Origin of the sequence: Stenotrophomonas sp. SMYL11, assembly GCF_036320005.1 — a bacterium.
Taxonomy (GTDB): Bacteria; Pseudomonadota; Gammaproteobacteria; order Xanthomonadales; family Xanthomonadaceae; genus Stenotrophomonas; species Stenotrophomonas maltophilia_A.
Map to the genome: position 1 here is coordinate 1 of NZ_JAWIRS010000002.1, position 56167 is coordinate 56167.

Annotated in this window: 53 protein-coding genes, 3 tRNA genes and 1 pseudogene (1 of these 57 cut by a window edge); 20 read left to right on the forward strand and 37 right to left on the reverse strand. The window is 65.2% G+C overall.

Features of this window, described 5'->3' with window-relative positions; genetic code table 11:
* From V3B46_RS03925 to V3B46_RS03950, 6 genes are all read right to left on the reverse strand, one after another.
* Positions 1–504: MFS transporter (locus V3B46_RS03925; protein WP_196692792.1), on the reverse strand; the 504-nt coding region annotated here is incomplete at its 3' end.
* Positions 505–583: 79 nt separating this feature from the next.
* Entirely contained in the window at positions 584–970 is a 387-nt protein-coding gene (locus V3B46_RS03930) for a MerR family transcriptional regulator (RefSeq protein ID WP_015912830.1), read from the reverse strand.
* A 49-nt stretch (positions 971–1019) separates the two neighbouring features.
* On the reverse strand, positions 1020–2525 hold the full coding sequence (locus V3B46_RS03935) for an efflux transporter outer membrane subunit (RefSeq protein WP_198887592.1): 1506 nt from the start codon (positions 2523–2525) through the stop codon (positions 1020–1022).
* 20 nt (positions 2526–2545) lie between these two features.
* Positions 2546–5722, reverse strand: a complete 3177-nt coding sequence (locus V3B46_RS03940) for an efflux RND transporter permease subunit (protein WP_012614062.1) — start codon at positions 5720–5722, stop codon at positions 2546–2548.
* Complete coding sequence (locus tag V3B46_RS03945) at positions 5719–7026, reverse strand: efflux RND transporter periplasmic adaptor subunit (RefSeq protein WP_003821145.1); 1308 nt, start codon at positions 7024–7026, stop codon at positions 5719–5721. The genes V3B46_RS03940 and V3B46_RS03945 overlap by 4 nt, the downstream gene beginning before the upstream one ends.
* A 111-nt stretch (positions 7027–7137) precedes the next feature.
* Positions 7138–9327 carry a heavy metal translocating P-type ATPase gene (locus V3B46_RS03950; protein WP_017513344.1) on the reverse strand — a complete coding sequence of 730 codons (2190 nt, stop codon included), beginning with the start codon at positions 9325–9327 and terminating at the stop codon, positions 7138–7140.
* A 51-nt stretch (positions 9328–9378) separates the two neighbouring features.
* Here V3B46_RS03950 and V3B46_RS21710 point away from each other — a divergent pair, with 51 nt between their 5' ends.
* Complete coding sequence (locus V3B46_RS21710) at positions 9379–9726, forward strand: hypothetical protein (RefSeq protein WP_017642565.1); 348 nt, start codon at positions 9379–9381, stop codon at positions 9724–9726.
* Here the strand turns inward: V3B46_RS21710 and V3B46_RS21715 are convergent.
* The 6 genes and pseudogenes from V3B46_RS21715 to V3B46_RS03975 form a co-directional block, all read right to left on the reverse strand.
* Positions 9673–9987: pseudogene (locus tag V3B46_RS21715) on the reverse strand (cation transporter); the annotation flags it as partial. The gene V3B46_RS21710 and the pseudogene V3B46_RS21715 sit on opposite strands and share 54 nt — an antisense overlap.
* Before the next feature lie 31 nt (positions 9988–10018).
* Positions 10019–10588 (reverse strand): DUF4148 domain-containing protein, encoded by a 570-nt coding sequence (locus V3B46_RS03955; RefSeq protein ID WP_003821150.1) that lies wholly within the window; start codon positions 10586–10588, stop codon positions 10019–10021.
* Between the two features lie 229 nt (positions 10589–10817).
* Positions 10818–11195, reverse strand: coding sequence for an ArsR/SmtB family transcription factor (locus V3B46_RS03960; protein ID WP_003821152.1), 378 nt, complete (start codon positions 11193–11195; stop codon positions 10818–10820).
* 43 nt (positions 11196–11238) lie between these two features.
* Positions 11239–12261 (reverse strand): cation diffusion facilitator family transporter, encoded by a 1023-nt coding sequence (locus V3B46_RS03965; protein WP_003821153.1) that lies wholly within the window; start codon positions 12259–12261, stop codon positions 11239–11241.
* A 133-nt stretch (positions 12262–12394) separates the two neighbouring features.
* Positions 12395–13705 (reverse strand): MFS transporter, encoded by a 1311-nt coding sequence (locus V3B46_RS03970; RefSeq protein ID WP_003821155.1) that lies wholly within the window; start codon positions 13703–13705, stop codon positions 12395–12397.
* A gap of 9 nt (positions 13706–13714) precedes the next feature.
* The gene (locus tag V3B46_RS03975) at positions 13715–13972 is read right to left on the reverse strand and encodes a metal-sensing transcriptional repressor (RefSeq protein WP_003821156.1); all 258 of its coding nucleotides are present in this window, start codon (positions 13970–13972) and stop codon (positions 13715–13717) included.
* Positions 13973–14371: 399 nt separating this feature from the next.
* Here V3B46_RS03975 and V3B46_RS03980 point away from each other — a divergent pair, with 399 nt between their 5' ends.
* The 6 genes from V3B46_RS03980 to lpdA all read left to right on the forward strand — a co-directional run bounded on the left by V3B46_RS03980 (position 14372) and on the right by lpdA (position 22426).
* Positions 14372–15583 (forward strand): TolC family protein, encoded by a 1212-nt coding sequence (locus V3B46_RS03980; protein WP_223656232.1) that lies wholly within the window; start codon positions 14372–14374, stop codon positions 15581–15583.
* Positions 15584–15617: 34 nt separating this feature from the next.
* A complete protein-coding gene (locus V3B46_RS03985; RefSeq protein WP_015912829.1) occupies positions 15618–16169 on the forward strand; it encodes a hypothetical protein in 552 nt (183 codons plus the stop codon).
* The gene (locus tag V3B46_RS03990) at positions 16166–17281 is read left to right on the forward strand and encodes an efflux RND transporter periplasmic adaptor subunit (RefSeq protein WP_003821159.1); all 1116 of its coding nucleotides are present in this window, start codon (positions 16166–16168) and stop codon (positions 17279–17281) included. Before V3B46_RS03985 ends, V3B46_RS03990 begins: the two co-directional genes overlap by 4 nt.
* Positions 17282–17294: 13 nt before the next feature.
* A complete protein-coding gene (locus V3B46_RS03995; RefSeq protein WP_012614056.1) occupies positions 17295–20441 on the forward strand; it encodes an efflux RND transporter permease subunit in 3147 nt (1048 codons plus the stop codon).
* 53 nt (positions 20442–20494) lie between these two features.
* Positions 20495–20893 carry a hypothetical protein gene (locus tag V3B46_RS04000; protein ID WP_015912828.1) on the forward strand — a complete coding sequence of 133 codons (399 nt, stop codon included), beginning with the start codon at positions 20495–20497 and terminating at the stop codon, positions 20891–20893.
* Between the two features lie 105 nt (positions 20894–20998).
* Positions 20999–22426: a dihydrolipoyl dehydrogenase gene (lpdA, locus tag V3B46_RS04005; RefSeq protein ID WP_015912827.1), complete on the forward strand. Its 1428-nt coding sequence runs from the start codon at positions 20999–21001 to the stop codon at positions 22424–22426.
* A gap of 109 nt (positions 22427–22535) precedes the next feature.
* On the opposite strand, the gene V3B46_RS04010 is transcribed toward lpdA, so the two are convergent.
* Complete coding sequence (locus V3B46_RS04010; protein ID WP_015912826.1) at positions 22536–22892, reverse strand: ArsR/SmtB family transcription factor; 357 nt, start codon at positions 22890–22892, stop codon at positions 22536–22538.
* Positions 22893–23127: 235 nt separating this feature from the next.
* On the opposite strand from V3B46_RS04010, the gene V3B46_RS04015 reads away from it, so the two are divergent.
* The 5 genes from V3B46_RS04015 to V3B46_RS04035 all read left to right on the forward strand — a co-directional run bounded on the left by V3B46_RS04015 (position 23128) and on the right by V3B46_RS04035 (position 27432).
* Positions 23128–25623, forward strand: coding sequence for a heavy metal translocating P-type ATPase (locus V3B46_RS04015; RefSeq protein ID WP_017511447.1), 2496 nt, complete (start codon positions 23128–23130; stop codon positions 25621–25623).
* A 15-nt stretch (positions 25624–25638) separates the two neighbouring features.
* Positions 25639–26118: a Cu(I)-responsive transcriptional regulator gene (gene cueR / locus V3B46_RS04020; RefSeq protein WP_012614052.1), complete on the forward strand. Its 480-nt coding sequence runs from the start codon at positions 25639–25641 to the stop codon at positions 26116–26118.
* 15 nt (positions 26119–26133) lie between these two features.
* On the forward strand, positions 26134–26472 hold the full coding sequence (gene fdx / locus V3B46_RS04025; RefSeq protein ID WP_012614051.1) for an ISC system 2Fe-2S type ferredoxin: 339 nt from the start codon (positions 26134–26136) through the stop codon (positions 26470–26472).
* 223 nt (positions 26473–26695) lie between these two features.
* Complete coding sequence (locus V3B46_RS04030) at positions 26696–26968, forward strand: glutaredoxin domain-containing protein (protein WP_012614050.1); 273 nt, start codon at positions 26696–26698, stop codon at positions 26966–26968.
* Between the two features lie 95 nt (positions 26969–27063).
* The gene (locus V3B46_RS04035; RefSeq protein WP_223656233.1) at positions 27064–27432 is read left to right on the forward strand and encodes a MauE/DoxX family redox-associated membrane protein; all 369 of its coding nucleotides are present in this window, start codon (positions 27064–27066) and stop codon (positions 27430–27432) included.
* Positions 27433–27506: 74 nt separating this feature from the next.
* Here the strand turns inward: V3B46_RS04035 and V3B46_RS04040 are convergent, their stop codons facing one another.
* Entirely contained in the window at positions 27507–27701 is a 195-nt protein-coding gene (locus V3B46_RS04040; RefSeq protein ID WP_012614049.1) for a heavy-metal-associated domain-containing protein, read from the reverse strand.
* A gap of 100 nt (positions 27702–27801) precedes the next feature.
* Positions 27802–28020: an Lrp/AsnC ligand binding domain-containing protein gene (locus tag V3B46_RS04045; protein WP_017511446.1), complete on the reverse strand. Its 219-nt coding sequence runs from the start codon at positions 28018–28020 to the stop codon at positions 27802–27804.
* Here V3B46_RS04045 and V3B46_RS04050 point away from each other — a divergent pair.
* The 3 genes from V3B46_RS04050 to V3B46_RS04060 all read left to right on the forward strand — a co-directional run bounded on the left by V3B46_RS04050 (position 28019) and on the right by V3B46_RS04060 (position 31409).
* Entirely contained in the window at positions 28019–28615 is a 597-nt protein-coding gene (locus tag V3B46_RS04050; protein WP_017511445.1) for a VOC family protein, read from the forward strand. The two genes, V3B46_RS04045 and V3B46_RS04050, sit on opposite strands and share 2 nt — an antisense overlap.
* 320 nt (positions 28616–28935) lie before the next feature.
* Complete coding sequence (locus tag V3B46_RS04055) at positions 28936–29829, forward strand: LysR family transcriptional regulator (protein WP_012614048.1); 894 nt, start codon at positions 28936–28938, stop codon at positions 29827–29829.
* Between the two features lie 128 nt (positions 29830–29957).
* Entirely contained in the window at positions 29958–31409 is a 1452-nt protein-coding gene (locus V3B46_RS04060) for an IS5 family transposase (protein ID WP_198887594.1), read from the forward strand.
* Between the two features lie 45 nt (positions 31410–31454).
* On the opposite strand, the gene V3B46_RS04065 is transcribed toward V3B46_RS04060, so the two are convergent.
* On the reverse strand, positions 31455–31748 hold the full coding sequence (locus V3B46_RS04065; RefSeq protein WP_024082527.1) for a helix-turn-helix domain-containing protein: 294 nt from the start codon (positions 31746–31748) through the stop codon (positions 31455–31457).
* A gap of 104 nt (positions 31749–31852) precedes the next feature.
* Here V3B46_RS04065 and V3B46_RS04070 point away from each other — a divergent pair, with 104 nt between their 5' ends.
* A complete protein-coding gene (locus V3B46_RS04070; RefSeq protein WP_012614047.1) occupies positions 31853–32494 on the forward strand; it encodes a substrate-binding domain-containing protein in 642 nt (213 codons plus the stop codon).
* 66 nt (positions 32495–32560) lie between these two features.
* Here V3B46_RS04070 and V3B46_RS04075 read toward each other — a convergent pair whose 3' ends face one another.
* Both V3B46_RS04075 and V3B46_RS04080 read right to left on the reverse strand, forming a co-directional pair.
* The gene (locus tag V3B46_RS04075) at positions 32561–34504 is read right to left on the reverse strand and encodes a tyrosine-type recombinase/integrase (RefSeq protein WP_012614046.1); all 1944 of its coding nucleotides are present in this window, start codon (positions 34502–34504) and stop codon (positions 32561–32563) included.
* 226 nt (positions 34505–34730) lie between these two features.
* Positions 34731–34806 (reverse strand) — tRNA-Gly (locus tag V3B46_RS04080).
* Between the two features lie 130 nt (positions 34807–34936).
* Between V3B46_RS04080 and V3B46_RS04085 the strand changes: the two genes are divergently transcribed.
* The 3 genes from V3B46_RS04085 to V3B46_RS04095 all read left to right on the forward strand — a co-directional run bounded on the left by V3B46_RS04085 (position 34937) and on the right by V3B46_RS04095 (position 36322).
* On the forward strand, positions 34937–35338 hold the full coding sequence (locus V3B46_RS04085) for a hypothetical protein (RefSeq protein ID WP_329891193.1): 402 nt from the start codon (positions 34937–34939) through the stop codon (positions 35336–35338).
* The gene (locus tag V3B46_RS04090) at positions 35331–35774 is read left to right on the forward strand and encodes a hypothetical protein (protein ID WP_329891194.1); all 444 of its coding nucleotides are present in this window, start codon (positions 35331–35333) and stop codon (positions 35772–35774) included. The genes V3B46_RS04085 and V3B46_RS04090 overlap by 8 nt, the downstream gene beginning before the upstream one ends.
* 107 nt (positions 35775–35881) lie before the next feature.
* Positions 35882–36322 carry a hypothetical protein gene (locus tag V3B46_RS04095; RefSeq protein ID WP_229655289.1) on the forward strand — a complete coding sequence of 147 codons (441 nt, stop codon included), beginning with the start codon at positions 35882–35884 and terminating at the stop codon, positions 36320–36322.
* A 9-nt stretch (positions 36323–36331) separates the two neighbouring features.
* On the opposite strand, the gene V3B46_RS04100 is transcribed toward V3B46_RS04095, so the two are convergent.
* The 4 genes from V3B46_RS04100 to V3B46_RS04115 are packed head-to-tail and all read right to left on the reverse strand — an operon-like array spanning position 36332 to position 40581.
* Entirely contained in the window at positions 36332–37246 is a 915-nt protein-coding gene (locus V3B46_RS04100; protein WP_329891195.1) for an HlyD family secretion protein, read from the reverse strand.
* Positions 37243–37971, reverse strand: coding sequence for an ABC transporter ATP-binding protein (locus V3B46_RS04105; RefSeq protein ID WP_154263038.1), 729 nt, complete (start codon positions 37969–37971; stop codon positions 37243–37245). Before V3B46_RS04105 ends, V3B46_RS04100 begins: the two co-directional genes overlap by 4 nt.
* A gap of 10 nt (positions 37972–37981) precedes the next feature.
* Positions 37982–39121, reverse strand: coding sequence for an ABC transporter permease (locus tag V3B46_RS04110; protein ID WP_329891196.1), 1140 nt, complete (start codon positions 39119–39121; stop codon positions 37982–37984).
* Positions 39118–40581 (reverse strand): TolC family protein, encoded by a 1464-nt coding sequence (locus V3B46_RS04115; RefSeq protein WP_329891197.1) that lies wholly within the window; start codon positions 40579–40581, stop codon positions 39118–39120. The genes V3B46_RS04110 and V3B46_RS04115 overlap by 4 nt, the downstream gene beginning before the upstream one ends.
* 190 nt (positions 40582–40771) lie before the next feature.
* Between V3B46_RS04115 and V3B46_RS04120 the strand changes: the two genes are divergently transcribed.
* Entirely contained in the window at positions 40772–41119 is a 348-nt protein-coding gene (locus V3B46_RS04120; protein ID WP_329891198.1) for a hypothetical protein, read from the forward strand.
* Positions 41120–41186: 67 nt separating this feature from the next.
* Here V3B46_RS04120 and V3B46_RS04125 read toward each other — a convergent pair.
* The 15 genes from V3B46_RS04125 to V3B46_RS04195 form a co-directional block, all read right to left on the reverse strand.
* Positions 41187–41262: transfer RNA gene (locus V3B46_RS04125), tRNA-Gly, on the reverse strand.
* A gap of 114 nt (positions 41263–41376) precedes the next feature.
* Positions 41377–42483 (reverse strand): NAD(P)/FAD-dependent oxidoreductase, encoded by a 1107-nt coding sequence (locus V3B46_RS04130; protein WP_329891199.1) that lies wholly within the window; start codon positions 42481–42483, stop codon positions 41377–41379.
* 137 nt (positions 42484–42620) lie between these two features.
* Positions 42621–42696, reverse strand: a tRNA-Gly gene (locus V3B46_RS04135).
* A gap of 236 nt (positions 42697–42932) precedes the next feature.
* Complete coding sequence (pgsA, locus tag V3B46_RS04140) at positions 42933–43559, reverse strand: CDP-diacylglycerol--glycerol-3-phosphate 3-phosphatidyltransferase (RefSeq protein WP_005412825.1); 627 nt, start codon at positions 43557–43559, stop codon at positions 42933–42935.
* Positions 43560–43577: 18 nt separating this feature from the next.
* Positions 43578–45422 (reverse strand): excinuclease ABC subunit UvrC, encoded by a 1845-nt coding sequence (gene uvrC, locus V3B46_RS04145; protein WP_132809760.1) that lies wholly within the window; start codon positions 45420–45422, stop codon positions 43578–43580.
* Positions 45419–46831, reverse strand: a complete 1413-nt coding sequence (locus V3B46_RS04150) for a hypothetical protein (RefSeq protein ID WP_329891200.1) — start codon at positions 46829–46831, stop codon at positions 45419–45421. The genes uvrC and V3B46_RS04150 overlap by 4 nt, the downstream gene beginning before the upstream one ends.
* Complete coding sequence (locus V3B46_RS04155) at positions 46828–47316, reverse strand: low molecular weight protein-tyrosine-phosphatase (protein WP_329891201.1); 489 nt, start codon at positions 47314–47316, stop codon at positions 46828–46830. Before V3B46_RS04155 ends, V3B46_RS04150 begins: the two co-directional genes overlap by 4 nt.
* The gene (gene kdsB, locus V3B46_RS04160) at positions 47313–48086 is read right to left on the reverse strand and encodes a 3-deoxy-manno-octulosonate cytidylyltransferase (protein ID WP_121503788.1); all 774 of its coding nucleotides are present in this window, start codon (positions 48084–48086) and stop codon (positions 47313–47315) included. Before kdsB ends, V3B46_RS04155 begins: the two co-directional genes overlap by 4 nt.
* A 74-nt stretch (positions 48087–48160) precedes the next feature.
* Positions 48161–49180 (reverse strand): tetraacyldisaccharide 4'-kinase, encoded by a 1020-nt coding sequence (lpxK, locus tag V3B46_RS04165; protein ID WP_154263031.1) that lies wholly within the window; start codon positions 49178–49180, stop codon positions 48161–48163.
* Positions 49180–50928: a lipid A export permease/ATP-binding protein MsbA gene (msbA, locus tag V3B46_RS04170; RefSeq protein ID WP_329891202.1), complete on the reverse strand. Its 1749-nt coding sequence runs from the start codon at positions 50926–50928 to the stop codon at positions 49180–49182. The genes lpxK and msbA overlap by 1 nt, the downstream gene beginning before the upstream one ends.
* The gene (locus tag V3B46_RS04175; RefSeq protein WP_154263028.1) at positions 50925–51347 is read right to left on the reverse strand and encodes an ExbD/TolR family protein; all 423 of its coding nucleotides are present in this window, start codon (positions 51345–51347) and stop codon (positions 50925–50927) included. The genes msbA and V3B46_RS04175 overlap by 4 nt, the downstream gene beginning before the upstream one ends.
* A gap of 3 nt (positions 51348–51350) precedes the next feature.
* The gene (locus tag V3B46_RS04180; protein WP_019337175.1) at positions 51351–52013 is read right to left on the reverse strand and encodes a MotA/TolQ/ExbB proton channel family protein; all 663 of its coding nucleotides are present in this window, start codon (positions 52011–52013) and stop codon (positions 51351–51353) included.
* Between the two features lie 3 nt (positions 52014–52016).
* Positions 52017–54416: a DNA internalization-related competence protein ComEC/Rec2 gene (locus V3B46_RS04185; protein WP_329891203.1), complete on the reverse strand. Its 2400-nt coding sequence runs from the start codon at positions 54414–54416 to the stop codon at positions 52017–52019.
* 59 nt (positions 54417–54475) lie between these two features.
* The gene (locus tag V3B46_RS04190; protein WP_049399928.1) at positions 54476–55828 is read right to left on the reverse strand and encodes a sensor histidine kinase; all 1353 of its coding nucleotides are present in this window, start codon (positions 55826–55828) and stop codon (positions 54476–54478) included.
* A 1-nt stretch (position 55829) separates the two neighbouring features.
* Positions 55830–56167: the 3' portion of a response regulator transcription factor gene (locus V3B46_RS04195; protein WP_032128900.1), read on the reverse strand. Its footprint extends 334 nt past the window's final position; only the last 338 of its 672 coding nucleotides appear in the window; its start codon lies beyond the right edge, outside the window; its stop codon occupies positions 55830–55832.

A 56167-nucleotide genomic window follows, 5' to 3' on the forward strand; every position in this document is an offset into this window, starting at 1 on the left:
AACGTAGGGCGTGCCCGCTACCGCATCGCGCGTGAAGATCACCAACTGCGGCCCGATGATGGCGCCCGCGAGACCGCCCACCATGACCCAGGAAATGGCCTTGGCCTTAAGCGCGTCCTCGGCGGTGTCGGCGGCTGCGAAGCGGTAGCTCTGCACATACGCGCCGTAGAAGCCCGCCAGGAAGGTGCCGGCGCAGAAGATCCAGAACGAGGCCAGCATGATGCCCAACGCGGCGATCAGGCCCGAGGCCACGCCGAAGCCGACCCCCACCACGTATCCGTTGCGGCGGCCATGGTGCCGCATGATGAAGGCGGCAGGCAAGGTGCCGATGGCAAGACCCAGGCCGAACAGACTCACGGGCAAGGTGATCCAGGCCGAATTCTTGGCAAGCTGCTGGCCGACCAGCCCACCCAGCGACATCACGATGGGCGCGCTGGCGCCGCCGAGCGCCTGCGCGGCGGTGAGAACGCCGATGTTTCGGCGCGTGATGCTCTGGTCGGTCATGGGCGTCTTTCTTATTCGTTTGTCTGGCCGGAAATATTACACGCATGAATATATATTCAGTTATATGGACATGCGATGCTCACGAACCATCGCGAGCCGGTCCATCCTCGGAAGCCCCGGCGGAAGCAGCACCGTGCAGGGCCAATGCGAGCAGGTGCTCTTTCACCTGGATCAGTTGCTCCATGCGTTCCTCAACACAGGCGAGATGGCCTTGGACAGCCTGCCTTAGCAGCTCAGGTTCCAGGAACCCCTCATGTGCCCAACCCAGTAGGCGGCGCACGTCATCCAGGCCGATTCCCGAGGCACGGTAGTTGCGAATCAGGTGAAGCCGTTCGACATGGGCCGGGCCATAGCGCCGATAGTTGTTGCGTGACCGCTCCGGGGCTTGCAACAGGCCCTCCCGCTCGTAGAACCGAATGTTCTCCGGGGGGGTGCCCGTCAAGCGCGCAAGTTCACCGATCCTCATCCGGTTCTCCGTGCGCAACGATGGGGAACGCCGCCGTTGCGCATAGCCCTTATCCCGGCGACCGGGCGGATGGTTGCCCGGTGGCGCCCGATTGCACCGTGTACTCAGTCCAGCCGCCACCCAGCGCCTTGTAGAGGTGGATGAGGTTGTTCAGCCGCGTCAGGCGCGTGCGCACCAGGGTCTGCTGCGCACCGTACTGTGTGCGTTGCGCATCGAGCAAGGTGAGGTTGTCGTCCACGCCTTCCTGGAAGCGTTGCTCGGCTAGTTGGTAGGCTTTCTGGCTAGCCGCTACCAGGAGCTGCTCCGAGCGGATCTGCTCATCAAGCGTGCGCTTGCCCGCCAAGCCGTCAGCCACCTCAGCAAAGGCCGCCTGGATAGACTTCTCGTAGTTGGCGATTTCGATCCTCTTTTGTACCTGTGCCACGTCCAGATTGGCTCGCAACGCGCCGCCGCGGAAGATGGGCAGCGTGATCTGCGGCAGGAAGCTCCAGGCCCGCGAGCCCGAATCGAACAGGCCGTCCAGCGAAGCGCTGGCCGTGCCCGCCGAGCCCGTGAGGCTAATCGTCGGGAAGAACGCGGCCCGCGCCGCGCCGATGTTGGCGTTGGCGCCGATCAGCATCTGCTCGGCGGCGCGGATGTCCGGCCGACGCGCGAGCAGTTCGGACGGCAGGCCGCTCGGCAGGTCGGTCGGCACGATGTCGTCCGGCAGCGCCACGGCCTCGTCAAGCTGCCGGGACAGCTCCGGCGTCAGCGGCTGGCCCAGCAGCAGCACCAGCGCGTTGCGGTCCTTGGCCGCCTGCCGCGTGTAGGCGGCGCGGTTGGCCTCGGCGGTGCGCAGCGCGATCTCCGCGCGGCGCAGGTCGAGCTGCGTGGAATTTCCCGCTTCCACCAGTTGGGTGGTCAGGTCATAGGAGCGCTTCTGTGTGGCGAGGGTGTCGCTCGTCAGGCGCAGCAGTTCCTGGTCGGCGCGCAGCGTGAGGTAGGCGCTGGCCACCTCGGACACCAGGCTCATCTGCGTGGCGATGCGGGTCTCGTCGAGGGCCAGGTAGGACGCCAGCGCCCGGTCGTTGAGGCTGCGGATGCGGCCCCACAGGTCCAGCTCCCAGGCGGCCGTCACCCCGGCCACGTCGTAGCGCCGGAGCACGTCGCTTTGCCCCGTGGTACTGAGGTCGGCCGGTACGCGCTCTGACGCGCCGCGGGCGGAAACGCCCAGGTTCGGCAGCATCTCGGCACGCTGGATACGGTACAGCGCCTGAGCCGCCTCCACGTTGAGCGCGGCTTTGTGCATGTCGCGGTTGTTCTCCAGCGAAATGCCGATCAACTGCTGCAGCAGCGGGTCGCGGAAGAAGTCCCGCCAACCGATCTCGGCCGTGATCGCGTCGTCGGGCGTCGCGGCCGCCAGTTCCACATAGGCCGCGCCCGAGGGATAGGCCGTGTCGATCGGCGCTGCGGGCCGGTCATACTTCGGTGCCATGGAGCAGCCAGCCAGCGCCGCCGCGAGGGCGAGCGGCGCCAGCGTCCTGGCGGGTCGTGTGAATGCGAAAGATGTTTTCATGTCGTATGTCCTCCTGGCCGTCATGCGTGCTGGTCGGTCATGCCGCCACGGGCATGGCGCGCTTCGCGGCGCAGCGCCAGCTTGCGCACCACAACGTAGAACACCGGCGTCAGCACCAGGCCGAATACCGTCACGCCCAGCATGCCGGCGAACACCGCGATGCCCATGGCGTGGCGCATCTCGGCGCCCGCACCGCTGGCCAGCACCAGCGGCACCACGCCAGCGATGAAGGCGAACGACGTCATCAAGATCGGGCGCAGCCGCAAGCGCGCGGCTTCGAGCACGGCTGCCAGCGGATCGGCCCCTTCGCTTTCCTTCGCGCGGGCGAACTCCACGATCAGGATCGCGTTCTTGGCAGCCAGGCCGACCAGCACCACGAAACCGATCTGCGTGAAGATGTTGTTGTCGCCCCCAGAGAGCCAGACGCCGGCGATCGCCGAGAGCAGCGCCATGGGTGCAATCAGCAGCACAGCGAACGGCAGCGACCAACTGTTGTACTGGGCCGCCAGGAACAGGAAGGCGAGCAGCACCGCCAGCGCGAAGATGTAGATCGCCGTGTTGCCAACCCGTTTTTCCTGGAAAGTCAGGTCCGTCCATTCGTAGGTCATACCGTCCGGCAGCGATTCGCTCACGATCTTCTCAATCGCGGCGGTGGCCTGGCCGGACGAGTAGCCCGGCGCTGGCCCGCCGCTGATGTCGGCCGAGGGAAAGCCGTTGTAATGCATCACCCGGTCGGGGCCGGAACTGCGCTCGATGGTCGCGATCGCGCTCAGCGGGATCATGTCGCCCGCTGCATTGCGCACCTTGAGCATGCCTATGTCCTCAGCCTGCATGCGGAACTGCGCATCGGCCTGGGCCATGACCCGGTAGGTGCGACCGAAGCGGTTGAAGTCGTTGACGTAGAGCGAGCCAAGGTTGACCTGCAGGGTGTCGAACACCTCGGTCAGCGATACGCCCTGCGACTTGGCCTTCACCCGGTCGATGTCCACCTGCAACTGCGGCGCATTGGTCTGGAAGCTGGCGAGCATGTTCGCCAGCTCGGGCGCCTGCATGGCCTTGCCCATGATCTGGCCCTGTGCCTGCGCAAGCGCCTCGGGACCCAGGCCCGCCCGGTCCTCGATCTGCAGCTTGAAGCCGCCCATCGAACCCAGGCCCGGCACCGGCGGCGGCGGGAAGATGCCAACGAAGCCGTCCGGGATCTGGCTGAACTTGCCCATGAGCTTGCCCTGGATGGCGAAGGCCGACAGCGACGGGTCCTTGCGCTCATCGAAGGGCTTGAGCATGGCGAACATCAGCGCGGTGTTCGGCTGGTTCACCGGTCCATTGACCGACAGGCCCGGGAAGGCCACCACGCTCTCGACGCCCGGCTCAGCCAGTGCGATCTTGGTCATCTCCTTGACGACCGCCTCGGTGCGATCCAGCGAGGCGCCGGTCGGAAGCTGGGCGATGCCCACGAGATAGTACTTGTCCTGGGCCGGCACGAAGCCCGCAGGCACCTTGTGGAAGCCCAGCCAGGTCAGGCCCAGGAAGCCGACGTAGAGCAGCAGCACGATGGCGCTGCCGCGCACCGCGCGGCGCACGCCCCCGACGTAGGAATTCGAGGCGCGATCGAAGAAGCGGTTGAAGCGGCGGAAGAAGCCGCCGAACACGCCGTCGATGATGCGCGTGAGACGATCGGGCTTGGCCGCGCCGTGGTGCGGCTTGAGCAGGATGGCGGCCAGCGCTGGCGACAGCGTAAGCGAGTTGATCGCCGACAGGATGGTCGAGAACGCGATGGTCAGCGCGAACTGGCGATAGAACTCGCCCTGCAGCCCCGACAGGAACGCCGAGGGGATGAAGACCGCTGCCAGCACCGAGGTGATGGCCAGGATCGGGCCAGTCACTTCATCCATCGCCTTGCGCGCCGCATCCTTGGGCGATTCGCCCAGCGCCATGTGGCGCTCCACGTTCTCCACCACCACGATGGCGTCATCCACCACGATGCCGATGGAGAGCACGAGGCCAAACAGCGACAGCGTGTTCAGCGAGAAGCCGAACATGTGCATCACCGCGAACGTGCCGACCAGCGAGACCGGCACGGCGATCAGTGGAATGATCGACGCGCGCCAAGATTGCAGGAACAGCACCACCACGATCACCACCAGGAGGATGGCCTCCAGCAGCGTGACGGCGACGGACTGGAGCGAGGCGCGCACGAAGACTGTGGGGTCGTAGGCGATCTTGTACTCGATGCCTTCGGGGAACTTGGCCTGCAGCCGCTCCATCGTCGCGCGCACCGCGCTGGACGTGTCCAGGGCATTGGAGCCGGGCGTCATCAGGATTTGCAGGCCGACCGCGTTCTCGCCGTCGAGCTGGCCGCGCATGGTGTAGTTGTCCGAGCCCAGTTCCAGGCGTGCGACGTCGCGCAGGCGGGTCACCTGGCCGTTGGCGCCGGCCTTGATCACGATGTCGCCGAACTGCTCTTCGGTGGTCAGGCGCCCCAGCGCATTGACGCTGACCTGGAAGGCGGCCGACGCATTCGGCTGCTGGCCGATCGAGCCGGCTGCGACCTGCACGTTCTGCTCGCGGATGGCGGCGACCACATCGCTGGCGGTCATGCCCCGCGATGCGACCTTCTCGGGGTCGAGCCAGACGCGCATTGCGTACTCGCCTTCACCGCCGATGATCACGTTGGCGATGCCCGGCAGGCGCGCCAGTTCGTCGCGCACGTTGAGCATCGCGTAGTTGGACACGTACAGCGGGTCGTAGCGGTCCCCCGGCGAGAGCATATGCACCACCATGAGAATATCGGGCGCGGTCTTGTCGGTGACCACGCCGATGCGCTGGACCTCGGGCGGCAACCGGGGCAGCGCGCGTGAGACGCGGTTCTGCACCTGGATCTGCGCGACGTCGGGGTCGATGTGCTGCTCGAACGAGATGGTCAGCACCATCCGCCCGTCCGTGGACATCTGGGACTGCATGTACATCATGCCTTCCACGCCGTTGACCGCCTGCTCCAGCGGCGATGCCACGGTGTCGGCGATCACCTGCGGGTTGGCGCCGGGATAGCTGGCGGTGACCTGCACCGTCGGCGGCGTGACCTGGGGGTACTCGCTCAGGGGGAGCTGGAAATAGCTGATCGCGCCCGCGATCAGCATCAGCACCGACAGGACGATGGCGAAGATCGGCCGGTTGATGAAGAAGCGGGGGAAATTCATTTGCGGGCCTCCGCCGAGCCGGCCGCGCCGTCAGCCTTGGCGGGGTCCGCGCCACCGGCCTTGGCAGGCGCCGCAGCGGGAGCCGGAGCGTTTGCCGCAGCCTTGGTCGCGCCGGTCGCGCCGGCGGCCGGTGCCGCGGGCGCCTGCATGGGCACCATGCGCGGCGTGACCGCCATGCCGGGGCGCACGAGGCCCTTGATGATGATCTTCTCACCGGCCTGCAGGCCGCCGTTGATGACGCGCAGCCCGTCCACCACCGGCCCCAGTTCGATGGGCCGGTACTGGGCCTGGTTGTTCTCGCCCACGACCAGCACGTAGTTGCGCCCTTGGTCGGTGCCCACGGCCTGATCGTCGATCAGGACGGCCTCGCGCGCCGCGCCGGTGGACAGCTTGGCCCGGGCGAACATGCCGGGTGCCATGCGCCCATCCGGGTTGGGCACAACGGCGCGCGCGCGGATCGTGCCGGTGCTTCGGTCAATGGTGTTGCCCACGAAGTCGAGCGCGCCCCTGTGCGGGAAACCCTTGTCCGTGGTCAGCCCGACCTGCACGGGCAGCGAAGCCTTGCTACCGGCGCCCGCAGCGGGCCGCGAGCGGCTGACGACGTTGAGATAGGTGGCCTCATCAATGTCGAAGTACACGTGCAACGGGTCGATGGATACGATCGTGGTCAGCAGCGTGGCCGCGCCGGCGCCGCCACCGCTGACCAAGTTGCCCTCGGTCACGAGCACGCGGTCGACGCGCCCGGCGATGGGCGCAGTGACGCGGGCGTAGGACAGGTCCAGCTGAGCCGCAGCAACGGCGGCCTTAGCCGCCTGCACCTGAGCCTGGCGCGCGTTGCGTGCGGAGGCGGCATCGTCATAGGTCTTGCGCGCGACGGCGCCGGTCGCCACCAGGCGCTCGGCGCGGTCAAAGTCGGCCTGGGCCTGGCTGGCCAGCACCTCGGCCTGACGCAGTTGCGCCACGGCCGTGTCGAGCGCAACCTGGAACGGCCTCGGGTCGATCTGGAACAGCAGTTGGCCCTTGCGCACGAGGCTACCTTCGGGAACGCTCACCGCATCGACGGCGCCGCCGACCCGCGAGCGCAGCTCGACGGTCTTGGGCGCGGCCAGGAAGCCGGTGTACTCGGCCGATGGCGCGACCGTGCGGGTAATGACCTCGGCCACGGGCACCTGCGGCGCCATCGGCGCGCCCGCCGGGGGCGCCGCGGCCTTGCCCTCGTCCTTGGCGTCGCGGGCAGCGATCGCTATCCCCCCGACGGCTGCGATGACGCCTGCCACCACAATGATTCTGATTTTTTTACGCATGGAAGTGACCCTTTCTTGGATGCAGGACTCCGGCCCTTCCGAAGCGCTCTGCAGACATTTGTGTGGAGGCTAGGCGTTACAACGACGGCAAGGTCAAGCCCTCTTGTTGCCTCAGCGGGCAGACGGCACGGACAAGGTGGTGGGACGCCCGGCGTCGTCGCCGTGGTTGGCCTCCGGCGCGCCCTTGAAGCGCAGCAGGCGCAGTGCGTTCAGCGTGACCAGGGCCGTGGCGCCGGTGTCGGCCAGCACGGCAACCCACAAGCCGGTGATACCCAACACGGTGGTGACCAGGAACAAGCCCTTGAGGCCAATGGCGAATACGACGTTTTGGTGAATGTTGGCCATCGTCGCCCGCGACAGGGCCACCAGGTGGGCCACGTCCGTGACGCGGCTCTTGAGCAGCGCGGCATCGGCGGTTTCCAGCGCCACGTCCGTGCCGCCGCCCATGGCGATACCCACGTCGGCGGTCGCCAGGGCCGGCGCGTCGTTGATGCCGTCGCCGACCATCGCCACCTTGGCATCACGCTTCATCTCGTTGACCAAGCGCAGCTTGTCCTGCGGCAGCAGCTCGGCCTCCCACTCGATGCCCAGCTTGCCGGCGATCGCCTGCGCGGTGCGGCGGTTGTCGCCGGTCAGCATGACCGAGCGCACGCCCATGGCGTTGAGCTGGGCCACGCCTTCGCGCGCGTCGCGGCGGGGCTCGTCGCGCAGGGCCAGCAGGCCCAGAACGTTCTTGCTGGCTTCGTCGAACAGGACCACCACGGTCTTGCCGCCATCCTCCAGCTTGTCGATTTCCCTGCGGTGCGCGGCTGTCAGCGTGGCCGTCTGTTCCGCATGGGCGGGCGATCCGACAGCGAGCGCACTGCCGTTCACGGTGGCGCGCACCGCCTTGCCGGCAATGGCCGATGCGCCCGTGGCCTGGGGAATCGCCACGTCCAGGCTCTTGGCATGGGCGACAATGGCCTTCGCCAAGGGATGGTTTGAGCCGGACTCGACAGCGGCGGCAAGCGCAAGGACCTGTTGATGCTTGAACAGCCCGAAGGGCAGGACCTCGGTGATGCGCGGCTTGCCCTCGGTCAGCGTGCCAGTCTTGTCGAAGGCAATGGCGCGCACGCGGCCGATGGTTTCCAACGCGTTGCCACCCTTGATCAGCAGGCCCCGTCGCGTGGCCACCGCAAGGCCCGAGGCGATGGCCGCCGGTGTGGAGAGCACCAGCGCACATGGGCAGGCAATCAACAGCAGTGCGAGGCCGCGGTACAGCCAGGTACCCCAGTCGCCACCCATGGCAAGTGGCGGAACCACCACGATCAACGCCGCGATGGCCATGACGGCAGGGGTGTAGTAGCGGCTGAACTTTTCGATGAAGCGAGCCGTGGGCGCCTTGGAGGACTGCGCCTGCTCCACCAGTTGGATGATGCGAGAAATGGTGTTGTCCGATGCCGTCTTCTCGACTTGTACTTCGAGCACGCCATCGACGTTGATGGAGCCGGCGAACACGTCGGCACCGATAGCCTTTTGACGCGGTACGGACTCGCCGGTGATAGGCGACTCGTCCAGGCTGCTTTCACCGCGGAGGATCTTGCCGTCCGCAGGCACCCGGTCACCAGGGCGCACCAGCACGCGGTCGCTCACGCGCAGGGAAGCGGCGGGCACTTCGCGCTGCCCGCCCGCGGCATCGAGCAGTACCGCCGTCTTAGGCACCAGGGAGGCCAGCGCCTTGATGCCGGCGCGCGCGCGGCCGGCGGCCACGCTTTCCAGCAGCTCGCCGATCGCGAACAGGAACACCACGGCAGCAGCTTCCTCGGCCTCGCCTATCACGAGCGCGCCCAGCGAGGCGACGACCATCAGCGTTTCGATAGAGAACGGCGAGCCTGACACAGCCAGCGCGAAGGCTTTGCGAGCGAACGGCAGCACGCCCGCGATCACCGCAGCGGCGAAGATCCATTCAGCGTAGCCAGGAACGAACTGCGCGATCGCGTAGGCCGAGCCCATCAGGCCGCCCAGGCCCAGCACGTGCTTGCCTTTCTTCGTCTGCCACCAGCGCTGATGGCGCGCCGTCGATGCTGCTGCTGGGGCCGCGGGTGCTGAGCCATCATGGCGGCGCACGTCGGAGACGCCGAAGCCCAGGCTCTTGATGGTCTTCTCGATGTGGCCGAGCTGCGTGGGGCCGCCAGACGCGAGCGTCAATTCCAGCGTTTCTGCGGTGAAGTTTATGCGGGCATCGGACACGCCATCCATGCGAGCGAGCGCCGTTTCGATCTTGCCGACGCAACTGGCGCAGTCCATGCCCTCGACGCGCATGGACACGTTGGGGGGCGTGCTGGGTGCTCCACGGGAGGCAGAGGCCGGCGCATGGTCATGCCCGCTGCAGGCCCCGTGATCGTGACCGTGGTCATGGGCATGGGCATGGCCGTGAGCATGGCCATGCCCATGGTCATCACCGCACGCTTTGCCGTGCGAATGATCGTGCCCGTGGTCGTGGGCATGCCCATGGTCATGGTGGCCGCCGCAGCCGGCGTGGTCATGCGCGTGGGCCGCATGGCACGGTGCAGGTGCTGCGGACATTTCGGACGCGGGCAGTGCCTGCACGTCGAAGCCCAGGGACCGGATTTTCTTGGCAATGTCGCGTGCAGTATTTCGGCTACTTGTGCTGCGCGTCAACGTCAGCGTCTCATTTGTAAAATTAACCTGTACATTTGATACGCCATCAATTCGACCAAGCGCTGTTTCAATCTTGCCGACGCAACTGGCGCAATCCATACCTTCGACCCGAAAGCCCAGTTGTTCGTCCTGCGCTCCTGTGCCGTCCAATGTTTCCAAAGACATATCAATCTCCTGGTTCTCTGAGTAATCGCCGTGGCAGGACGCACAAATCAGCGATCGGAATGTTATGCAAACAAATGAACACTTGTTTGTATGTTTATTCAAAAAAAAGAAAGAATCTCTTTCTGGCTGAACCATCCGACCGCTGCTTTATGCAGCTGCCATTAAGTCATTTTTTGTTGCGCAGCATCTGGTAGGTTTCAAATGCGGTGCGGTAGGCATCACTATAGGTATCAGGCGTCTGCTCACCAGCCCAGAATCCAGCCATTCCCGCAACCTGCCAATCTGCCAAATCACTCTTTACTTGAGCACGAGTCAATGCCACCGGAGCCTTGTAAGCCGCACCCAGCTTGAGCTGGAGATAGCTCTCGTAGGCTTGTTGGTAGGCTTGGGTGTGCGAAGCGGTGGTGATTCCGCGCGAGGTGAACGCGTGCATGCCGGAGATTTTCCACAGTTCCAAATCAGCCATCACTTCAGCACGAGTCTTTCCTGCTGAGGGCGCCTGATACATATCACCTTGGGTCAATTGCAAGTAGCGCTGAAAGGCAGCCTGGTATTGAGGGCTGAACGTATCCGGGCCGCTTTCGCCGCGAGACAACGCTTCCAACCCAGATTGCCTCCAAGCAGCCAGATCCTCCTGGACCTGTTGCCGTGTCATATCTGCGGCGAACGGTTGAGCGTTTACTCCAGCAGCAAAAAGTGCGGAAAGCAGAACAGCAAAGCGAATTTTCTTGGACATGGTCAATACTCCTTGACGTTAAAAATAATGGCGTGGTCCTTACGCCTTTCGGATACCCCGTAGACAAATAATAACACACATGAAGATATGTTCAAGTGTTTATTTTTAGAGTGCTTTTTGCTTGGGGTCTTCTAGGCATTCAGCAAGGCGCGCCGGTGTCTCTCTAGATTAATAGCCAAAAAAAGCCTACCCCTTGAAGGCGTAGGCCGGCGCGCACTCACATGTTCAGTCAATCGTCGTGTCTGTCCTCCGAAATGTGAACCGCCATGTCCTGGAGTACCTGGCTGACGTGCTGGTCGGCAATGCCGTAGAAGATGTGCTTGGCTTGGCGCTCGCCGCGCACGAGGCGCGCGCCGCGCAACAGGCGCAGGTGATGGCTGACCAAGGACTGCGACAGGTCTAGCGAGCCAGCAATGTCGCCCACTGCGACCGATCCGCGCATGCACTGCAACAGGATTTTCAATCGCGATTGGTCGCCCAGCAGGCGGAAGGTCTCTGCCAGAACAGCGACGTCACTTTGCGATAGTGCGAGGACATCAGTGGTCGTGCCGTGGTTAGAGGTCGAACATTGCACAATAGCGGCGCTGGTGGTTTTGCGGGATGTCATGGATTCAAACCCTCAAGTGAACTGCGAACCGTCTAGCACGGCCTCAATGCTTGTGACCGGGAGCGGAGTGGTCATGGTCATGATTGTGCTCACTGTGGTCGTGGCCGCTGTGGTCCTGACGGCCTGTCGTGGGTTGCAGGCTGCAGATGTTCTCGTCAGCCTCCGAGTTCCAGTCGATTCCGACTGTGGCGTGTTCGATGCTGAACTGCTCTCGCAGCACCGCCTCGACGCGCTTGACCACAGCTCGCGCCTCCTCGTCCACGTTGGGTCGAACGTGTAGCGTGGCCATCGTGCGACCGGAAGTGAGTTGCCACACGTGAACATGGCTGACAGCCGCCAGGCCGGGCACAGTGCTCATCAGGCCTTGTTCCACCTTTTCCGGCGAAGCGTCCTCTGGCGCACCCTCCAACAGGATATGGATCGACTTGGCCAGGAGCTTCCAGGCGCTGCGCAGAATCAACGCCGCTACTAGAACCGACAGGATGGGGTCGATCGGAGTCCAGCCGGTGAAGTAGATGACGATCGCTGCAACGATGGCGCCGACAGAGCCGAGCAGGTCACCCATCACGTGGAGGATGGCACCTTTCACATTGACGTGATCGGTTTCGCCGCGGGTCATGATCCACAGCACGAGGACGTTGATCAGTAAGCCGAGCACGGCGACGATCATCATCGGGCCGGCGAGGATGACGGGCGGCGCCTGCAGCCGCTCCCACGCCTCGTAGGCGATCCATGCGACGATCGCGAACAGGGTCACGGCGTTCAGGAAGCCGGCGATGACCTCGAAGCGCAGGTAACCGAATGTGCGTTTGCTGTCGGCTGCGCGGCGACCGAATCGGAAGGCAGCGTAAGCCAGGGCAAGTGCCACGGCGTCGGTCAGCATGTGGCCAGCATCGGCAAGTAGGGCTAGCGAGCCCGACAGCACGCCGCCGACAGCTTCCACGAGCATGAAGCCGAAGATCAGGAAGAAGGAAACCAGAACCTTGCGCTCGTTGGCGCTCGTCACTGTGGGGGTGTGGTCGTGATCATGGTCGTGACCATGGTCATGTGCATTGGATTGGGACATGGGCGCCTCTGCTGGTTGAGTGTTTGACTATGGCGAAATATAACACATGAATATGTGTTCATGTGATATATTTTCGCTCACCCTTCTCAGCCTCCGAAGCCATGCGTTGTGATGCCGCAACGAGAAAATGTGCCTATCCTTTCGGCCAGATACGGTGCAGGTCATCCAGAATCAGCTGGTGATGGTGCCTGCCTTGGTCTGCGTGTGTGCGTAAATGAGGGTGATCCGGCGGCAAGCTGGGGTGGTCATGCGCCACGTCAGAAGGGTCGCTGGCCGGCCACAGCCAGAGCGTCAGCGCCACGCCGGCCAAGCCGACCAGGGACATGACAATGAAGGTCGATGGCAAGCCCATGACCGCGCCGAAGCGGCCGGCAAGTGGGTAGCAGATGAGCCAACAGGCGTGCGACAGCGCGAAGTGTGCCGCGAAGATCGCAGGACGGTCCTCGGCATGGGCCGAGCGGCGCAGAAGACGGCCGGATGGCGTTTGCGCCACGCTGTAGCCAAAGCCGATGATCAACCACAGCGGCAGCAACAATGCATAGCTCGGCAGCAGTGCGCCGATCCCCGTGCCCACGACCAGTACGGTAGCGCCGGTGAGCATCGCGGTTCGGTCGGCCACCTTTTCCAGTAAGGATGGCAGAACGAAGGCTGCCACCATCGAACCGCCTCCGAATGCCGCCAGTGCCGACGCCACTTCGACCTCGCCTAGGCCAAAGCGCGCCTTCACGAGAACCACCGTGTTCACGATCACCATGGCGCCCGCCGCCGAGACGGCCAAGCTGATCGCCAGCAGGCCCCGCAGGCGTGGCGTAGCGAGATAGATGCGTGTGCCGCGGGTCGTGCGATCCCAAATGCCGCGGCGCGGTCCGGGAATAGTTGTGGGCAACCGCACGCTGACCACGAGCGCGGCTGAAACGAGGAAACCGAGCACTGTTCCCGCGAACAGGTTGTGAAAGCTGATGACGGTCAGCAGCGCAGCAGCCAGCATCGGGGAAATCAGGCTTTCCAGGTCATAGGCCAGCCGGGACAGCGACAGCGCCTTCGTGTAGTCCTCTTCATCGGGAAGGATGTCCGGGATAGTGGCTTGGAAAGTCGGCGTGAAGCCGGCGGATGCCGCTTGCAGGACAAAGATCAGCAGATAGATCTGCCAGACCTCGGTGACAAAGGGCAAACAGATCGCGACAACCGCTCGTACCAGGTCCAGCGCTACGAGCAATGACCGTCGCGGGAACTGGTCGGCGAAGGCCTGTGCGACTGGAGCGACTCCCACATAGGCCAGCATCTTGATAGCCAGCGCCGACCCGAGCACCGCACCTGCATCGGCCCCGGCCAGCTCGTAGGCAAGTAGGCCGAGCGCTACCGTCATCAGGCCTGTGCCGACGAGTGCGATCACCTGCGCGGTGAACAGGTGGCGGTAGGTGCGGTTCTTTAGGACGGAGAGCATCGAGAGACCTCAGAGCAGTCTGGTTAGCGCCTTCATTTCGGCTAGAACGGAGTCCTCATCATGAGATAGGCAGTGGTCGATGTGGTCATGGATCAGGACGCGCTTGGCCGCTGTGACGGCGCTCTCCACCGCAGCGAGCTGGCGAGCGATGTCCAGGCAGGTTTCTTCTCCTTCGATCATCCCGATGACGTGTCGCAGATGACCCTCGGCGCGCTTGAGCCGTTTCACGAGATCTGGGTGGCTGGTGTGCTTGTGCATCTCTTTCATGCAGCAATCATATCCCCCCCCGGGGGATATGCTCAAGGAGTCTGCATAGCTGTTTGCGCAGTGGATTAGCCCCACCTCGCCTCTCGATGTCTTGCGCCCGACGCCCTCTCTAAGGCGATTGGTGCTCAAAGGATGTAAGGTTTTCTTTCCCATTCATATGAATAGATATACAATTGTTCATATCTAAGCCAGTGAACAGTGGCTTTTCAACGACAAGCACTTGCTCGGAAAGAGAACACCCAGCCGGGGGTAAGTACTGATGCAACACCGATGGAGAATTGAATGCTTCGCAAAGACATACGCAAGGGATGGATATGGGCGGTATCCACGCTTTGGGCCGGCACCGTGCTAGCCCAGCCAGTAGCCGCCCCTCACGTCCCATCCAGACCAGACAGCCACATGGTCGCCCAATTGTGGGAGTCAGCTTGGCAGCGGCAGCCAGAAGCCGCTGGAGAAGGCGCCTGGCAGCAGGCCGCCCAAGCACGCCAAGAGACGGCCGGCAGTTGGGTGGCAGGTCCGATGGCGCTGGAAGCCTCCACCAAAACTGATCGGTTCAACAACCGCAACGGACAGCGCGAATATGAAGTCGGGGTGGCTATTCCCCTTTGGATGCCTGGTGAGCGCGCCTCGTCGGCACGCTGGGCGGACGCGGAAAGCCTCGCGCTATCCAGCCGGATGCTGGCCGCCAAGCTACGCACGGCCGGACAGGTTCGCCAGGCATGGTGGGCATGGCAGCGTGCCCAGGCCGAATTGGTGGCGGCGCAGGATCGCACCCGCAGCGCGGACGAGTTGGCGCAAGATGTGGCTCGCCGGGTTCGCGCGGGCGACCTGGCGCAAGCCGACAGAAACCAGGCCGATGGCGCCTTGGCGTCGGCTCGTAGTGCCCTGGCCATTGCTCAGGCCGAAGAAATCACGCAGCGCGAGGCGTTGTTGGCACTGACCGGCATCGAGAGTATCCCGTCGCAGGCCGATTCCGCGCAGCCGGAGCAGTCAGGTGTCCGAGTTCAACCGGCATCGGCACAGCCGTCCGGCGCGTTGTTGGGTAACCACCCTGCGCTGCTGGAACTGCAGCACAAGGCGCTGGCGGCCCGCCGCTCTGCGGAACTGGTGTCCCATCAGAAGTACGCCAACCCCGAACTGACCCTGGCGACCACGCGGGATCGGGGCGGCTACGGCGAACGCTACAACCAGACGATCACGGTGGGTGTGCGCATTCCCTTCGGTACGGGTAGCCGTCATACCGAGCAATTGTCCAGCGCCAATGCGCAGGCACTGGAGGCTGAGTCGGCACTCGCGGCCCAGCGCACCCGGCTACTCTCGGAAATTCGAACTGCCCAATCGCGCGAACTGGCAACCAGCACCCAGATGCAGGCCGCTTCGGAGCGCCAGCGACTAGCCCAACAAACGCGCACCTTCTACCAAAAGTCGTTCGCGATGGGCGAGACGGACATGCCGACACGCCTTCGCATCGAGCAGGAGGCCACCGAGGCCGAGCGCGCGGCGCTGCTCGCCAAGGTGGAGCATGCCGCGGCCATCTCGTCCCTGTTGCAGGCACAAGGCACGCTGCCGCAGCCGACCGAGACTTTCACTGACATCTCCGGCACGCGCTGATCGGCGCGCGCTCAACCATCCTGGAACCTTAGAAATGTCGCAATCCTCTTTCTGGCGTGCAGCTGCCTTGTCCAGCCTCCTGCTTGGCAGTAGCGCAACGTGGGCCGGCGACGGCCATGACCATGGCGAAGCCGCTCCTGCCCCCGCAGCGGCCGCGCTTCCGCGCTTTGCCGCAGTTTCCGATGACTTCGAACTGGTGGGTGTGCTGAACGGCCAGCGTCTCACACTCTACCTCGACCATGCTGCCGACAACCGGCCGGTGACCGATGGCGAGCTGACCCTCGAGCTGGGTGGTCAACAGGTAAAGGTCAGCTCACACGGGGTTGGAGAGTTCGAGGCCGATCTGACTGAGCCGCTATCCGATGGCGAGACCTCAATCATGGCCACTATTACTGCGCAGGGCCAATCGGACCTGTTGACGGGCGTTCTCGATGTTCATAGCGAAGACGCCGAACACGAGCATGCCGTCGCATCCGGCCGTGTGGTCGTACTAGGTGGCGGTGCCGCAGTCCTCGGCGTCGGTGTCCTAGCGTGGGCGCTGCGCAGACGTACACGCACCAACGGTGCACTGCGAGGTGCAGCATGAAGCGCAACTTCCGTTTCCTAATGACGACGGCCATGGCGGCTGCATTGGCTCTGGCTGCTCCCGCGTTCGCTCACGACGGCCATGACCACGGCGACGAAGCGCCGGCTGCGTCTTCCAATGGCCCCCAGCGCCAGCCTGATGGCAGCGTGTTTCTTCCGAAACCGTCGCAACGTCAGATCGGTGTACGCACCCAGCTGATCAAGCAGGAGCCCTTGGCCCGCAGCCATGAACTGGCTGGCAAAGTAATCATGGACCCGACGACAGGCGGCAAGGTCCAGGCAATGGTAATGGGCCGGCTGGTGCCCGGGCCGGATGGTCTGCCGCAGATCGGCCAATCCGTGCGCAAGGGCCAGGTGCTGGCTTACATCGAACCGGCCAGCGGTGTGCTGGAGCGCTCAGGCCAGATGGCCCAGGTTGCCGAGCTGCGTGCGGGCCAAGCGCTCGCGCAGAAGCGCTTGGCCCGGCTGCGCGAGCTGTCGGAGACCGTGCCCCGCAAGGAGATCGAAGCAGCCGAAAGCGAAGTGAACAGCCTGACCGAACGCGCCCGCGCCTTGAGCGGGGGCCTCGCCGGCAGGGACGTACTGAAGGCCCCAGTCAGCGGCGTCATCGCATCCAGCCCCGCAGTTGCCGGGCAGGTCGTGGATGCGCGCGAACTGGTGTTTGAGGTGGTCGATCCGACCCAACTGCGCATCGAGGCGCTTGCCTACGATCCGGCAATGGCACAGAACCTGGCCGGTGCTGCACTCGCAGTAGGCGGTCAGAAGGTGCCGCTGAGCTTCGTCGGTGCCGCCAGCAGCCTGCGCGAGCAGGCCCTGCCCATGCTGTTCAAGGGCACCAGCGAAAGCCTCTCGCGCTTGGCGGTCGGTATGCCGGTGGTGGTCTTCGTGCAAGAGGCGACGACGGTACCTGGCTACCGCGTGCCTTCCGGTGCGCTGATGAAGAACCCTGCCAACCAGAACATCGTCTGGGTCAAAGACCAGGCCGAGCGCTTCGAGCCGCGTGTCGTGAACATCACTCCTTTGGATGGTGCATCCATCGCTGTCACTTCGGGCCTGGCGGACGGCGACCGCGTGGTTGTCGAGGGCGCGTCCCTGATCAATCAAGTTCGTTGAGGGGCACCATTCCATGTTCAAGTGGCTTCTCGAAAATAGCTTACGAAACCGGCTCCTGGTCATCATCGGGGCGCTGGTGCTGATGGCGTATGGCGCGTTCACCCTGACGCGCACGCCGGTAGATGTCTTTCCCGATCTCAACAAGCCGACCGTCACTCTCATGACGGAGGCTGGCGGCATGGCTGCCGAAGAAGTCGAGCAACTCATCACGTTCCCGCTCGAAACGGCCATGAACGGCCTGCCCAGCGTCGAAAGCGTGCGCTCGGTCTCCAGCGCCGGGCTTTCCTTCATCTACGTGACATTTGACTGGAAGACCGACATCTTCCGGGCGCGCCAGATGGTCTCCGAACGCCTGACGTCCATGGAGGAAGGGCTAGCCCCGGGCGTGACGCCCACTATGGGGCCAATCAGCTCAGTGATGGGCGAGATCATGCAGATTGCAATCCCCATCGGTGCCAAGCCCTCAGGGCAGAAGAACGCAGCCCCGCCGCTGTCGGCCATGGACACTCGCGAGTACGCGGACTGGGTGCTACGCCCCCGGCTGATGGCCATACCTGGTGTTGCCCAAGTCATCCCGATCGGAGGCGAGGTCCGTCAGTTCCAGGTCCAGCCCAACACCACGCGAATGTCAGAGCTGGGCGTGACTGCGTCCGATCTGGATGCGGCTCTCAAGGGCTTCTCCGCGAACACTTCCGGCGGCTTCCTGGAGATCAATGGCCGCGAGTACCTGATCCGCAACCTGGGCCGCACGTCCCGACTCGACGACCTGCGTAACCTGCCTCTCGCGGTGCGTGCGGGCCAACCCATCCTGCTCCACCAGGTCGCCGATGTTCAGTTTGCGCCAGCCATCAAGCGCGGCGATGCGGGCTTCGAGGGCCTGCCAGCCGTGATCCTGGGCATCCAAAAGCAGCCCACGGCCGATACGATTGCACTGACCCGCTCGATCGAGTCAGCGTTGGCGGACATGAAGGGCTCACTGCCGGCTGGCATGGCCGAGCCACAGGTGACCTTCCGACAAGCCAACTTCATCGAGGCGTCCATCAGCACGCTGCAAGGCAAGCTCATCGGCGCATCGGTCTTCGTGGCGGTGATCCTGTTCTTCTTCCTGGGCACTTTGCGCCCCCTGGTGATCGCGTTGACCGCGATTCCTGCCTCGATCTTCGTGACCGGGCTGGTGTTCCACTATTTCGGCCTATCAATCAACACCATGACGCTCGGTGGGCTGGCGATCGCCATCGGCGGTCTCGTGGACGATGCTGTGGTCGATGTGGAGAACATCATGCGGCGGCTCAAGGAGGACCGCACCCGCCACCCTGAGAACCGGCTGACGCCCCTGGTCATCGTTGCCAGGGCCTCGATGGAGGTTCGCTCGGCGATTCTCTACGCCACGATGATCATTGTGCTGGTGTTCCTGCCCCTGTTCGCGCTGCCGGGGATGGAGGGGCGCTTGTTCGTGCCGCTGGGCATCGCCTTCATCGTCTCCACGCTGGCCTCGCTGCTGGTCTCTGTGACGGTCACTCCGGTGCTTTCGTACTACCTGCTGCCCAAGATGAGGACGCTGGACCATGGCGACACTCGGCTTCTAGCCTGGTTGAAGACGCGCTATCAGGGCGGCCTGCAGCGGGTCTTGCAGCGGCCGCGTGCCGCCCTTGGCATGGCCGCTGTGGCTGTCACACTGGCTGTCGCCGCGGTGCCATTCTTCCCGACCACGTTCCTGCCCCCGTTCAATGAAGGAACGTTGCTGGTGGGCCTGCGCCTGAATCCCGGTGTGACGCTGGCCGAATCTTCGGCGCTTGCCCAGCAAGCCGAGCTGCTGGTCGCGCAGGTGCCAGAGGTGCAGCACGTGGGCCGGCGCAGCGGACGGGCCGAGCTGGACGAGCATGCCGAAGGCGTGCATGTCAGCGAGCTGGACGTGGGCCTGCTGCCCGCCTCGGAGCTAAAGCGCTCCATGGAGGAGATCACCGCCGACATCCGTTCGCGTCTGGCTCACTTGCCCGGCTCCATCGGCATTGGCCAGCCGATCTCGCACCGCATCGACCACATGTTGTCGGGGGTGCGCTCGCAGATCGCCATCAAGGTGTTCGGCGAGGACCTGGACGTCCTGCGCGGGCAGGCGGATCTGCTGCGCGCCAAGCTGGCCGGAATTCCGGGGCTTGCTGACCTGGAGATCGAAAAGCAGGTCCTAGCGCCGCAGATCAAAATCCGCGTGGATTATGCGGCGGCGGGACGCTACGGCGTGGCCGCACCGCAAATTCTGTCCACGCTGCAAAGCCTGGTCGAAGGCGAAAAGATCACCGAGGTCATCGAGGGCAACCGCCGCTTCGCGCTGGTGGTTCGCCTGCCCGAGCAGGCGCGGTCGATTGAGGGCTTGAGCCGCATCCTCATCGACACGCCCATGGGTCGGGTCCCGTTGTCGCGCCTTGCCACCATCGAAGACAGCGACGGCCCCAACCAGGTCAGCCGCGACGATGGCCGTCGACGCATAGTTTTGTCGGCCAACGCTCAGGGACGGCCGCTGTCCGAAGTAGTGGCCGACATACGCAGCGTCGTCCAAGAAGTGCGCTTGCCCGAAGGCTACTTCATCACGCTGGGCGGCCAGTTCCAGGCACAAGAGGAAGCCTCGCGACTGGTGGGCCTGCTGTCCATCGTCTCCCTGACGCTCATGTTCGTGGTGTTGTACACGCGCTACAAGTCGGTCGTCCTATCAGCGCTCATCATGGTGAACATTCCATTGGCCCTGGTCGGCGCCGTGTTGGGGCTGTGGCTGTCTGGCCAGCCGTTGTCCGTGGCCGCCCTGGTCGGCTTCATCACGCTCGCGGGTATTTCTGTGCGCAACGGCATCCTGAAGGTGAGCCACTACCTCAACCTCATGCGCATGGAGGGCGAGGACTTCGACCAGAAGATGATCGTGCGTGGCTCGCTCGAACGGCTTTCCCCGGTTCTGATGACCGCGCTGGTCACGGCCTTCGCGCTGGCCCCGCTGCTGTTCGAGGCGTCCCGACCCGGTACTGAGATCCTGCACCCCGTCGCGGTGGTGATCTTCTCGGGGCTGGTCAGCTCCACGCTGCTAGACACCTTCCTTACACCCGCCATGTTCTGGCTGTTCGGCCGCAAGCCTGCCGAACGCCTGCTGGACGACCGCGACGCGGAGGCATTCTGATGCAACGCCTTCTGTCACCCGATTTCAACCACCGTAACCCTATAGGAGCTTTCATGTCTGTTCGATTTCGTTCCCTCACGGCCGGCACCGCCCTCGCCCTGGCATCCGTCACCGCCTTCGCCGCAGGCGACCATGACCACGCGCATGACCACAAGCCGCTGCATGGTGGCGTCGTGACCGAAGTCCGGGACGTGGACTACGAGTTGGTCGTTCAGCCCGCAGCAGCGCAACTCTACCTGCGCGACCACGGCAAGCAGGTCAATGTAAGCAACACCAAAGCCAAGCTCACACTGTTGACCGGCTCACAAAAGCAGGAGGTGCAACTCACGCCTGCCGCGGACGGAAGCCGCCTCGAAGGCAGCGGGACCTTCGCCGCAGCCAAGGGCACGAAGGCCGTCGTCCAAGTCGAACGTGGGGGCAATACCGCGAGCGCCCGGTTCGTTCTGCCGTAGTGTTCAACGTGATCGTCAGGGAACGAGCTGTAATCTGGCGACCACCTGACAAAAGGCGCGACATAGGCGCTCACTATTTCCTCAAAAACTTTGGAGATGTAAATCATGGAAATGCATTTCGACGTCATTGTTATCGGTGCCGGCCCAGGCGGATACATCGCGGCCATTCGCGCTGCCCAATTAGGCATGAAGGTCGCTTGTGTAGATGCCTGGAAGAACAAGGACGGAAAGCCAGCACCTGGCGGCACCTGCAACAACATCGGTTGTATCCCTTCGAAAGCGCTACTGCAGTCGTCAGAGAACTTTGAACAAGCCAAGCACCACTTTGGCACGCACGGCATCTCCACGGGTGATCTGCGCATGGATGTGACCACGATGTTGGAACGTAAGAATCAGGTCGTGAAGTCCAGCAACGAAGGCATCCTTTATCTGTTCCGCAAAAACAAGGTCCAGTTTTTCAACGGCCTGGCGTCTTTCACCAGGACTGTCGATGGTGGCTTCGAGGTGAGCGTCGCCGCCGATGAGGCTGTTACCTTGGTGGGCAAGCAGATCATCGTTGCCACAGGCTCCAACGTGCGGCCACTCCCCAACCTACCGTTCGATGAGCGGGTCGTGCTCTCCAACGACGGCGCGCTGGACATCGCGGCCGTGCCCGATCGGTTGGCCGTCATCGGTGCCGGCGTGATCGGCCTGGAGCTGGGCTCCGTTTGGCGCCGCCTGGGGGCGGATGTCACGATCCTCGAAGGCTTGCCCAGCTTCCTGCCAATCGTCGACCAAGCCATCGCCAAGGAGGCGAAGAAGGCGTTCGACAAGCAAGGCCTGAAGATCGAACTAGGTGCGAAGGTTCGCGAAGTCAATGCAACCGAGGCTGGCGTGACTATTCACTACACCGACAGCCAGGGCCAGACGCAGTCCTTGCAGGCAGACAAAGTGATCGTGGCTATCGGCCGTGTGCCCAACACCGAAGGCCTGAATCCGGCCGCCGTGGGACTCCAACTGGATGAGCGCGGCGCCGTGCTGGTGGACGATGAATGCCGCACCAGTGTGCCCGGCATCTGGGCCATCGGTGACGTGGTGCGTGGCCCGATGTTGGCGCACAAGGCGGAAGAGGAAGGTGTCGCAGTGGCCGAGCGCATTGCCGGCCAGCACGGTCACGTCGATTTCAATACGATCCCCAACGTCATCTACACCAGCCCAGAGATTGCCTGGGTAGGCCGCACCGAGCAGCAGCTCAAAGAGCAGGGCACCGCCTATCGAATCGGTTCCTTCCCGTTCATGGCCAATGGCCGCGCGCGTGCGCTGGGCGACACGCCGGGCCTCGTCAAGGTGATCGCCGATCCTGCCACTGATGAGATACTCGGCGTGCATGTGGTCGGCCCGCAGGCCAGTGAACTGGTGGCCGAGGCCGTGATCGCCATGGCGTTCAAGGCCAGCAGCGAAGACATCGCCCGCATCTGCTTTGCCCATCCGACCCTCTCCGAGACGTTCAAAGAGGCCTCGCTGGCCGTGGACAAGCGCGCGCTCAACTTCTGATTGATCGGAAGCGGCATCCAAACCACCTCACCGAACGCAGCTGCGGGCGGTGGGGCGCATATCGCCATGGAACGTAGGCCACGCCGCAACGGCATGCTATGCCCAACAGTTACTCGTCGTTGTGGTCTTCCGCGATGTGGGTGGCCATATCCAGCAGCACCTGGTTCACGTGCTTGTCCGCCACCTCATAGAAGATCTGTTTGGCTTGGCGCACGCCCTTGACCAGGCGAGCACCGCGCAGCAGCCGCAGGTGGTGGCTCACCAGCGACTGCGAGAGTTCGAGGGTTTCAGCGATGTCCCCGACCGAGGAAGAGCCTTTCATGCAGCACAGCATGATTCTCAGCCGGGACGGGTCACCCAGGAGGCGGAATGTCTCAGCCAAGATGGTCACGTCATTCTGTGACAGCGATTCCAAATCGGCGCTGGGACCCTTCGGTGGGGTACTGAATGGCTTACTTGTATTCATTTTTAAAATATTTCCTAACCTCGAATGGCTGTTTTCGCCCTTCAGAATTAACAAGGCAGCGGCCGCTTAGGCGCGCGCAGCAAAGAACCAGTGCGAGCCTGGCAGGCAAGGCCTCCGTTCCCCGTGCACCGGGTCATTTCTGAAACCTGACAGCATCCGAAAAAGCGCTTGACCTTCCCACGATGGTAAACCCTAAGCTCCCTCCATGTCGAATTTCAACTATGGGAAGCACACCATGAGCATGGCAACAACGAGTAGTGCTGGCGCCCAAGCAGCGGCAATCAGCCTGCCCATCGAGGGCATGACCTGCGCAAGCTGTGTCGGCCGAGTCGAGGCCGCCCTTGCCAAGGTCGAGGGCGTGGCAAGCGTGTCTGTCAATCTCGCCACCGAGCGAGCGGACATTCGCCTGAACCGTCCTGTCGATCGCATGGCGCTGATCCAGGCGATCGAGAAGGTAGGGTACGACGTGCCTCAGGGCACCATCGAGCTGGCGATCGGAGGCATGACCTGCGCTTCGTGCGTGGGCCGCGTCGAGAAGGCGCTCAAGGCGGTGCCGGGCGTCACTGAGGCTGTGGTCAATCTGGCGACCGAGCGCGCTACCGTGCGTGGCGTAGCATCCGTGCAGGATCTGATTGCTGCTGTCGATAAGGTCGGCTACGAGGCCAGCCCGGTCGATACAGGCATGCAGGCCGACGAGGAAGCTGCCGAGAAAAAGGACGCCGAGCGCGCCGAACTCAAGCGCGACCTGACCCTGGCCGCCGTGCTGGCGCTGCCTGTGTTCGTGCTCGAAATGGGCTCGCACATGATTCCCGGCATGCACGAGTGGGTGGCTTCCACCATTGGCATCCAGCAGAGCTGGTATCTGCAGTTCGTGCTGACCCTGCTGGTGCTCGCCATTCCGGGCTGGCGCTTCTATGAGAAGGGCTTCCCGGCGCTGTTCCGCCTGGGTCCCGACATGAACTCGCTGGTCGCGGTCGGCACGGCCGCGGCCTTCGGTTATTCGATGGTCGCCACGTTCGCGCCCAGTCTGCTGCCGGCCGGCACGGTGAACGTGTACTACGAGGCGGCAGCCGTCATCGTGGCGCTGATCCTGCTGGGCCGCTTTCTTGAGGCACGGGCCAAGGGCCGCACCTCCGAGGCCATCAAGCGCCTGATCGGCCTGCAGGCCAAGGAGGCGCACGTGCTGCGCGACGGCCGCATCGTGGACATCCCGATCAACGACGTGGCGCAGGGCGACATCGTGGAAGTGCGCCCCGGCGAGCGCGTGCCGGTCGATGGTGAAGTGACCGAGGGCCGCAGCTTCGTGGACGAGTCGATGATCACCGGCGAGCCGATTCCCGTCGAAAAGGCGGAAGGCAGCACCGTGGTCGGCGGCACCGTCAACCAGAAGGGTGCGCTGACGCTGCGTGCCACCGCCGTGGGCGGTCAGACCATGCTGGCGCAGATCATCCGCATGGTCGAGCAGGCGCAAGGTTCCAAGCTGCCGATCCAGGCCGTGGTGGACAAGGTGACGCTGTGGTTCGTGCCCGCCGTCATGCTGGCCGCGGTGCTGACCTTCCTGGTCTGGCTGGTGTTCGGCCCGTCGCCCGCGCTGTCCTTCGCGCTGGTCAATGCCGTGGCGGTGCTGATCATTGCCTGCCCTTGCGCCATGGGTTTGGCGACGCCGACCTCCATCATGGTCGGCACGGGCCGGGGCGCCGAGATGGGCGTGCTGTTCCGCAAGGGTGAAGCCCTGCAACTGCTCAAGGACGCCAAGGTGGTGGCCGTGGACAAGACCGGCACGCTGACCGAGGGCCGCCCGGTCCTGACCGACCTGGAGATTGCCGACGGCTTTGACCGCAACCAGGTGCTGGCGAAGGTCGCCGCTGTCGAATCGCGCTCGGAGCATCCGATCGCACGCGCCATCGTCGAGTCGGCCGTGGAAGGTGGCATCGCGCTGCCGACGATGACAGACTTCGATTCGGTCACGGGCATGGGCGTGCGCGCCACCGTGGACGGCGCGCGTGTCGAGGTCGGTGCCGATCGCTTCATGCGTGAGCTGGGGTTGGACGTGGGCAGCTTCGCTCGCACGGCCGAGCGCCTGGGCAACGAGGGCAAGTCACCGCTGTACGCCGCGATCGACGGCCGGCTGGCCGCCATCATCGCGGTGGCCGATCCGATCAAGTCCAGCACGCCCGCGGCCATTGCCGCGTTGCACCAGCTCGGCCTGAAGGTGGCGATGATCACCGGCGACAACGCGCGTACCGCGCAGGCCATCGCCAAGCAACTGGGCATCGACGAGGTGGTGGCCGAAGTGCTGCCCGAGGGCAAGGTCGAAGCCGTGCGCCGGCTGAAAGCCAGCCACGGCCAGATCGCCTACGTGGGCGACGGCATCAACGACGCCCCGGCGCTGGCCGAGGCCGACGTGGGCCTGGCCATCGGCACCGGCACCGACGTGGCGGTGGAGTCGGCCGACGTAGTGCTGATGTCGGGCAACCTGCAGGGCGTGCCCAACGCCATCGCGCTGTCCAAGGCGACCATCGGCAACATCCGCCAGAACCTGTTCTGGGCGTTTGGCTACAACACGGCCCTGATCCCGGTGGCCGCTGGCGTCCTGTACCCCGCATACGGTGTGCTGTTGTCGCCGATCTTCGCGGCTGGCGCGATGGCGCTGTCCAGCGTGTTCGTGCTCGGCAACGCGCTGCGCCTGCGCCGCTTCCAGCCGCCGCTGGCGGCGGATACCGCTCATTGAGAAAGGAGGAACACCATGAACATCGGTGAAGCATCCAAGGCCTCGAAGGTCTCGGCCAAAATGATCCGCTACTACGAGCAAATCGGTCTGATCCCTCCGGCTGACCGCACCGATTCGGGCTACCGCGCCTATACCCAGGACGACGTTCACCGGTTGCATTTCATCCGGCGTTCGCGCGACCTCGGCTTCTCGGTGGCCGAGATCACGGACTTGCTGGGACTGTGGAATGACAAGTCGCGCCAGAGTGCTGATGTAAAGCGTCTGGCCCAGCAACACATCGACGAGTTGGACCGGCGCATCGAGAGCATGCTGGAGATGGCCGCGACGCTCAAGGCGCTGATCCGGTGTTGCGCCGGCGACGAACGGCCCGACTGCCCGATCCTGCACACGCTGGAGCAGCCCGATATCAGTGACAACAAGCCCGAAGCGCGCACTGGCGCAGTGCCGCGCCGCGCGCGAGCCAACGCAGCAGGAAAAAAGCCGTGTGCGCACTGAGCAGCCAGGAGAGATATGCCCAAAATCACCGTCTTGCCCCATCCTGAACTGGCGCCTGAGGGAGCCGAACTGAACGTGCCAGCAGGCACTTCGATCTGCGAGGCCCTGCTGGACAACGGCATCGAGATCGAGCATGCCTGCGACATGAGCTGTGCCTGCACGACCTGTCACTGCATCGTGCGCAAGGGGTTCGATTCTCTAAACGAAGTCGAGGAATGCGAGGACGATCTGCTCGACCGGGCCTGGGGACTGGAGGCGCAGTCGCGGCTGAGCTGCCAGGCCATCGTTGCGACCGAAGACCTGACCGTCGAGATCCCCAAGTACACGATCAACCATGCCAAGGAGAACCACTAGGAGCCTGCGTGCTGCCTCAGGCGCACCGGCCTGCGGCAGGGTTGCTCTGGCAGATGGAGGACTGACGGCATTGCCGCCAGATAACCAACCCGTGGGCCAGACCAACCCGCGAGCCAGGTGTCTACACTCCCTTTGCACGGTCGTCGGTTAGGCTGGAAAGGTCATCAACGTCCTTAAATCCGTGACGGCCGGCCCATGGAAAGTCCCACAGGAGAAGTCCTGCATGTCTGCGCCCAAGCTAGCCACGCTCTACCGAATGGTCATGCCCGGCCATACCTGCCCCTACGGGCTGAAGTCGCTCGATCTGCTCAACCGCAAGGGCTACGAGGTCGAGGACAAACACTTGGCAAGCCGCGAGCAGACGGATGCGTTCAAGAAGGAGCATGGCATCGAGACCACGCCCCAGGTCTTCATAAACGGGCGGCGCGTGGGCGGCTACGACGACCTACGCAAATTCTTCGGCATGTCCGTGAAGGACAAGAACGCCGTGACCTAGACCCCTGTGATCGCGCTGTTCGCCACGGCGGCCGCAATGGCGCTGGCGGCGAGCTGGGCGGCCTTCGGCCAAGTCTAGAGCATTCAGGCGGCAGAGTGGTTCGTGGCCTTTGCCATGTGCCTCCTGGCGCTGCAGAAGCTCAAGGACGTGGACGGCTTCGCGACGACCTGCTGGCCAAGCGCTGGGTTCGGTATGCCTATTTCTACCCGTTCGCGGAGGCCATCGCAGGCGTCCAGATGGTCGCGGGCGTGGGGATGTGGGTGTCGATTCCGTTGGCGCTGTTCATCGGGACCGTCGGGGCCGTGTCGGTTTTCAAGGCGGTCTATGTCGATCGCCGGGAACTCAAGTGCGCCTGCGTGGGCGGGGACAGCAACGTGCCGCTGGGCTTCGTGTCCCTGACCGAGAACCTGATGATGGTGGCGATGGCCCTGTGGCCAAGGTCGGCCTACCTTGGGATGCACTGAGCGCCGCGCCAGGTACGGCGCAGCGCACGTGCTCGCATCGGCCGTCCTGTGTGCATGCCGGCCACGATGCGGTGTTACTGCGCGCGCGGCGGGAAGCCAGCTTCGCTCAGGGCCGCGGCGATCTGCTCTTGCGAGGCCGAGGTCTGGACCTCGACACGGCGGGTCGGCGGGTCCGTGACGATCTTGGCGTTGGGGTCGATCATTTGGATCGTTTTCGTCACAGTGCGGGCGCAGCCGCCGCAGGTCATGTCTTCGAGATGGAATTGCATGGAAAACTCCTTTCGGGTTGGGGTGTTTGAAGTGTGCTCCTTGCCACCGTTGGAAGGTCAATCGCTATTTGCATCCCCGCCACACCAACCGGCCGAATGCTCATAGGGGCAAGGCCGTGGTGCTCTTTACGCGATCCAGCACGAAGCTGGTCTTGCAGTCCTGCACGCTGGGGTGCTTGAGCAGCGTGTCGAGCACGAAGCGGGAGTAGTGAGCCATGTCCATGACGACCACCCGCAGCAGATAGTCCATGTCGCCGGTCAGCGCATGGCACTCCACAACCTCTGGCCAGTTCTGGACAGACGCGCGGAACACGTCCATGGGATTGCGCTTGTGCGAGTCGGAGTACTGGGCCGACTTCTACACGAAGTTCTTCAACTTCCAAGAGATCCGCTACTTCGACATCAACGGCGAGTACACCGGCCTAGCCTCCAAGGCGATGAGCGCGCCGGACGGCCTGATCCGCATCCCGCTGAACGAGGAAGCACGCCAGGGCGGCGGCCAGATTGAGGAATTCTTGATGCAGTTCAGCGGCGAGGGCATCCAACACATCGCCCTGCTGTGCGACAACCTACTCGATGCGCTCGACCGCGTGCAGATGGCCGGTATCCCGCTGCTGACCGCCCCCAACGACATCTATTACGCAAACTTGGAAAAGCGCCTGCCCGGCCATGGCCAGCCCGTACCCGAGTTGCAGGCGCGCGGCATTCTGCTCGACGGCACGACCGAAGGCGGCCAGCCCCGCCTGCTGCTGCAGATATTCTCCGAGCCGCTGCTTGGCCCGGTGTTCTTCGAGTTCATCGAGCGCAAGGGCAACTACCGCGAGGGCTTCGGCGAAGGAAACTTCGGTGCCTTGTTCGAGTCGATGGAACGCGACCAGATCAACCGTGGCTCGTTGGAAATCAACCCGGCCTGATTTGGGCCTTTCCATGAAGGCAGAGCGCCTTCAGTCCTACATCTCGCGAGCCCCTCTGTGGGCTCGCGCTACTTTGGCGTCAGTACTGCCTTAGCCGCTCAAGCATTGAGCGGGTTGGCTTCGGCGTCACGTTCCGAAACAGTTGCTACCGCCCTTGACTTGAGTTAATACATGAACATATGTATTCTTATTCAGATACACCGATGGCCTTTTTCCTCGCCCTGAAGAGGGACCCAGCACTACGTCGCCCCCTCTAAGCGCACTTCGGCAGCAATGCGCCGTGGCCAACCCAATGACCAGGATTGCTGAAGGACGTGCCCATGGAACTTCGTCATTTGCGCTGCTTCGTGGCTCTCGCCGAAGAGCTGCATTTCACCCGTGCTGCGGAGCGCTTGCACATCGAGCAGCCGCCGCTGTCCCGCACGATCAAGGAATTGGAAGACGAACTGGGGGTGCTGCTCTTTGACCGCGATCGGCGGGGAACGCGGTTGACGCCAGCGGGCACCACCTTCCTTCAGGACATTCGCAGGCTGTTCACCAACCTGGAGCAGGCACGAGAAAACGTCAGGGCGATCGCCGCAGGCCTAAGAGGCAGCGTGCGCATCGCCATCTCCGATGGCGCCATCGACCCGCGGCTGTCTGCACTTCTTGCCCTGTGCCGCCAGGAGGAGCCGGAGATCGAAATACGGCTCTCCGAGGTCACCCTGGCGGAACAGTTGCGGGGACTGCGATCCGGCGACTTCGCGATCGGTTTCGCACACACCGCGGACGTCGGCGACGGACTGGTGACGGAGCCCATCTGGCAGGACCCGCTGGTGGTGACCGTGCCGATCCGGCACCCGTTGCTGGCCCACAAGGAAGTGTCGCTACGTGAACTCGTGAGTTACCCGCTGGTGATGTGCGATCCGCAGCTTTGCGAGGGCTACTGCCGCGAATTGACCCGGCTGCTACATCCCCTGGAGCGCGAGTCCACCATCGTTGAGCATGTCTCGTCGCTGGACATGATGCTCACATTGGTCGGAGCTGGTTACGGCATCGGCTTCGCAACGGCGACCCGAATCGCGGCGTGTCAACGTCCCGACGTGGTGATCCGGCCGTTGGCGCTCGATTCGGCCGTCATCATCACCTACCTGCTTCGGCCCGAAGGCGGTAGCGGACTATCCGCACCCGTAGAGCGCTTCATCGAGCGTTTGCGTTCGCCAAAGAGCGATTAGCTAGTCGGCCCTGCAAAACGCCCTGAAGCCGCATGGACACTGAGTTGGTGAGGTGATGTTGAGGGGTTGGAACTCCCGAAGATGAATCGGCTCGATGCGAATTTCTGGGAGTTTGGAGAGGGATTTCGATGAGCACGCCGGACTTTTTCCGCGCCCGACTGGACCAGATGATCGACCTGCGCCACCCGCTGGCGGTGCTGGCCACACGCATGCCGTGGCAGCAGATCGAAGCGAGCGTGGCGCCGCTGCTGGCGCGCAAGGACCGGCGCGGGCGCAGCATCGAAGGTGCAGACCTGTTCGGCCCCACGCTGCAGGTGGTCGGCGCAGGCGTGAGCGCGGCAGGCCGCCCGCGCCTGGCGATCCGCTTGATGGTGTCGCTGCTGTACCTGAAGCATGCCTATGGCCTGAGCGACGAGGCCGTGGTCGAGCGCTGGGCCGAGAACGTGGTGTGGCAGTTCTTCAGCGGGCAGGAGTACTACGAGCCGCGCCTGCCGTGCGATGCCACGCAGATCGGGCGCTTCAGGCGGGTGCTGGGCGAGGCCGGCGTGGAGGAGTTGCTGGCCAAGACGATCGAGGCGGCCGTGCAGATGCAGGCGGTGCGCAAGAGCGAACTGCAGCGTGTGATCGTGGACACCACGGTGCAGGAAAAGGCGGTGGCCTATCCCACCGACAGCCGGCTGCTGGAAGTGGCGCGGGCCAAGGTGGTGCAACTGGCGCAGCGCGCCGGGCTGCGGCTGAAGCAGACCTTCGAGCGCGAGGGCCGCAGCCTGCGCCGGCGTGCCGGCGGCTATGCGCACGCCAAGCAGTTCAAGCGGCTGCGCCGGGTGCTCAAGCGCCAGCGCACCGTGCTCGGGCGCGTGCTGCGCGACGTGCAACGCCGCCTGCTGGAGGCGCCGCAAGACGTGCGTGATCGCCTGCAGCCATGGCTGGAGCGCGCCGAGCGCATCCGCTCGCAGCGCCCCAAGGACAAGCACAAGCTGTACGCGCTGCATGCGCCGGAGGTCGAGTGCATCGGCAAGGGCAAGGCCCGCCAGCCCTACGAGTTCGGCGTGAAGGTCAGCGTGGCGGTGAGCGCCAAACAGGGCTTGATGGTCGGTGCGCGCAGCCTGCCGGGCAACCCCTACGACGGCCACACGCTGGCCGAGCAACTGGAGCAGACCACCGTCTTGCTGCAGGACCTGGGCGTCAAGCCGCACACGGCCATCGTCGACCTGGGCTACCGGGGGGCGGATGCCGACATTGGCGGGGTGACATTGATCCATCGCGGCAAGAGCCGCTCGCTCACGCGCAGCCAGCGGCGCTGGCTGAAGCGGCGTCAGGCGGTCGAGCCGGCCATCGGGCATGCCAAGCACGATCACGGCATGAAGCGCTGCTGGCTCAAGGGCGCTGAGGGTGACGCGCTGCATGCGGTGTTGTGCGCAGCCGGCTTCAACATCCGCTGGCTGCTGCGTGCCATCGCCCGGCGGGGCATTGCTCCAGCCTTTTTGCGCTCGCTTTGGCTGCTGTCAGCGCTCGCAGCGTCCGCGAGTCGACTCGCTACTCTTGCACGTCCGGCGCTTCTCGTCGGCGCCGCGAGATGAATTTTGCAGGGCCGACTAGCTACGACGCCTGCGCCACATCCGGCGTCACGCATCGCCCTGAAGGTAGAGGTTGCGCTCCGTGGCCGTCATCAGTTCGGCCGAGCTGATCTTGAGAGCCAGGGAAATTTTTAGAATGAGAGCGAGTGTCGGCATGTGCTCGCCGCGCTCAATCTTGCCCATGTGCGAGCGCGCGATCCCCGCCAAGCCCGCGAACTCATCCTGAGCAATCCCCTGAGCCAGGCGAGCGGCTCGCACCGCTTGCCCGAACGCCAACGCCGGTGCGGACTCATAGGTGGTTACTCCGGCGGGCCGTCCAGGCCGAATAGTGCGCTTCTGCATTCGCAGAAGCGTCATGGAATCACTGATCTTTAACCACGTTAAAGATATCTCTTGAGTATGATGTCGGCTGCTCTTTTCGATCCCGTTGCCTCTTGGGGGCATCCATGCACAACGCCATCAGACCGTCCCCGAATTTCACACTCGCCATAGCGCCAGGTGTGCCGTCTTCACGGCTGTCGGCGCTGCTTGCACTGCAGCGAGCGCACGAGCCGGGTGTCGCGATCGCCGTGCGTGAAGTTTCGGATCAAGAGCTGGTAACGGGCCTGCATGAGGGCCGCTACGACGCGGGGCTATCTCTTAGCAGTGCGGGGGATCACCTGACGAGTAGCCGGAGGCTGTGGTGCGAAAGCATGGCCGTCGCGATACCACCGCGGTTCCGTTTGGTTGATCAGGCGAAGCTCACCATCTCCGATCTTCAGGACTATCCAATCTATCGCTGGCAGGCGGAGGCTTGTCCCTTGCTGGACGAGAGGTTGGCCTCCCTGATGCCAGTGGACCAAGAGAACATCCTGCCTGCAACTTCATTCGAGATGATGGCGCTGTGGGTTTCAGCCGGCTACGGCATCGGCGTATGCGCGCAATCGCGCATCGAGCGTGCCCATCAATGGGGGGTAAGCATGCGACCGCTCGCCGATGGCCCCTATGAGATCGTGACGTACCTCCAACGGCCCCACGCGCAAGCAGATTCTGCTGCCAAGCGTTTCGAGCGCAGGGCGCTGCAGATCGCCGAGGCAGGCGCCCTGTAGCAGGCACTCCTATAGGCCGGAGCCGTCTCATCCCGGCCATAGGTTGCAGCATGGGACTAGACCGGACTAGACCCCTTCAAGCACCGCTGCGCTGTCCACCAGTCGGCGGACGCTCTGCCGCACGTCCTCGGGGATGGGCCGCGGGGCAACGGCCTCGGGCACATCCGCATGGTGCTGGTAGTCGCCCATGAGAACCCGGATGATTGCGGGCACGTTCGTTGGCGTGACCGCATCAATGGCCGCACGATCACCCAGGTCGGGGTGAGGCTGGGTCAGCATGCGGTACAGGTCCCACGAATCGGCGTGCGGGCATTGGTTCATGAGCACTTGGGCCAGCTTGTGCTTGAGCGGCACCAGTTGCCAGTCGGGAACCCGCTGCCCCCGGTTGCCCAGGCTGATCGACAGCAGCTTGCCCGCCTTCAGCTCGCGGTTGATCTGGTCCTTGGACTTCCCGGCCAGCTTGCCGAACAGCGGGACCGGCAGATTGTTCGGCGACTCGTAGATGGCCAGCATTTCCTCGCGCTCGCGCTGGATCGCGGAGACTTCCGGCTCCGGGGCATGCACCGGAGGCGGCGGCACCTGCGACAGCCGCTGGAACATGATTCCGCCGCTGTTGGGGGTCACGACGATAGGCGTGGCCACCACGGGCGGCACGCCGGGGACAACAGGCTCAGCAGTCGTGGAGACCGCGCCCACCACTTCCTCCACTTCCGCCATTGCCGGCACCCCGTCGATACGGATGGTCAGATGCGCGCTCGCGGCTTCGACTTCACCCTGTTCGAGCAGGTCAAGACGGTCTGCCCAGTCCTGCATCATGCGACGCCGAGGCTCCACGTACTTGGCGTGGTTGTAGGCCGAACTCACCTTGTTGGGGTCGGAGTGCGAAAGCTGAGCGTCCACCCAAATCTTCGGGTATCCGATCTCGTTGAGCGCGGTCGAGATGGTGCCGCGGATGCCGTGGCCGGTCAGGCGCCCCTCGTAGCCCATGAGCTGCACGGCCTTGTTGAGGGTGTTCTCGCTGATGCGCTTCTTGAGTTCGCTGCGATGCGACAGCAGGTACTTCTGCGCTGGACGCATCACGCCCAGGAGATAGCGCACGATCTCGATGGCCTGCAGGGACAGGGGCACGATGTAGGGCGGCACGTCCTGCGGCCGCTTGCCGGCCTTGCGCATTTCGTCCTGGAGTTGCTTGACGACCTGCGGCGGGATGATCCACAAGCCGCGGTCGAGGTCGAATTGCTCAGGCTCGGCCAGGCGCAACTCGCCCGTGCGCACCCCCGTCAGGAACAGCAGCCGGACGCCAAGCTGGGTCTGCCAGCCCCGGGGGTTGTAGCGCCGGAGCTTCTGAAGGAACTCGGGCAGCTCGGGCAGGTGCAGATAGGGGTTGTGGGCCACCGGGGGCTTGGGCTCGGCCACCACGTCCAGGTCCGCGGCCGGATTGACTTCCAGCCCTTCGGCGATGACCAGGGCATAGCGGAACATCTGGTTGAACCAGGTGCGGACCTTCTCGGCGGTGGTGAACGCCTTGCGTTTCTCGATCGCCGCCACGACGCCCACGAGCTGGGGCCGTCGAATGTCGTAGATCGACATCTTCCCCAGGGTAGGCAGCACGTCCTTGTTGAAGATGCGCAGGATCTGCGAAAGCGTGCTCTGACGGCCTTCCTTGAGTTCCTTGCGGCGATGCTCGACCCAAGCATCGAAGACGTTCTTGAAGGTGTATTCGCCCGCCAGCTTGGCCGCGTGCCGGCGCTGGTCGCGTTCGATTTGGGGATCAATGCCCTTGGCGAGCAGAACCTGAGCCTTGTCCCGCTCGGCGCGGGCCTCGCGCAGACTGAGGGCGGGATAGCCACCCAGGGACATGCGCTTTTGCTTGCCCAGCCAGTAGTATCGGAAGATCCACGACTTGCCGCCTGCGGCAGAGACCATCAGGCCCAGGCAGTCGTTATCGGAGAGGGTGTAGCGCTTGCCGGTGGTTCTTGCCTGCCGGACTGTCAGATCAGAGAGTGCCATTTCGAGGCTCCTAAGTTATGACTTAGGCCTAATGCTCGTCATGGTTCCCGCTCAGCCCCAGCAACTATCCGGTAGCCGTCCCAACCGTATTCTTGTGCCTCAATTGGTCACTCAAAAACGGTAGCTGTGGGTGGATTTCCGTGGCGCTCGCTGGAATGAAAAAAGGGGCCAAAGCCCCTCTTTTCAACGACTTACAGACGTCAGTAGAAGTCTGTAGATCACTATCTGGAGCGGGAAACGAGACTCGAACTCGCGACCTCAACCTTGGCAAGGTTGCGCTCTACCAACTGAGCTATTCCCGCAGATTCCGTTCGACCTGCGTCGAAGGAGCGCTATTGTGTCCAAATTCCTTCACGCCGTCAACAGTCTTCACACGATGCAGTCATGGGCGTCTGCACTGGGGTACGCTGCCCCGCCCAGCCCCGTGCGCCCATGGTCCTTCGCGGCAAGCCCCTGTCGATCGCCCTGCTGCTGCATCTGGTGGTAGCGCTGCTGTACTGGGCACTGATACCGCAGGGCATGAACTGGTATCGCGACCATTTCGGCTACACCTCCCATCGTGACATCGGCCTGGGCATTGCCCAGTTCTATCTGTTCTGGATGTTCATTGGCGCCCAGCCGCTGATCGCGGTGCTGCGGCCGCTGTTCGCCAAGCTGCTGGTGCTGGCGATTCCCCTGGCGTTCGCAAGCTGGACACTGATGCACAACCACCCGCTGCGCCTGCTGTACTTCACCGTCGGGCCCGGCCTGCTGGCACTGGCCGCAATCGTCACATCCGCGCGGTATGCATCACGCAACCGCCTGCCCGCCACCTCGGACACCGCCGATGCCTAGACGTTACATCCGCCTGTTCTGGTTGCTGGTCGCGCTGACCTGGCTGGCGCTGATCGCCGCACTGGTCAATGCCGGCTTCACCCCGGACTACTGGTTGCTGCGCCGCCTGGAAGGCGCAGAGCTGTCCTACCCGACCAGCACCGTCATCGTGTTCGCGTTGCTGGGCACAGTTGAACTGGTCGTGGCCGCCTTGATCGTACGACCGTGGAAACTGAAGCGGCTGTGGCTGCGCCTGTTGATTGCCTTCGTTCTGCTGCTGGCGTGGTCGGTACCGTGGATGCTGTCGGCCATGCATCAGCCGCCGGTGCACGGCATGCATCTGCTGTGGTTGCTGCTGCTGGACGTGGGACTGCTGCTGGCGCTGTGCGTGGTATCGCTGGTCAGTGTCCTTAAAGGCCTTTCCCGCAGGAAGAAGGCCCGGATCACGGCTCCGTAGGCCATTGGATCCGAGGCCTTCACCGTTTCACTTTCGGATCTCTTGCATGGATTGCAGTACGCCGATAGCGGAATGTTGAGGATCCGCCAGCGACGAGCGCTTGAATCGTGCCCCTGCCCATCGCATTCCGTGCCGCCCCTGCCTTCTGGCTGTTCGTATCACTCATCTGGCTGCTGCTGGTTGCTGCGCTCATCCATGCCGGATTCCAGCCGGATCATTGGCAGCGGACTTACACCGAGTCCGGGACGCTGCCCTATCCCATCGGCTCGGTGATCACGTTCGCGCTGATCGTCCTGGTGGAAATGACAGTGCTGGGCCTGGCTGTGCAGCCATGGCGGTTCCGCCGCCTGTGGCTGCGGATCCTGATCAGCCTCATTCCATGGCTGGGGTGGAACGTCCTATGGGGCTTGGCTGCCATGCATCAATCCCCCGTGCGCGACGTCCACTCGAACTGGCTGCTCGGCATGAGCGCCATCCTGCTGCTTGCACTGCTCGTGGTTGTGCCGGCCTCGCTTTGGCCTAGCCTGCGACGTTGGCTCAGGAACTGAGGCCCGCGCCTACTTCCGGAACTCCACCCGCACATGCTGGCCGAAGCGCGCCTTGGCCGCGTCGTCGAACTCCAGCACACACTCCACCACCTTGGCCACGCCGCGCCCCGCGTCTTCGGGCAAGCGTGCCTGCGCGAACACCGGGCTGATGCGTACCACGCGTGCGGGTGGCAGTGAGCCGGTGTTTTCAGCGCCATCGCTGTCCGGCACCACGGTGGCCTTCATGCCCACCTGCACGACATCGGCATAGGCGGCGCTCAGTTCTGCACGCACCTGCAGCGGACGCGCCGGCAGCAGCGAGATCGCCGGCTTGCCCGCCTGCACGAAGGCGCCGAGGCCTGGCACCTGGCCGACCACGGTGCCGGCTTCCGGCGCGCTCAACGACATCTGCTGGAGTTTCAGTCTGGCGTGTTCCAGCTTGTGCTGGGCCATGTCGACCTGCGCACCGGCCACATCGACATCGGCACGTACGCCGGCCAACTGCTGCTTGGCCGCATCGGCCTGCTGGTTCGAGGACACACCTTCGCTGGCACCCGTGGACAGGCGGGTGGCGTTGCGCTCCAGTTCGCGCAACTGCGCCTGGCTGCCCTTCAGGCGGTCGTTGGCCAACGCCAGATCGGCGGTGGCCATCGCTACTTCCTGCTGCAGCAGGGCACCATCCAGCGACAGCAGCAGCTGTCCCTTCTTCACCGTGGCGCCCTCCTTCACCGGCGCGGCGGTGATCGAGCCATCCACCGGCGGCGCCAGCGCGATCAGCCCACCCTCGACGTCGATGATGCCGCGCGCCACCGCAACCTTGCCGGCGGCAGCAGTGCTGGCTTTACCTGCAGGTGCCTGGGCAGGCGCGTCCTTGGAACAGGCGCCGAGCAGCAGCGCCGCGGACAGTACCAGGCTGAAGGGAAGCAGGTGCAACGTCTTGGTCATGGGGCGGACTCTACAGTTTCGTTCTGGCGGCGGTCATCACGGACCATGCCGTCTTCCATGGCGATCACCCGATCGGCATGCCGGATCAGGCGCGGATCGTGGCTCACGCACAGCACGGTGGCGCCATGCGCACGTGCGTAGCGATGCAGGATGTCGATCACGCGCTGGCCGTTCTCGGCGTCCAGCGCGCTGGTGGGTTCGTCGGCAAAGATCAGCGTCGGCGACTTGGCGAAGGCGCGCGCAACGGCCACGCGCTGCTTCTCACCACCGGACAACTGCGCCGGACGCATGTGGCTGCGGTGGCTGAGGCCCACCTCTTCCAGTGCCTTGCGGGCCAGCGGTTCGCTTTCGCGATTACTCATGCCGCGGTAGCCCAGCGGCAGCTGCACCTGCTCCAGTGCGGTCAACGCCGGGAACAGGTTGAAGCCCTGGAATACGAAGCCGACATGGTGCAGGCGGAAGCGCTCCACTTCGCTGCGCGTCATGTGGCCCACGTCCTGGCCGAGTGCGTGCACGCGGCCACCGTCGGGCGCGGACAGGCCGGACAGCAGCGACAGCAGCGTGCTCTTGCCGCAACCGGACGGGCCCGACACCAGCGTCAACTCGCCCGGATAGATGTCCAGCGACAGGCCGCGCAGCACCGGCACCTGCACGTCGCCGGTCATGAAACCCTTTTCCAGTGCGTCGGCCTGCAGGGTCGGGGCGACGGCGCGTATGGAAGTCATCGACCGGTCCTCAACGCAGCAGCAACGATGGATCGGAGCGGACGACACTGCGTACCGCCATGATGCTCGACAGCATGGCCATCACCGCGACCAGTACCACGCAACCAATGATGACCATCGGCGTCAACTGCACCGGCACGCGCTGGGTCTGAGCAATCAACAACACCACGGTGCTGAATGCCGCCGCCAGCAACATGCCCACGCCGCCGATCAGCAATGCCTGCTCGAATACCACCCGCGCCAGTGCATAGCGCCCGGCACCGAGTGCGTTGAGCGTGGCGTATTCGCGTACCGACCCAGCCACCACGGAAGCAAACGACTGGTTGGTGATCACCGCGCCGACGAAGCAGACGATGACCGCCATGAACAGCACCGCGATGCCGGCGCCGGTATCGAACAGCCAGTATTGCTGCGAGCGGTTGGCGAACTCCGGTGCCGTCCAGAACTCGACCGGCGTGGCCTGCCCCATCGACGTGGCCAGGCGGTCACGCACGTCGTTGGACAGGTCCGGCGAGCGCAGGCCGGCCACGAAATAGGTGCTGCCCTCATGTGGGTCTGTACCGGCGATGGCGCGCGCGGTATCCAGCGAGGCCAGCACGTTGACGCCACCAAGACCACGCAGGCCCGGTTGTGCAGCCACCACGCGCACCGCCTTGCCGTTGATCCACGCACGGTTTTTCTGCAGGTCCACGCCCAGCGTGTCCAGGTCGGCGCTGTCGACGATCACCGCGCCCGGCTCTCGCAGCTGCGCGCGCAGGTCGGCGGGCAGGATGCGCGCGAACATCATCGCATCGCCTTGGGTGGAGATACCGGACAGGTACACCGACACGTTGCCGGTACCCTGCGCGCCGGAGCGCCATTCGCCATCCACCCACTCGTAGGGTTCGACGCGGGTGACATCCGGATCCATGCGCAGGTGGCTTTCCACATCCGCGCTGATGGCATGGCCGTAGTTGACGCTCTGGGTGCCAGGGAAACCGGCCCAGATATCGGCGGAGGATGCCTTCACGTAAATCGCCGCGGTACCGAAGATACCCAGCACCAGTGCCGCCTGCACGATCAACAGCACGCCGGCGAAACACATCGCCAGCACCACCGGCAGGAACCGGCGCCACTCATAGGCCAGGGTCTTTCGGGCCAGTGCGATCATTGCGACGCGTCCTCGGCTTCGACCGGCAGCGGTGCGCCACCGAGGGCGCGGTACAGCGAAGCAAACGCGAGCACGCGTGCGCCCTGCGCACCGATCAGATCAGCCTGCGAGGCAAGCGCGGCACGCTGCGTGTCCAGGCCATCGAACTCGCTGGACAGGCCCAGCTGCACCTGTCGCGCCTGGCGCTTGAGCTGCTGGCCGGCGGCATCATTGGCCGCACGCAGCGACTGGATGCTGCTGTCCTGGCGCGCCAGGCTGCCCAGCGCACCCTCCACTTCGCTCACGCCTTCCAGCACGGCCTTGCGGTAACCGAGCAATGCGGCGTCCAGTTGCTTCTCATCAGCATGGAAACGCGCGCGGCGTTGGCCCCAATCCCACAGGGGAATATCGACGTACGGGCCGATCGACGGACTGGAGTCGGAGTTGGAGCGGGCGTTCTGGGTGAGGTTGTAGGCGTACAGGATCGAGCCGCCAAGACTGACCCGCGGATACATCGCGGCACGTGCGGAGCCCTTGCTCGCCGCGGCCTGCATCACTTCAGATTCGGCCAGCAGAATCTGCGGGCGGTGGCGCAGCAGATCGGCCGGGACCTGCTGCAGCGAGAACGTGCCCAGCTTCGGCGGCGTGCGATAGGCGCGCCAAGCCGGATCCGGACCATCACGGCCCAGCAGCAATGCCAGCGCACGGGCGGCGTTGTCGGCGTTTTCCCGAGCCTGTGCGATGGCGACGTGGGTGGCGGCCTGGCGTGCACGCAGGCGATCCAGCTCGCCCGGCTCATCCAGGCGCAGGCGCTGGCGGACCCGCGCCAGTTGTTCGCCGCGGTCATCCACGGTCTGCTGCCGGGCCAGCAGGTCCTGCTGGGCCTGTGCCACGGTCAGGTCCAGATAGCTGCGCACCACGTCGGCGATCACCGCCACCTGTGCGGCATTGCGCAACGCCTCGGCATTGCCGGCCGAAGCCTGCGCGCCCAGCTGCGCGCTCTCGGCGGCGCCGAACAGGCCCAGGTCCCAGATCGCTTCGATGCCGGCATGGAAGTAGGTATCGACGGCGGCGGCGTCCTGCACCTGCTTGGCGCTGGCCGAGATTTCCGGCAGGAAACGCGAGTCGGAAGTGCCTGCGACGATCCGAACGGCCTGCAGGCGCAACGTAGCCTGCTGCAGGTCCAGGTTGCCGGCGATGGCCTGATCGACCAGGCCATCCAGTGCCGGGTCGGACAGCACTTTCCACCACTGTCTGGCATCCACTGCCACGCCCTGGCCCTGCGGCACCTGGGTCCAGGTGCTGGGCGTGCGATCAGGCAGGTCCGGAACAGGCACCGACATGCAACCTGCCAGGGCCAGGCTTGCCAACAACGCACCAGGGCGCAGCACTGCATGCAGGGAGAGTCCGCGCCCGGCCTTGGGCACTGCCACTGAAGTGATACGCCTGACCACCAGCCCGCCAACGTGTAGAAGGAGCATGAAGGCTACCGTGCGATTGTGGAGCGAACATGGAGAAATCGTCCGAAAAAGGTCACGGCACGCGTGCGGTTCAGGCAACGCCGACCCAGTCTTTCACTACGCTTTCAATGCGTTCCCGGCACGGAACACTGGACGACTTTCACAGCGTATTGCACATTGCGGCATTGTCTTGCTTCGATGCTGCCCGAGCGTGAAACGTCCCCGCCGCTGGCTGCTGATTGGCTCGATCACGACAGCGACTGTCGGTGTGATCGTGCTTGTCCTGACCACCCCACTGGTCTCGAACGCCACGCTGATACTGATGGAGCGCAGCAACTTCATTCCCGCCGAATCCTCGATCTTCACGTTCGAGCCGTATGCCATCAACCAGGGTTCGTCAAACTACTGGCTGTACGGGAAGGACCGGACCTACTACTACCACTTCACCTACGAAGATGATGCTCCCTACGTCTACATCCCGCAGGACAACCGCTGCCCCGGTTTCGACCGGCAGGATGCCCGGACCTGGTGCAGCGCGCTGCCCGGCAAGGCACGCTAGCGCGGCGGTGCTGCAACCGGTGTGACAAACGAAAAACGCCCCCTTTCGGGAGCGTTTTTCTTGAATCTGGAGCGGGAAACGAGACTCGAACTCGCGACCTCAACCTTGGCAAGGTTGCGCTCTACCAACTGAGCTATTCCCGCAGATTTCGTTCGACCTGTGTCGAAGGAGCGCTATTGTGTCGATATTGCTGCACGGCGTCAACAGGAATTTTCAGGTGAAGTGAAGGGGGGCGTTCAGGCCCCTGCCTGCTCCCTTCACGTGCGCAGGCCGCGGCGATGGAAGTAGATCTGCTCGGCGATACGCCGCGTGGCCGCCGTATGCAGGAGCGCGTTGAGCGGCCAGTCGGCCTGCAGATGATCCATCGCCCAGCGCAGCAGGCGCTTGCCGTGGAAGGCCGGGGCGGCCTGCCGCGCCACCCGTTCGGCGTCCGGTCCTTGGCCGCGCAGATGGCGGGCAATCGCCTCGCCGACCGTCCAGCCATGCCGCCACGAGGAATGGATGCCTCCGGCGGACAGTGGTGAGACGATGCCCGCCGCGTCGCCGGTCAGGATCACGCGTTGACCAGTGATCGGCCCATCCGGCCGACCGCAGGGCACCAGGCCTGCGCGGGTGGCCGACGGACGCCCCGAAGGCGGAATGCCGACGACATCGCGCACGTGCTCAAGGAAGCCATCAATATCAGGCGGGCGTACCTGATTCGGGTCATGGCGCAGTGCCAGGCCGACCTGCAGCCCGGTCGGGTTCTGTGCGACCCAGCCGATGTAGCCCGGTGCAAAGTGCTTGCTGACGAAGCAATGGAGTGCGTCGCCCTGCGGCAACTGGAGGCCGGCGAACTCACGTTCGACGCCGTAGAGGTTGTCACGCACCTGGCCGAGGCCGGTGCGCTTGGCAACGCGTGAGCGTGCGCCATCGGCGCCGACCAGGTAGGCGCACCGCCCCGCCCCTTCCACCTGCCAGCCGTCGCCACTGCGATGGGCGTCGGTGAAGGACTGCTGCAGGCGAAGGTCGACACCATTCGCGCGCAACTCGCTGGCCAGCCAGCGCATCAGGTTCGGCGTATCGGTGGTGAGGAAGTAATAGCCCGGCGCGGCCAGCAACACGCTGCGCAGGTTCGGCGCATACAGGCGCACATTGGCAACCCGCTGCACCAGATGTTCGGGCATGCGCCCCAGCCAGGTCTGCTCCATCGCCTCCTTCACCACGATGCCGGTGGTGTGCAGGCGTTCGCCGGGATCGGCTTTGCGTTCGAGCACGCAGACGCGCAGTCCATATTGGACAGCGGCCAACGCGCAGGCGGCACCGGCGAAACTGGCGCCGACGATGATCATGTCGTGGTCGTAGGCGGAGGATTGATGAGGCATCGCGGCGTCACCCTTCGAACGAAGGATGCAGCATCCAACCTTCATGTGGTGGGGCGATGGAGCGACGGTGAAGTGACAATGAAGCGCGTTGGACGCAAACGAAAAACGCTCCCTTGCGGGAGCGTTTTTCTTGAATCTGGAGCGGGAAACGAGACTCGAACTCGCGACCTCAACCTTGGCAAGGTTGCGCTCTACCAACTGAGCTATTCCCGCTTGGGAGGCGAAATTTTACCTATTCCAAGAATGGCGTCAAGCGCTTTTTTCAGGGTCTGCGAGGTGCCCGGCGCCACGTATCCACGCATGGCGTGGATCTACTACAACATCCGCGCAAACCGATGGATCCGCATCATCCGTGGATGCGGCATTTCCAGTAGATCCACGCCATGCGTGGATAAACGCATCGCTGGGGTCAGAGCCCTTTCCTGAGCAAAGGGATCCGACCCCGGCGCTCAATTGCCCAGCTTCTTCTGCCGCGCCCGCTCGCGCGCGGCGCGCTCATCATCGCGCAGGCTCGGCCAGGCGGCGTGCAGGTACTGCAGGCCCGACCACAGTGTCAGCACGGCGGCAATCGCCAGGGTCCAGTCGCCGATATGGAACACCGGCCAGCCCATCCAGATGTCTTCCACCGGCACGTTCGGCGCCACCGAATACAGCAGGCACAACAGCGCGACCATCTGCGCGGTGGTCTTGATCTTGCCGATCATCGCCACGCGTACCTTGGCGCGCTGGCCCAGCTCGGCCATCCACTCGCGCAGCGCCGACACCGCAATCTCACGGCCGACGATGACCGCTGCCCAGAACGCCATCCACGGCGTCGGGTGGCCCTGCACGATCAGGAACAGCGCCACCGCCACCATCAGCTTGTCCGCGACCGGGTCGAGGAAGGCGCCGAAGGCCGATTCCAGCTGGTAGCGGCGGGCGATCCAGCCATCGAGCCAGTCGGTGATCGCGGCCAGGCCGAAGATCGCCGCCGAAGCGAAGTTGGTCCAGGTGTAGGGCAGGTAGAACACCAGCACCAGCACCGGGATCATCACGATCCGCAACAACGTCAGCCAGGTGGGCAGGGTCAACTTCATGCTTGCGTGCTTCTCTCTCTACTCGGCCGCATCAGGCGTGGCCAACCCGTGCAGGTTAGCGTAGATACGTGCCGCGAGGGCGTCATTGATGCCTTCCACCTTGGCGATTTCCGCTTCGCCAGCGGCTTTCAGGCCCACCAGGCCGCCGAAATGCTTGAGCAGGCTGGCGCGGCGGCGCGGCCCGATACCGGGGATGTCCTCCAGCTTGCTGGTCATCCGCGCCTTCTGGCGGCGGCCGCGGTGGCCGGTGATGGCAAAGCGGTGCGCCTCATCGCGCACCTGCTGGATGAACTGCAGCGCCGGATTGGCCGCGCCCGGGCGCAGCTCGCGGCCATCGGGCATCACCAGCGCTTCGTGGCCGGCGCGGCGTTCCACGCCCTTGGCCACGCCCACCAGCAGCACGCCTTCCACGCCCAGGTCGGCCAGCGCGGCCTGGGCCTGCGCCAGCTGGCCGGCGCCGCCGTCGATCAGCAGCACGTCCGGCAGCACGCCCTGCTCTTCCACCGCACGGCGGAAACGGCGGTCGATGGCCTGACGCATGGCGGCGTAGTCGTCGCCCGGCTCGATGCCGCTGATGTTGAAGCGGCGGTACTGCGCGCGCACCGGACCGGCGGCGTCGAACACCACGCATGAGGCCACGGTGGCCTCACCCATGGTGTGGCTGATATCGAAACATTCCACACGCTTGACCGGCTCGGCCAGGCCAAGCATGTCGCGCAGCGCGTCGCTGCGCGCGTGCTGCGCGTTACGGCTGTTGAGCTCGGTGGCCAGGGTCAGCTGCGCATTGCGGCTGGCCAGTTCCACGTAGCCGGCGCGCTCGCCGCGCACATTCCACTTCAGCTGTACCTTGCGCTCGGCCGAGGCAGACAGCGCGGCAACCAGCAGGTCGGCATCCGGGATTTCGCGGTCCAGCAGGATCTCGCGCGGCGGCTCGAATTCGATGTAGTACTGCGAGACGAACGCGGCCAGCACTTCCTCCGGGCTTTCTTCACCGTTGGTGCGCGGGAAGAACGGGCGGGTGCCGAGGTTGCGGCCATCGCGGAAGGCCAGCAGCAGCACGCAGGCCTGCGAGCCCTGCATGGCCACCGCCAGCACGTCCAGGTCAGCGGCGCGGCCATCGACGTACTGGCGGGTCTGCATGCTGCGCAGTGAAGAAATCAGGTCGCGCAGGCGCGCGGCCTGCTCGAACTCCAGTGCCTCGCTGGCGGCCTGCATCTGCTCGCCCAGTTCGCGGGTCAGCTCGTCGCTCTTGCCTTCCAGGAACAGTGCGGCGCGACGCACCGATTCGGCGTAGTCCGGCGCCGGCACCAGCTCCACGCAGGGCGCGCTGCAGCGACCGATCTGGTACTGCAGGCACGGCCGCGAGCGGTTGCGGAACACACTGTCCTCGCAGCTGCGCAGCTTGAACAGCTTGTGCATCAGGTTCAGCGTCTCGCGCACCGCGGTGACGCCGGGATAGGGCCCGAAGTAGCGCCCGGGAATGGCACGCGGGCCGCGATGCAGCGCGATGCGCGGCCAGTCCTCGCGGGTCAGCAGCACATGCGGATAGGTCTTGTCGTCGCGCAGCGAGACGTTGTAACGCGGCGACAGCGACTTGATCAGCTGGTTTTCCAGCAGCAGCGCCTCGGCTTCCGAGCGCGTCACGGTCACGTCCATGCGCGTGATCTGCGAGATCATCGACATGATCCGCGCGTTCTTCGGACTGCCGTTGAAATAGCTGCCGACACGGTTGCGCAGCGCGCGGGCCTTGCCCACGTACAGTAGGGTGTCGTCGGCGGCGTACATGCGGTACACGCCGGGGGCGGTACTGAGCTGGGCCGCGAAGGCCTTGCCGTCGAAGGCCGGGGCGGGAACGTCTGTCATTCGCTGATCGGGACTTCGCTGAGCACGCCGCTGTCCGGGTCGAATCGCAGCACGGCATGGGCGTCGGTCTCGGAAATCCACACCGCACCGGCGCCTACCGCCAACCCCGCCGGGCCATGCAGGCGTCGTGGCAGCGGCTGGGTAGTCAGTTCGCCACCGCCCAGGCGCAGCGTGCGCAGGCGGCCGTTACCGGTATCGGCAATCCACAACAGCGGCGCATCCGGGCTGAGCGCGATGGCCTGCGGGAACTGCAGGCTGGCTTGGGCGCGGGGACCGTCTTCACTGCCGAAGCGCCAGGGCCCCTGCCCGACCAGGGTCTGCACCAGATCGCCGCGCAACTGCAGCGCGCGGATCGAGGAACCCAGCGCATCGGCCACGTACAGCACCTGCTGCACCACGGCCAACGCGGTGGGCTGGGCGAAGGCGGCCAGATGCCCGCTGCCATCACGCTCGTCGATGGAACCACTGCCCGCGCGCCATTGCAGGCTGCGCTGGCCCAGGTGGTAGCTCCAGATGCGGTTGTCGCCGGCCATAGCGATGTGCAGCTGGTTGTCGGCAATGGCCAGGCCGACAGGATGGTCCAGCGCAACCTGCCGCGCCTGCGCGACCGGGCCTTCCACCGGTGCGCCGGGACGGCCGTTGCCGCACAGCGTGTCGACGATGCCGGTCAGCAGGTTGATGCGGCGCACCGCGTGGTTGCCGGTGTCGGCGACGTACAGCGAATCGCGCTCCAGCACCAGCGCCTGCGGGCGGTGGAACGCGGCTTCGGCGAGGTTGCCGTCCATGAAATCGGCGGTGCCCAGCCCGAACTGGCGAAGGATGCGGCCACCATGGCTGCATTCGAGGATGCGGTGATGGCCGCTGTCGGCGATGTACAGGCGTTCGGTACTGACTGCCAGGCCCAGCGGGAAGCGCAGCGCCTGGCGGGGTTCCGGGTGCAGTTCGCTGCCGCCACGCGGCGGCGCCGACGGTGCGCCTTCGCACAGCGCGTTCAAGGCACGCTCCAGCTCACCGGGTGCACCCTGCCCGACCAGCCGTTGCTGTTCGCGGCCCTGCGCATCCAGCAGCACCAGGGTCGGCCAGGCGGTGATGCCGAAACGGCGCCAGCCATCCCAGTCGGCATCGAGCAGGACCGGCATCGTCAGGCCCTGGCGACGCAACAGCTTCAGTGCGGCACCGGCGTCGCGTTCGAAATCGAAGCGAGGCACCTGCAGCACCAGCGGCTGCAGCTTGCCAGGGTGGCGCGACAGCCATTGGCCGAACTCGGCCAGGCGTTGCGCGCTCCAGGCGGAGGCGGCGTTGACAAACAACAGCGCCACCGGCCGACCGCGCAGTTCGGTCAGGGTGCAGGGGGTGGCATTGAGCCAGGTGGCGAATTCGGGCAGGTCCGGGACGGGCTGGACGTTCATGGCCCGATTATGCCGGAGTCGGCGTCATGCAACAGTCGTGCCACGGCACGTTTTGCAGCATCGTCGACCAATGTCCAGACCTGTTCGAAATGCTCCCTGCCACCGGTGTACGGGTCCGGGATCGCCCCCCTGCCCTGCCCGCCGGTCCACGGCAGGTACAGCGCCAGCCGCTCGCGCTGGGGTGGCGTAGCGAGGCGGCCGGCATCGCGCAGGTTGGCCTCATCGGCGCACAGGATCCAGTCGAAACGGTCGAAATCCAAGGCCTGCAGCTGGCGTGCACGCAGGCCACCGATGTCCACGCCGTGCCCGGCCGCGCAGGCGATCGCACGCCGGTCCGGTGGCTCGCCCACATGCCAGTCGCCGGTGCCGGCCGAATCCACCTGCACGCGACCAGCCAGCGGCGAAGCGTCCAGGCGGGCGCGCAGCGCACCTTCGGCCATCGGCGAACGGCAGATGTTGCCGAGGCAGACGACCAGCAGCTTCATCGGGCAGCCAGCGTCTGCAGCAATGCTTCGGCGCGTTCCAGGTCCTCGGGCGTGTCGATGCCCGGCGGGAACGGCTCCGGCGAGATCGCCACGCTGATCGGGAAGCCCGCTTCCAGCACGCGCAGCTGTTCCAGCGATTCGACCTGCTCCAGCTGGCCCGGCGGCATCGCCGCGAACTGCTGCAGGAACCCGGCGCGATAGCCGTAGATGCCGATGTGGCGCAGCCAGTTGTGACCGGCCGGCAGCGTGTCACGGCTGCGTGCAAAGCCATCGCGGTGCCAGGCGATCGGGGCGCGGCTGAAGTACATCGCCTCGTTGCGCACATTGCGCACCAGCTTCACCACGTTCGGGTCGAACAGGGTATGTGCGTCTTCCACGGTCGTGGCGAGGGTCGACATCGGCGCATTGCCTTCAACCAGTGCCTGGGCCACCGCGCGGATACCTGCCGCCGGTGCGAACGGCTCGTCGCCCTGCAGGTTGACCACGACGGTGTCATCGGCCCAGCCGGCGATGCGCGCGCACTCGGCCAGGCGGTCGGTACCGGAGGCATGCGAGGTGGCGGTCATCGCCACCTTCACTTCGGCCAGGCCGGACAGTGCGTCGGCAATGCGTTGATCGTCGGTTGCGACCCAGACCTCGCCGGCACCGGCCTGCAGCGCGCGGCGCGCTACGTGCAGCACCAGCGGCTCACCGCCCAGCGGGCGCAGCGGCTTGCCCGGCAGCCGCGAGGCGGCATAGCGGGCCGGGATGGCGACGACGAATTCAGTCATGGGGCGGTACTCTGCAGGCTCGATACAACGGGAATGCGGCCGGCGGCGCATGAATGCAAGCGCCGCTGCGCCACTCAGTTCGGTCGCAGCTTGTCCAGGCGGTCGGTCAGCGCCACCCAGAACGCGGCAGGCAGCTCGGCGCGCAGCGGGACAGCGTAGTGCCAGTCATTGCCGAACGCACGGCATTTCACCGCGTCCTTTTCAGTCATCAGCACCGGCAGCTGGCTGCCAAAGGACAGGTCCTGCGGCTGATAGGCCTGATGGTCGGCGAAGGCATGCGGCACCACGCCGATGCCGCGCGCGCGCAGCATGTCGAAAAAGCGCTGCGGATGCGCGATACCGGCCACGGCATGCACGCGCTGGCCCTTGAAATACGACAGCGGACGGGCACGGCCACCGGCAAGCGGTTGTGCGCTGTCGATGTGCAGGGCCATCGGCCATTGGCCGAAGCCACAGGCCTGTGCCGCAGATTCCTCATCGGCCTGACCGAGATTCACCACACGGAAATCGCATTCGCTGGCGCGGCTGACCGGCTCGCGCAGCGGCCCGGCCGGAATCATCCGGCCATTGCCGTAGCGGCGCTGCGCATCGACCACTTCGATCTCGATGTCGCGTGCCAGCCGGTAGTGCTGCAGGCCGTCGTCGCAGACGATCACATCGCAACCGGCCTCGATCAGCGCCTTGCCGGCAGCAACACGATCACTGTCCACGCGCACAGGCACGCCGGTCTTCCAGGCAATCAGCACCGGCTCGTCGCCACCCTTGGCTGTCGGCGTATCGGCCTTGACCCACAGCGGCTTGTCGGGATCTTCGCGGCCGTAGCCACGACTGGCCACGCCCGGCTTCCAACCGGCGGCACGCAGGCGCTCCACCAGCGCGATGGTCAGCGGCGTCTTGCCAGTCCCACCGGCGGTGATGTTGCCAACCACGATGACCGGCACCGGCAGCGTGTAGCGCTTGCGCCAGCCACGCCGATAGGCGCGCCGGCGCATCGCGGTGACGCCGGCATACAGCGGCGCCAGCAGGCGCATCGCCCACGGAACCGGGGTGCCGTCGTACCAGTACGGCGGGGTCTGGGTACCCTTGCCGGCCATCAGTCCTGCCTTTCGCGGAACTGCATGCTGTGCAGATGCTGGTACAGGCCACCCATGGTGAGCAGCTCCTTGTGGGTACCGCGCTCGACGATGCGACCGTGGTCCATCACCAGCACCTGGTCTGCATGCTCGATGGTCGACAAGCGATGCGCGATGACCAGCGTAGTGCGCTCGGGCATCAATCGCTGCAGCGCGTCCTGCACCAGGCGCTCCGATTCGTTGTCCAGTGCTGCGGTGGCTTCATCGAGGATCAGGATCGGCGCGTCGCGCAGGATCGCACGGGCGATCGCCAGGCGCTGGCGCTGGCCACCGGACAGCAGCGCGCCGTTCTCGCCCACCGGGGTCTGCAGCTGCTGCGGCATGCGTGCGATGAACTCCCAGGCATTCGCGGCTTCGGCCGCCGCACGGATCTGTTCATCGGTGGCGTCCATGCCATAGGCGATGTTGGCGCCGATGGTGTCGTCGAACAGCATGACCTTCTGCCCGACCATCGCCACCTGGCGGCGAAGATCGGCCAGCGGATAGTCGTCCAGTGCCACCCCGTCGAGGGTGATACGCCCGCCGCTGGGTTCGTAGAAGCGCGGCACCAGCCGGATCAGGCTGGTCTTGCCGCTGCCGGATCGACCAACGATGGCGGTGACCGTACCCGGCTTGGCCACGAAGCTGATGTCGTCCAGGGCGATGCCACTGTCTTCGCGGTAACGCAGCATGACGTGCTCGAAGGCCAGTTCGCCACGCACGCGCTGCACCGTGTTGCGGCCTTCGTCGCGCTCGACCGGCATGTCGAGGATGTCGAACAGGCGCTCGGCGGCGGACACACCGCGGGAGATCGAGGACTGCACGCTGGTCAGTCGGCGCAGCGACGGGATGATCGCCGTCATCGAGATCATCAGGCCCATGAACTGGCCGGCATTGAGGCGCCCTGCCAGTGCTTCGCGGGTCGACACCCAGACGATCACCGCCAGCGCCAGCGCGGCCAGGAACTGGACCACGCTGGAGGCACCGGCACGGGTGATTTCCACCTTCATGTTCAGCGCAAGCATGCGGTTGGCCAGGCGTGAATAGCGCGACATCTCATGCTGCTGGGTGCCGTGCACCTTCACTTCCTGCTGGGCCGCCAGCGACTGCTCCGCGGTCTGCGCCATCGTGCCCATGCCGTCCTGGATGCCCCGGCTGATGCGCCGGTAGCGCTTGCCGACGTAGGACACGATCACGCCGATCATCGGCACCACCACCAGCATGGCCACGGTCACCTTGACGCTCATCTGCAGCATCACCGCCAGCATGGCGATGATGGTCAGGGTGTCGGCAACCACGGTCTTGAGTGCATCGGCGCTGGCCTGGGTGACCTGCTCGGTATCGAAGTTCAGGCGGCTGACCATCACCGGCGTCGATTCGGTATCGAAATGCGAGGACGGCAGGTGCAGGTACTTGGCCAGCACCTGTTCACGCAGGTCGCGCACCACGCTGCGGCCGGTCTTGGCCAGCGCGTAGTCGCTGACCCAGGTGGCGGCGCTGCGCATCAGGAACAGGCCAAGGATGGTCAGCGGCAGGATCACCGCCATTTTCGGTTCGGGATTGACAAAGCCCCGGTTGACCAGCGGCTCCATCAGCTTGGTGAAGTGATAGCCGGCCACCGATTCCACCGCCATCGCGATGATGGCAGCGACCATCAGGCCCCAGTAGGCCCGGGTGTATCCCAGCAGGCGTTTGTAGATCGGCCACACCGGCGCGTGTTTGGAACTCATGGACGCACCTCGGGTGCTGTTGCAATGGCAATACGGCGGAAGCCGAGCTGACCAAGCGCATCCTGCGCGGTCACCACGGCCTGATAGGGCGTGCGGGCATCGGCACGCAACAGCACCGGCTGGGTACGGTCGCTGCCGGCAACGGCCGCGATGGTCTGCTTGACCGACTCGACGTCGCTGCGCAGCACTTCCTGGTCATTGATGAAGTAGCGGCCTTCGGCGTTGATCAGCACGCTCAACGAACGCGGCGGCTCATTGCTGGCCTGCTGGCTGGCCGTGGGCAGCTCCACCTGGAGTGTCGAGCGCGCATCGAAGGTGGTGGTGACCACGAAGAAGATGATCAGCACCAGGATGACGTCGATCAGTGGCACCAGGTCGATATGCGGCTCATCCTGGGATCGGTCGTTGCCGATACGCATCGATCAGGCCTTCGCAGTGGCCGCGCCGGCCGGGCGCGTGGCAGCGGCAGGGTTCATCACGCCGGGGCGGCCATCCAGCGTATCCAGCAGCGCGCTGGCTTCCTGCTCCATCTCCACCACATAACCGTGGATGCGGCCCTTGAAGTAGCGGTGGAACATCAGCGCTGGAATGGCGACGATCATGCCGGTGGCGGTGCACACCAACGCCTTGCCGATACCACCGGCCAGCTGGTTCACATCACCCACGCCATGGTCGAGGATGCCCAGGAACATCTGGATCATGCCGATCACCGTGCCCAGCAGGCCCAGCAGCGGCCCGGCCGATGCGATGGTGCCCAGCGCGTTGAGGAAACGCTCCATGCGGTGCACCAGGTGGCGGCCGGTGTCTTCGATGCGCTCGCGGATCTGGTCTCGCGGACGGTTGCGCGCTTCCAGCGCTGCGGCCAGCAGCGCGCCCAGCGGCGAGTTCGCGCGCAGGGTCTGCAGGTGGGCCGGGTCGAGCTTGCCGCGTGCCGCCCAGTTGCGCACTTCCTGGCCGAGGCCGGGCGGCAGCACTTCAGTACGTCGCAGTGACCAGAAACGCTCCAGGATGATCGCCAAAGCCAGTACGCCCAACAGCAGCAGCGGCACCATCGGCCAGCCACCGGCCTTGACCAGTTCCCACACGTTTCAACCCTCCGGCCCAACGGCCGCTTGTTCGATCGGCGATAGGATAGCAGCCGACCGCGCCCGCCCAGCGGCATCCCACCACCGGGATGCGTGGATGCGCTGTTCACGCAGCTGCAGCCCTTGTGCGCCAAGCCATACGCGGATCGCCCCGGAATCGGCCGTGGCCAGCACCTCGGCCCCTTGTGCCAGCCAGCGCTGGACCACGTCCTGGCGGGGGTGCCCGAAGCGGTTGCGGTGCCCGGCCGAGACCACCGCCAGCCGTGGCGCCACGGCCTCGACCCACGGCGCACTGGAACTGCCACCGCTGCCATGGTGCGGCACCAGCACCACATCCGCCTTCAGCGCTGCCGGGTATGCCTTCAGCAACGCCTGCTCGGCCGGGCGGCCGATATCGCCAGGCAGCAGGACCACGCCATGACGGCTGGCGACGCGCAGCACGCAGCTGTCTTCATTCTCGGCCTGGCGGCTGCCCGGCGCCGGGTGCAGGACCTGGAAATCAACCCCGTCCCACTGCCAGCGCAGTCCCTGCTGGCAGGGCGTGGCGCCGGCGATGGTGCTGCCCGGTGGCGCCAGCAGCTGCAGTCCGGGCAGCTGCCTTCGCAGGCTCGGCAGGCTGCCGGTGTGATCAAGATGGTCATGGCTGAGCATCGCCTGTTGGGGCGGCCCCTGTCCGAGCGCGCGCAGGGCCGGGACCAGAATGCGTTCGTTGCCGTCGCCGCCGGTCGGCGGCCCCACGTCGTACCAGAGCGCGTGCCGCGCCGTACGCACCAGCACCGCGGTGCCCTGCCCTACGTCGTGCACCAGCAGCTCCAGTTCGCCTTCAGCCGGTGCATGCCGGGCGGGCCACAGCAGCGGCAAGCACAGCAGCAGGCCTGCCAGGCCACCGCCAGCGCCGCGTGGCAGCAGCCACCAGAAAACCCCCGCCAATGCCGCCGGCACCGCCCAGCGCGGCGCCTCGGCCAACCACCACATCGCCTGCGGGTGCAACGCCAGTGGCTGCAGGGCCTGCCAGCTGAACTCGAACAGCCAAGCGGCGGCGCGCCATGCCCAGCGCCCGGCGCCATCATGCAACGCGTGCAGGCCGGTACCCAGCAGCGACAACGGCACCACCAGCAGGGTCCACCACGGAATGATCGGCAGATTGACCAGCGGCCCCAAGCGCGCGGTGCCGCCGAACAGCGCCACGCACAGCGGCAACAGGCCGAGGCTGGCCACGCCCTGGGCGGCCAGAAAGTCGCGCAGGCCACCGCCGACGCCCTCCGGCCCGGCCCGCGGCAGGCACCACAGCAGCCACAGCACGCCCCCAAAGCTGAGCCAGAAGCCGGCCGACAGCACCGACAACGGCGCCGGCAGCAGCATCGCCATCGCGGCCAGGGCCAGCCCCTGCCCCGCACCCACCGGGCGACGCCCGGCACGGGCCAGTGCCACCAGCCCGATCATCAACGCCGCACGCACCGTTGGAAGCGCGCCGCCGGCGGCCACGGCATAGGCGGCTGCGGCCAGCGCCGCGCCCCATGCCGCCGCCTGCGGCCGAGGCCAGAACCGTCCCAGCACCGGGCAGAGCCACCACGACACGCGGCACAGCAGTACGCCAAAGCCAGCCACCACGCCTACGTGGAAACCGGAAATGGCGACCAGATGGGTCAGGCCCAGCGCGCGCAGGTGCTCCCAGTCGGCATCGGACAGGCCGCGCGTGTCGCCCAGTGCCAAGGCCTGCACGAACCGCGCGGCAGGATGTGCCACCTGCGTTGCGATGGCGTCACTGCTGCGCTCGCGCCAGGCCGGCAGGCCCTGCGCAGGCGCGCGCTCACGCGCAGCGCCGGGGTCGCGCACCGTGCCATTGCCGGAAATACCGCGCAGCAATGCATGGCGTTCGCCGTCGAAGCCGCCAGGATTGATCCGCGAGCGTGGCGCGCGCACGCGCAACGACAACTGCCAATGTGATCCCGCACGAACCGCATGGCGCCCGCCCTCCGCCTCGTGCGCTGGCGATCCACGCCACGGGTCGTTCCAGGTGACCAGCAGGCGCTTGCCACGCAGCGCTGGCAGCGCATCGGTCTCATCCACGTGCAGCACGAAACGCGTGTAGCCGCGTCCTCTCTGTGGAAGATCGGCCACCCGCCCCCGCACCTGCACATCCTGCGGCGGCGCACCGGGTGGAAGCTGGCCGTGCAGGGCCCACTGCCCGTGCAGTGTCGCCCATGCCAGGCCGAGCAGGACTGCAGCCCACGCGCGGCCGCGCCAGCGCAGCAGCCAGCCCGCGACGCCGGCAGCGGCCATCGGCGCACCCAGCCACAACGGCAGCAGCGCCGGCATCTGCACGCAGGCCAGCGCGCCCAGCACCAGGCCGGCGGCGCAGCCGGGGCCGAACAGGGCCGGAGCGGAACGTTCGGGAACCATTCCAGCAGCCTGCCGAGGGACGTGGCAGGTTGCCTATCGGGGATTTCCCCGCGTGGCTGTCAGCGCCGGACGGTGCCGCGGTGGAAGTTGACCCGGAAGCTGGCACCACCGCCGGCCGCCTCGCCGACACTGACCGAACCGCCGTGATGCTGCACGATTTCCTTCACCAGATGCAGGCCCAGGCCACTGCCGCTACCCGCTGCGCGCAGACGATGGAACGGCTCGAAGATCGCTTCACGGTCGCCCACCGGAATACCGGCGCCCTGGTCGCTGACCTCCAGCAGGCCACGTGCATCCAGGCGCACGCAGATGGTGCCGCGTCCGCCGCCGTGGACGATGGCGTTGTGCACCAGATTGGCGATCACCCGCCCCAGCGCCAGGCTGTCGCCATGGATCCACACTGGCATCTCGGGTGCATCCACTTCGAAGCCGTAACCGGCACCCACCACCAGCGGCGCCAGATCGGCGGCCGCTTCGCGCACCAGCAACGCCAGATCCAGCCGCTGCAGTGCGCCGACATTGCGATCAAGCCGCTGCAGGTCAAGCAGGTGCTCGGCAACGTTACCGAGCCGCGCCACGTCGGTCAGCAGCTGCGACTTCAGCTCGCCCTGCGGCAACTGCGACAGGCGCGCCTGCACCACTGCAATCGGCACCCGCAGTTCGTGCGCGGCATCGGCGAGGAACTTGTCACGCGCGGCATACCCCTGCTGCACTTTGTCGATCGCGTCGTTGAAGGCTTCCACCAGCGGTGCGACTTCGGTCGACACGAGCTGCGCATCCAAACGCGCCCCCGGCTGGCCGATATCCAGCTCCTTGGCCTGTTGTGCGGAGCGGCGCACGCCGCGCATCGCGCGGTGGATCACGGTTGGCATGACCAGCAGCGTGATCACGATCAGAGGCAGGAAAAACCACAGCCCGATCAGGCGCAGCACCATCAGTGCACCGTCCAGCAACCCACCCTTCGGCGCCCCACCCACCATCACCGTGATGCGCCGTCCGTCCTCCTTGCGGATCATGACCCGCGCCACGTCCAGGTACGGCGGCACCAGCGAGCCGAGTTCGGTGGCACCCAGCGTCGGCAGGCGCGCGAGCAGCGGGGCGTGGATCGCCGGAATCGTGCCGCGTTCCAGCCAGACACCCTTGTCGTCGACCGCCGCGAACCATAGGTTGCCCCCGGCCTCGGCGTCGAGCTTGTTCCAGCGCGCCTGGTCCAGCACCAACCGCCCGCCTTCACTGTGCACGGCCTTGGCCACGGCTTCGGCCATGAACATGTCCATGCCCCAGGTGTCTTTGTCGCCCCAGGTCAGGATCAGCGCAACAACTGCAAACAGCACGGTGAAGGCCTGCGCCAGGAACAACCGCCAGGCCAACCCCAGCGTGATGGAACGGATCGGACGTGTCGGACGCGCCATCTCAGGCCTCCGCCAGCAGGTAGCCGACGCCCCGGATCACATGGATTTCAACGCCCGCCCCGGCCTGCTGCAGCGCCTTGCGCAGCTTGGAAATGTGCGCATCGAGCGCATTGGACTGGATCTCATCGTCGAAGCCGTACACCGCGGCCTCCAGTGCCGTGCGGGTGACCGTGCGCCCCTGGCGCATCGCCAGTGCCTGCAGCACCAGCACCTGGCGCCGGGGCAGCGCCAGCGGTTGGCCCTCCACCTGCGCCTGCAGCGATTCGAAGTCAAATTCCAGCCGGCCCAGATGCAGGCTCGGTGTCACCATCGCCGAGGGCCGCCGCGAGACAGCACGGA

Bases quoted from the DNA above. Each gene is read 5' to 3' on its own strand.
- V3B46_RS03930 (WP_015912830.1), bottom strand. From the start codon at position 970: ATGAGGATCGGTGAACTTGCGCGCTTGACGGGCACCCCCCCGGAGAAC.
- V3B46_RS03935 (WP_198887592.1), bottom strand. From the start codon at position 2,525: ATGAAAACATCTTTCGCATTCACACGACCCGCCAGGACGCTGGCGCCG.
- V3B46_RS03940 (WP_012614062.1), bottom strand. From the start codon at position 5,722: ATGAATTTCCCCCGCTTCTTCATCAACCGGCCGATCTTCGCCATCGTC.
- V3B46_RS03945 (WP_003821145.1), bottom strand. From the start codon at position 7,026: ATGCGTAAAAAAATCAGAATCATTGTGGTGGCAGGCGTCATCGCAGCC.
- V3B46_RS03950 (WP_017513344.1), bottom strand. From the start codon at position 9,327: ATGCGCGTCGAGGGCATGGACTGCGCCAGTTGCGTCGGCAAGATCGAA.
- V3B46_RS21710 (WP_017642565.1), top strand. From the start codon at position 9,379: ATGGTCATGCCCGCTGCAGGCCCCGTGATCGTGACCGTGGTCATGGGC.
- V3B46_RS03955 (WP_003821150.1), bottom strand. From the start codon at position 10,588: ATGTCCAAGAAAATTCGCTTTGCTGTTCTGCTTTCCGCACTTTTTGCT.
- V3B46_RS03960 (WP_003821152.1), bottom strand. From the start codon at position 11,195: ATGACATCCCGCAAAACCACCAGCGCCGCTATTGTGCAATGTTCGACC.
- V3B46_RS03965 (WP_003821153.1), bottom strand. From the start codon at position 12,261: ATGTCCCAATCCAATGCACATGACCATGGTCACGACCATGATCACGAC.
- V3B46_RS03970 (WP_003821155.1), bottom strand. From the start codon at position 13,705: ATGCTCTCCGTCCTAAAGAACCGCACCTACCGCCACCTGTTCACCGCG.
- V3B46_RS03975 (WP_003821156.1), bottom strand. From the start codon at position 13,972: ATGAAAGAGATGCACAAGCACACCAGCCACCCAGATCTCGTGAAACGG.
- V3B46_RS03980 (WP_223656232.1), top strand. From the start codon at position 14,372: ATGGTCGCCCAATTGTGGGAGTCAGCTTGGCAGCGGCAGCCAGAAGCC.
- V3B46_RS03985 (WP_015912829.1), top strand. From the start codon at position 15,618: ATGTCGCAATCCTCTTTCTGGCGTGCAGCTGCCTTGTCCAGCCTCCTG.
- V3B46_RS03990 (WP_003821159.1), top strand. From the start codon at position 16,166: ATGAAGCGCAACTTCCGTTTCCTAATGACGACGGCCATGGCGGCTGCA.
- V3B46_RS03995 (WP_012614056.1), top strand. From the start codon at position 17,295: ATGTTCAAGTGGCTTCTCGAAAATAGCTTACGAAACCGGCTCCTGGTC.
- V3B46_RS04000 (WP_015912828.1), top strand. From the start codon at position 20,495: ATGTCTGTTCGATTTCGTTCCCTCACGGCCGGCACCGCCCTCGCCCTG.
- lpdA (WP_015912827.1), top strand. From the start codon at position 20,999: ATGGAAATGCATTTCGACGTCATTGTTATCGGTGCCGGCCCAGGCGGA.
- V3B46_RS04010 (WP_015912826.1), bottom strand. From the start codon at position 22,892: ATGAATACAAGTAAGCCATTCAGTACCCCACCGAAGGGTCCCAGCGCC.
- V3B46_RS04015 (WP_017511447.1), top strand. From the start codon at position 23,128: ATGAGCATGGCAACAACGAGTAGTGCTGGCGCCCAAGCAGCGGCAATC.
- cueR (WP_012614052.1), top strand. From the start codon at position 25,639: ATGAACATCGGTGAAGCATCCAAGGCCTCGAAGGTCTCGGCCAAAATG.
- fdx (WP_012614051.1), top strand. From the start codon at position 26,134: ATGCCCAAAATCACCGTCTTGCCCCATCCTGAACTGGCGCCTGAGGGA.
- V3B46_RS04030 (WP_012614050.1), top strand. From the start codon at position 26,696: ATGTCTGCGCCCAAGCTAGCCACGCTCTACCGAATGGTCATGCCCGGC.
- V3B46_RS04040 (WP_012614049.1), bottom strand. From the start codon at position 27,701: ATGCAATTCCATCTCGAAGACATGACCTGCGGCGGCTGCGCCCGCACT.
- V3B46_RS04050 (WP_017511445.1), top strand. From the start codon at position 28,019: ATGGGATTGCGCTTGTGCGAGTCGGAGTACTGGGCCGACTTCTACACG.
- V3B46_RS04045 (WP_017511446.1), bottom strand. From the start codon at position 28,020: ATGGACGTGTTCCGCGCGTCTGTCCAGAACTGGCCAGAGGTTGTGGAG.
- V3B46_RS04055 (WP_012614048.1), top strand. From the start codon at position 28,936: ATGGAACTTCGTCATTTGCGCTGCTTCGTGGCTCTCGCCGAAGAGCTG.
- V3B46_RS04060 (WP_198887594.1), top strand. From the start codon at position 29,958: ATGAGCACGCCGGACTTTTTCCGCGCCCGACTGGACCAGATGATCGAC.
- V3B46_RS04065 (WP_024082527.1), bottom strand. From the start codon at position 31,748: ATGCAGAAGCGCACTATTCGGCCTGGACGGCCCGCCGGAGTAACCACC.
- V3B46_RS04070 (WP_012614047.1), top strand. From the start codon at position 31,853: ATGCACAACGCCATCAGACCGTCCCCGAATTTCACACTCGCCATAGCG.
- V3B46_RS04075 (WP_012614046.1), bottom strand. From the start codon at position 34,504: ATGGCACTCTCTGATCTGACAGTCCGGCAGGCAAGAACCACCGGCAAG.
- V3B46_RS04085 (WP_329891193.1), top strand. From the start codon at position 34,937: ATGGTCCTTCGCGGCAAGCCCCTGTCGATCGCCCTGCTGCTGCATCTG.
- V3B46_RS04090 (WP_329891194.1), top strand. From the start codon at position 35,331: ATGCCTAGACGTTACATCCGCCTGTTCTGGTTGCTGGTCGCGCTGACC.
- V3B46_RS04100 (WP_329891195.1), bottom strand. From the start codon at position 37,246: ATGACCAAGACGTTGCACCTGCTTCCCTTCAGCCTGGTACTGTCCGCG.
- V3B46_RS04105 (WP_154263038.1), bottom strand. From the start codon at position 37,971: ATGACTTCCATACGCGCCGTCGCCCCGACCCTGCAGGCCGACGCACTG.
- V3B46_RS04110 (WP_329891196.1), bottom strand. From the start codon at position 39,121: ATGATCGCACTGGCCCGAAAGACCCTGGCCTATGAGTGGCGCCGGTTC.
- V3B46_RS04115 (WP_329891197.1), bottom strand. From the start codon at position 40,581: ATGCTCCTTCTACACGTTGGCGGGCTGGTGGTCAGGCGTATCACTTCA.
- V3B46_RS04130 (WP_329891199.1), bottom strand. From the start codon at position 42,483: ATGCCTCATCAATCCTCCGCCTACGACCACGACATGATCATCGTCGGC.
- pgsA (WP_005412825.1), bottom strand. From the start codon at position 43,559: ATGAAGTTGACCCTGCCCACCTGGCTGACGTTGTTGCGGATCGTGATG.
- uvrC (WP_132809760.1), bottom strand. From the start codon at position 45,422: ATGACAGACGTTCCCGCCCCGGCCTTCGACGGCAAGGCCTTCGCGGCC.
- V3B46_RS04150 (WP_329891200.1), bottom strand. From the start codon at position 46,831: ATGAACGTCCAGCCCGTCCCGGACCTGCCCGAATTCGCCACCTGGCTC.
- V3B46_RS04155 (WP_329891201.1), bottom strand. From the start codon at position 47,316: ATGAAGCTGCTGGTCGTCTGCCTCGGCAACATCTGCCGTTCGCCGATG.
- kdsB (WP_121503788.1), bottom strand. From the start codon at position 48,086: ATGACTGAATTCGTCGTCGCCATCCCGGCCCGCTATGCCGCCTCGCGG.
- lpxK (WP_154263031.1), bottom strand. From the start codon at position 49,180: ATGGCCGGCAAGGGTACCCAGACCCCGCCGTACTGGTACGACGGCACC.
- msbA (WP_329891202.1), bottom strand. From the start codon at position 50,928: ATGAGTTCCAAACACGCGCCGGTGTGGCCGATCTACAAACGCCTGCTG.
- V3B46_RS04175 (WP_154263028.1), bottom strand. From the start codon at position 51,347: ATGCGTATCGGCAACGACCGATCCCAGGATGAGCCGCATATCGACCTG.
- V3B46_RS04185 (WP_329891203.1), bottom strand. From the start codon at position 54,416: ATGGTTCCCGAACGTTCCGCTCCGGCCCTGTTCGGCCCCGGCTGCGCC.
- V3B46_RS04190 (WP_049399928.1), bottom strand. From the start codon at position 55,828: ATGGCGCGTCCGACACGTCCGATCCGTTCCATCACGCTGGGGTTGGCC.